This window comes from uncultured Cardiobacterium sp. (assembly GCF_938028825.1).
Classification (GTDB): Bacteria; Pseudomonadota; Gammaproteobacteria; order Cardiobacteriales; family Cardiobacteriaceae; genus Cardiobacterium.
The window spans coordinates 56663-98696 of record NZ_CALIZP010000090.1; the positions used below are offsets into that span (position 1 = coordinate 56663).

38 protein-coding genes and 4 tRNA genes (1 of these 42 only partly in view) are annotated in these 42034 nt (G+C 62.0%); 19 read left to right on the top strand and 23 right to left on the bottom strand.

Annotated features, from left to right (window positions below):
* The 4 genes from Q0562_RS13050 to Q0562_RS13065 form a co-directional block, all read left to right on the top strand.
* A protein-coding gene (locus Q0562_RS13050; protein WP_298645039.1) for a DUF4743 domain-containing protein crosses the window boundary here: on the top strand, positions 1-399 show its end. 465 nt of this gene lie to the left of the window's left edge; 399 of the gene's 864 nt are visible here — the last part of the coding sequence; the start codon falls outside the window, past its left edge; its stop codon occupies positions 397-399.
* Positions 400-632: 233 nt separating this feature from the next.
* Positions 633-707: transfer RNA gene (locus Q0562_RS13055), tRNA-Lys, on the top strand.
* Positions 708-735: 28 nt separating this feature from the next.
* Positions 736-810, top strand: a tRNA-Lys gene (locus tag Q0562_RS13060).
* 12 nt (positions 811-822) lie between these two features.
* A tRNA-Lys gene (locus Q0562_RS13065) sits at positions 823-898 on the top strand.
* Here the strand turns inward: Q0562_RS13065 and Q0562_RS13070 are convergent.
* The 10 genes from Q0562_RS13070 to Q0562_RS13115 all read right to left on the bottom strand — a co-directional run bounded on the left by Q0562_RS13070 (position 886) and on the right by Q0562_RS13115 (position 7169).
* Positions 886-1017 carry a hypothetical protein gene (locus Q0562_RS13070; protein WP_298645041.1) on the bottom strand — a complete coding sequence of 44 codons (132 nt, stop codon included), beginning with the start codon at positions 1015-1017 and terminating at the stop codon, positions 886-888. The two genes, Q0562_RS13065 and Q0562_RS13070, sit on opposite strands and share 13 nt — an antisense overlap.
* 95 nt (positions 1018-1112) lie before the next feature.
* Positions 1113-3008, bottom strand: coding sequence for an ATP-binding cassette domain-containing protein (locus Q0562_RS13075; RefSeq protein WP_366144800.1), 1896 nt, complete (start codon positions 3006-3008; stop codon positions 1113-1115).
* Positions 3005-3562 (bottom strand): hypothetical protein, encoded by a 558-nt coding sequence (locus tag Q0562_RS13080; RefSeq protein WP_298645046.1) that lies wholly within the window; start codon positions 3560-3562, stop codon positions 3005-3007. The genes Q0562_RS13075 and Q0562_RS13080 overlap by 4 nt, the downstream gene beginning before the upstream one ends.
* Before the next feature lie 37 nt (positions 3563-3599).
* Positions 3600-4073: a hypothetical protein gene (locus Q0562_RS13085; RefSeq protein WP_298645048.1), complete on the bottom strand. Its 474-nt coding sequence runs from the start codon at positions 4071-4073 to the stop codon at positions 3600-3602.
* A gap of 39 nt (positions 4074-4112) precedes the next feature.
* On the bottom strand, positions 4113-4535 hold the full coding sequence (locus Q0562_RS13090) for a DUF4878 domain-containing protein (RefSeq protein ID WP_298645050.1): 423 nt from the start codon (positions 4533-4535) through the stop codon (positions 4113-4115).
* A gap of 38 nt (positions 4536-4573) precedes the next feature.
* Positions 4574-5014, bottom strand: coding sequence for a DUF4878 domain-containing protein (locus tag Q0562_RS13095; RefSeq protein ID WP_225757807.1), 441 nt, complete (start codon positions 5012-5014; stop codon positions 4574-4576).
* A 15-nt stretch (positions 5015-5029) separates the two neighbouring features.
* On the bottom strand, positions 5030-5449 hold the full coding sequence (locus tag Q0562_RS13100) for a DUF4878 domain-containing protein (protein ID WP_225757806.1): 420 nt from the start codon (positions 5447-5449) through the stop codon (positions 5030-5032).
* Between the two features lie 48 nt (positions 5450-5497).
* Positions 5498-5920: a DUF4878 domain-containing protein gene (locus Q0562_RS13105; RefSeq protein WP_225757805.1), complete on the bottom strand. Its 423-nt coding sequence runs from the start codon at positions 5918-5920 to the stop codon at positions 5498-5500.
* A gap of 44 nt (positions 5921-5964) precedes the next feature.
* Positions 5965-6375, bottom strand: a complete 411-nt coding sequence (locus tag Q0562_RS13110) for a DUF4878 domain-containing protein (RefSeq protein ID WP_298645052.1) — start codon at positions 6373-6375, stop codon at positions 5965-5967.
* A 101-nt stretch (positions 6376-6476) separates the two neighbouring features.
* Positions 6477-7169 (bottom strand): hypothetical protein, encoded by a 693-nt coding sequence (locus tag Q0562_RS13115; RefSeq protein ID WP_298645054.1) that lies wholly within the window; start codon positions 7167-7169, stop codon positions 6477-6479.
* 133 nt (positions 7170-7302) lie between these two features.
* On the opposite strand from Q0562_RS13115, the gene rlmH reads away from it, so the two are divergent.
* Together rlmH and Q0562_RS13125 are read left to right on the top strand one after the other, a co-directional pair.
* On the top strand, positions 7303-7773 hold the full coding sequence (gene rlmH, locus Q0562_RS13120) for a 23S rRNA (pseudouridine(1915)-N(3))-methyltransferase RlmH (protein WP_298645056.1): 471 nt from the start codon (positions 7303-7305) through the stop codon (positions 7771-7773).
* Between the two features lie 276 nt (positions 7774-8049).
* A tRNA-Ile gene (locus Q0562_RS13125) sits at positions 8050-8126 on the top strand.
* 336 nt (positions 8127-8462) lie between these two features.
* Here the strand turns inward: Q0562_RS13125 and Q0562_RS13130 are convergent.
* From Q0562_RS13130 to Q0562_RS13155, 6 genes are all read right to left on the bottom strand, one after another.
* Complete coding sequence (locus Q0562_RS13130) at positions 8463-8870, bottom strand: OsmC family protein (protein WP_298645057.1); 408 nt, start codon at positions 8868-8870, stop codon at positions 8463-8465.
* A 12-nt stretch (positions 8871-8882) separates the two neighbouring features.
* Positions 8883-9485 (bottom strand): GDYXXLXY domain-containing protein, encoded by a 603-nt coding sequence (locus Q0562_RS13135; protein ID WP_298645059.1) that lies wholly within the window; start codon positions 9483-9485, stop codon positions 8883-8885.
* Positions 9482-10774 (bottom strand): DUF2157 domain-containing protein, encoded by a 1293-nt coding sequence (locus Q0562_RS13140; RefSeq protein WP_298645061.1) that lies wholly within the window; start codon positions 10772-10774, stop codon positions 9482-9484. Before Q0562_RS13140 ends, Q0562_RS13135 begins: the two co-directional genes overlap by 4 nt.
* Positions 10775-11104: 330 nt before the next feature.
* Positions 11105-11893, bottom strand: a complete 789-nt coding sequence (locus Q0562_RS13145; protein ID WP_298645063.1) for a Cof-type HAD-IIB family hydrolase — start codon at positions 11891-11893, stop codon at positions 11105-11107.
* On the bottom strand, positions 11862-12278 hold the full coding sequence (locus tag Q0562_RS13150) for a TIGR02328 family protein (RefSeq protein WP_298645065.1): 417 nt from the start codon (positions 12276-12278) through the stop codon (positions 11862-11864). Before Q0562_RS13150 ends, Q0562_RS13145 begins: the two co-directional genes overlap by 32 nt.
* 3 nt (positions 12279-12281) lie before the next feature.
* Positions 12282-13313: an HRDC domain-containing protein gene (locus Q0562_RS13155; RefSeq protein ID WP_298645068.1), complete on the bottom strand. Its 1032-nt coding sequence runs from the start codon at positions 13311-13313 to the stop codon at positions 12282-12284.
* 161 nt (positions 13314-13474) lie between these two features.
* Between Q0562_RS13155 and rpsF the strand changes: the two genes are divergently transcribed.
* The 10 genes from rpsF (at position 13475) to Q0562_RS13865 (ending at position 21208) form a co-directional block, all read left to right on the top strand.
* Positions 13475-13807, top strand: a complete 333-nt coding sequence (gene rpsF / locus Q0562_RS13160; RefSeq protein ID WP_298645070.1) for a 30S ribosomal protein S6 — start codon at positions 13475-13477, stop codon at positions 13805-13807.
* A gap of 3 nt (positions 13808-13810) precedes the next feature.
* Positions 13811-14023: a 30S ribosomal protein S18 gene (gene rpsR, locus Q0562_RS13165; RefSeq protein WP_298645072.1), complete on the top strand. Its 213-nt coding sequence runs from the start codon at positions 13811-13813 to the stop codon at positions 14021-14023.
* A 9-nt stretch (positions 14024-14032) separates the two neighbouring features.
* Entirely contained in the window at positions 14033-14482 is a 450-nt protein-coding gene (gene rplI, locus Q0562_RS13170; RefSeq protein WP_298645073.1) for a 50S ribosomal protein L9, read from the top strand.
* A gap of 265 nt (positions 14483-14747) precedes the next feature.
* On the top strand, positions 14748-15260 hold the full coding sequence (gene purE / locus Q0562_RS13175) for a 5-(carboxyamino)imidazole ribonucleotide mutase (RefSeq protein WP_298645076.1): 513 nt from the start codon (positions 14748-14750) through the stop codon (positions 15258-15260).
* A gap of 23 nt (positions 15261-15283) precedes the next feature.
* Positions 15284-15874 carry a uracil-DNA glycosylase family protein gene (locus Q0562_RS13180; RefSeq protein ID WP_298645078.1) on the top strand — a complete coding sequence of 197 codons (591 nt, stop codon included), beginning with the start codon at positions 15284-15286 and terminating at the stop codon, positions 15872-15874.
* A gap of 131 nt (positions 15875-16005) precedes the next feature.
* On the top strand, positions 16006-17034 hold the full coding sequence (locus tag Q0562_RS13185; protein WP_298645079.1) for a methionine ABC transporter ATP-binding protein: 1029 nt from the start codon (positions 16006-16008) through the stop codon (positions 17032-17034).
* Positions 17024-17752, top strand: coding sequence for a methionine ABC transporter permease (locus Q0562_RS13190; RefSeq protein ID WP_298645080.1), 729 nt, complete (start codon positions 17024-17026; stop codon positions 17750-17752). Before Q0562_RS13185 ends, Q0562_RS13190 begins: the two co-directional genes overlap by 11 nt.
* A gap of 24 nt (positions 17753-17776) precedes the next feature.
* Entirely contained in the window at positions 17777-18553 is a 777-nt protein-coding gene (locus Q0562_RS13195; RefSeq protein ID WP_298645081.1) for a MetQ/NlpA family ABC transporter substrate-binding protein, read from the top strand.
* A gap of 437 nt (positions 18554-18990) precedes the next feature.
* The gene (locus tag Q0562_RS13200) at positions 18991-20280 is read left to right on the top strand and encodes a tetratricopeptide repeat protein (protein ID WP_298645083.1); all 1290 of its coding nucleotides are present in this window, start codon (positions 18991-18993) and stop codon (positions 20278-20280) included.
* 445 nt (positions 20281-20725) lie between these two features.
* On the top strand, positions 20726-21208 hold the full coding sequence (locus tag Q0562_RS13865; protein ID WP_366144801.1) for a YbhB/YbcL family Raf kinase inhibitor-like protein: 483 nt from the start codon (positions 20726-20728) through the stop codon (positions 21206-21208).
* Between the two features lie 405 nt (positions 21209-21613).
* On the opposite strand, the gene gmk is transcribed toward Q0562_RS13865, so the two are convergent.
* From gmk to Q0562_RS13220, 3 genes are all read right to left on the bottom strand, one after another.
* Positions 21614-22225 carry a guanylate kinase gene (gene gmk / locus Q0562_RS13210; protein WP_366144802.1) on the bottom strand — a complete coding sequence of 204 codons (612 nt, stop codon included), beginning with the start codon at positions 22223-22225 and terminating at the stop codon, positions 21614-21616.
* Between the two features lie 458 nt (positions 22226-22683).
* Positions 22684-23451, bottom strand: a complete 768-nt coding sequence (locus tag Q0562_RS13215; protein ID WP_298645089.1) for a methyltransferase domain-containing protein — start codon at positions 23449-23451, stop codon at positions 22684-22686.
* Positions 23452-23516: 65 nt separating this feature from the next.
* Complete coding sequence (locus Q0562_RS13220; protein ID WP_298645091.1) at positions 23517-23690, bottom strand: hypothetical protein; 174 nt, start codon at positions 23688-23690, stop codon at positions 23517-23519.
* 121 nt (positions 23691-23811) lie between these two features.
* On the opposite strand from Q0562_RS13220, the gene nagA reads away from it, so the two are divergent.
* Complete coding sequence (gene nagA, locus Q0562_RS13225) at positions 23812-24936, top strand: N-acetylglucosamine-6-phosphate deacetylase (protein WP_298645093.1); 1125 nt, start codon at positions 23812-23814, stop codon at positions 24934-24936.
* 26 nt (positions 24937-24962) lie between these two features.
* A complete protein-coding gene (locus Q0562_RS13230) occupies positions 24963-25184 on the top strand; it encodes a hypothetical protein (RefSeq protein ID WP_298645095.1) in 222 nt (73 codons plus the stop codon).
* A gap of 130 nt (positions 25185-25314) precedes the next feature.
* Here the strand turns inward: Q0562_RS13230 and Q0562_RS13235 are convergent, their stop codons facing one another.
* On the bottom strand, positions 25315-27948 hold the full coding sequence (locus Q0562_RS13235; RefSeq protein WP_298645097.1) for a WG repeat-containing protein: 2634 nt from the start codon (positions 27946-27948) through the stop codon (positions 25315-25317).
* A 336-nt stretch (positions 27949-28284) separates the two neighbouring features.
* Between Q0562_RS13235 and Q0562_RS13240 the strand changes: the two genes are divergently transcribed.
* Positions 28285-30156 carry a TonB-dependent receptor gene (locus tag Q0562_RS13240; protein WP_298645098.1) on the top strand — a complete coding sequence of 624 codons (1872 nt, stop codon included), beginning with the start codon at positions 28285-28287 and terminating at the stop codon, positions 30154-30156.
* Positions 30157-30391: 235 nt separating this feature from the next.
* On the opposite strand, the gene Q0562_RS13245 is transcribed toward Q0562_RS13240, so the two are convergent.
* From Q0562_RS13245 to Q0562_RS13255, 3 genes are all read right to left on the bottom strand, one after another.
* On the bottom strand, positions 30392-30766 hold the full coding sequence (locus Q0562_RS13245; RefSeq protein WP_298645100.1) for a putative molybdenum carrier protein: 375 nt from the start codon (positions 30764-30766) through the stop codon (positions 30392-30394).
* Positions 30767-32584, bottom strand: coding sequence for a glutamine--fructose-6-phosphate transaminase (isomerizing) (glmS, locus tag Q0562_RS13250; RefSeq protein ID WP_298645102.1), 1818 nt, complete (start codon positions 32582-32584; stop codon positions 30767-30769).
* Positions 32585-32732: 148 nt separating this feature from the next.
* On the bottom strand, positions 32733-42034 hold a 9302-nt coding region (locus Q0562_RS13255), incomplete at its 5' end, for a spherulation-specific family 4 protein (protein WP_298645103.1).

The following is a 42034-nucleotide window of genomic DNA, read 5'->3' on the forward strand; positions in this document are numbered from 1 at the left end:
ATCCCGCACGGCATCGGCATCTTCGCCAACCTCATCAAGGAAAGCGCGGAAGAAGCCGCCATCCCCGAAACGCTGGCGCGGCAGGCGCGCCCCGTCGGCACCATCAGCTACACCGCGCAGACCGCAAGCGGCATCCGCGCCGACCTGCTCTACCTCTACGACCTGCACCTGCCGCCCGATTTCCGCCCGGAAAACCGCGACGGTGAAGTCGGCGAATTCCTCTGCCTGCCGCTGGACGAAGTCGCCCGCCTGGTGCGCGACACGGAAGACTTCAAGCTCAATTCCGCCGTGGTCGTCATCGACTACCTCATCCGCCACGGCTACCTCAACCCGGACGACACCCCCGATTACCCCGCCCTCTGCCGCGAGATCCGCCAAATCCACCCGCTGCTGCGATAAAACCTGCCATGCCGACAACCCCGCTTCGGCGCGGGTGATTGAGAAAAACGGCGGCGAACTGCGGGACACCGTCAGTTACGAAGGAAAACGCCTCCGCCGCTACCGCATCCGCCGCGCCGGATAACCGCCGTTGCATCCGCTAACTGTCTATAACAAAAACAAAAACCTAGCAAAAGATTGTGGCTGATGCCTTGCATCGGAAAAATTATTTGGCATAATGCGCGCCCTCGAACGGGTCGTTAGCTCAGTGGTAGAGCAGTTGGCTTTTAACCAATTGGTCGAAGGTTCGAATCCTTCACGACCCACCATTCATTCCTCCTTTATCTTTTACCCTGCGGGTCGTTAGCTCAGTGGTAGAGCAGTTGGCTTTTAACCAATTGGTCGAAGGTTCGAACCCTTCACGACCCACCACCGCTTTCAAACGGGCCGTTAGCTCAGTTGGTAGAGCAGTTGACTCTTAATCAATCGGTCAAAGGTTCGAGTCCTTTACGGCCCACCAGTTTCTCCTTCAATCTCCTTGTTGAGGTGCCGCGTTTTCGACGCGGCTTTTTTATGCCCGTTTGCCGGTACGCCGCCGGTGCTGCGGCAACAAACGGCGGGACTGTCCGCCTGCTGCATGGCGGCGGGGGTTTTTATAGTCGTCTCAAACGGTAATGATGCGGTGTTGCCTCACCGCCTTGCCTCATGCCTGCTTGCAACGGCTCCATTTCCCGTCAGGTCTTGTCGTTTTCTGCCGCTTGCAGCGCTTCGGCAGCGGTGAGCCAGTCCGCTTCTGCCCGGGCAAGGGCTTGCTGGGCGGCGCTTTCGGCGGCAAGGGTTTCTTTCAGGCGGTCTTTGTTGGCAGCGTCGTAAAGCGCAGCGTCAGCGAGGGCGGTTTTGTGTTTCGCCAGGGCTTTTTCAGCAGTCGCGACGGCTTTTTCAGCGGCTTCGAGCGCCTGTTTGAGCGGGCGCAAACGGCTGCGGCGCTCGGCATCAAGGCGTTTTTGTTCCTGGCGGTTGGGGGTGCTGTCGGTATTTGTGGTGTTTTTGGTAGCAGCGCTGTTTTGTTCGTTGAGGTAGCGGTGATAGTCGTCGAGGTCGCCGTCGAAAGGTTGCAATTTGCCGTCAGCGACGAGGCGAAATTCGTCACAGGTGGCGCGCAGCAGGCTGCGGTCGTGCGAGATGATGAGCATGGCGCCGTCGTAGTTTTGCAGCGCCAGGGTGAGGGCATCGCGCATGGCGAGGTCGAGGTGGTTGGTAGGTTCGTCAAGCAGCAGCAGGTTCGGGCGCTGCGCGATGATGAGGGCGAGGGCAAGGCGCGCTTTTTCGCCGCCTGAGTTGCGCCCGACCGGGGCATCGGCTTTGTCGCCGTGGTAACCGTAACCGCCGAGGTAGTTGCGGTGCTCTTGTTCGGTTTTATCCGGCTGGATTTGTTGCAGGTGCCAGAGGGCGCTGTTTTCGCCGCGCAAGGCGTCGATTTGGTGCTGGGTGAAGTAGCCGATGCGGGTGTTTTTGTGGGTGTCGATGCTCCCGGCAAGCGGCGGCAGGACGCCGGCAAGTCCTTTCATCAGGGTACTTTTGCCCGCGCCGTTGCGCCCGAGGATGCCGATGCGCGCATCGGCGGCGATGCGCAGGCGGATGCCGCTGAGGATGGGTTTGCCGCCGTAGCCGAGGGCGAGGGCGTCTGCATTCAGCATGGGGTTGGGGTGGTGTTCGGCGCTCTGGAATTGCAGGCGGTAATCGGCTTCCGGCGGCGGGGGCGGGGCGGCGTCGAGTTTTTCGAGGGCTTTGAGGCGGCTTTGTGCTTGCCGCGCTTTGGTCGCTTTGGCGCGGAAGCGGTCGATGTAGGCTTGCAGGTGGGCGCGGCTGCGCGCCTGTTTTTGGTATTCGGCGTCGGCTTGCAGGCGTTGTTCGTGGCGCAGGCGTTCAAAGTCGCTGTAATTGCCGGTGTAGGCAGTGAGGCGCTGGTTTTCGATGTTGAGGATGCGGGTGCAGAGGGCGTCAAGGAATTCGCGGTCGTGAGCGATGATGATTTGGGTGACGGGCAGGGTTTTGAGGTAGTCCTGCAACCAGATGATGGCGTCAAGGTCGAGGTGGTTGGTGGGTTCGTCGAGTAGTAAGAGTTCAACCGGGGCGATGAGAGCGCGGGCGAGGTTGAGGCGCATCCGCCAGCCGCCGGAGTAGCTGGCGACAGAGCGCTGTTGTTCGTCCGGCGGGAAGCCGAGACCAGCGAGGAGTTCGCTGGCACGCGCGGGTTGGGCGTAGCCGTCGCAAGCGGCGAGTTGTTCGTGCGCTTTGGCAATGGCGTGACCGTCGCCGCTCGCTTCGGCGGCAGCGATAGCGGCAAGGGCAGCCTGGTAGGGGGCATGTCCGGCGAGGACGTAGTCATGGGCGCTGTCGGGCAGCGCCGGGGTTTCCTGGGCGACACTGGCGATGCGCCAGTCGGGCGGCAGGCGGTAGTTGCCGCTGTCGGGTTCGAGATCGTGGCGCAGGAGGGCGAGCAGGGTGCTTTTGCCGCTGCCGTTGCGACCGGTGAGGCCGACGCGCTGGCCGGGGTGAATGCGGGCATCGGCGTCTTCGATGAGGTTTTTGCCGTTGCGCGACAGGGTGAGGTGGTTGAGTTCGATCATGGTGCGGTCAGCCATTCTATGCCCGGCAGTTCGCCGAGCGCTTGCGGAAAGAGGTAGTCGCCGCCGAGGAGCGGCAAGTCGATGTGGCGCCAGCGCGCGTGGATATCGGGACGCAGGATGGTGAGGGCATCGTGGATGAGGGTGGTGCAGTAGTTGGGGTTCTTTTCGCGGGGAACAAGGCGGAAGGGTTCGCCGAGACGCGCGGCGGCCTGGGTGGCGATGGCACGGCGTTCGTCTGCACTCAAAAAGGCGGGGCGAGCGACAGCGGTTTTGTCGGCGATTGCCGGCGCGGTGTAGGCGGCGTAATCGCTTTCGATGATTTGGTTCGGGTGGGTGGGGTCGTCGTCGGTGGTGGCGTGGGTGATGCGGACTGTCGGTTCAACGGCGGTCACGATGCCGATATGGGAGTGTTCGCCGTGGTCGATCTCGCGGATGATGGCACTTTCGCGGCCAGTGCCGGCGCGGAATACCCAATCGCCCACGGCGATATCAGGCGGGGGGTCGGCAGCAAGGGCGGCAAGCGGCAGGAGGAGGAGCAGGAAGATGCGGGGCATGGTGTGTTTTGGGCGGCTTGCGCCGCCCGTTATTGTCTCAGTTGGGGGTGACTTTCCAGCCTTGTGGGGTTTTGCTGAGCGTGAAGGTCTCGCTACCAACCTCTGCGGTGGCACCGTCTTTTCTTTCGGCCTTCATGGTGACCACAACTTTGGCCTCGGTTTTCTTAGCATTGGTATAGGTGACTTCTCCCGCGTTAACGTGGATTTTGCCGTCATTTTCTTTGAGCGTTTTCTGTATGCCGGCGGCTTCGCTGACAATCATGTTTTTGAGCTGTTGTGTCAGTTGATTGACGTTTTTTTGGTATTCGGCTTCGCCCATTTCTTTTTTCAGCTGCGCGCTTTCTTCCGGGGTAATAATTTGCATGTGGCTGATGGCGGTATCGGCGTCGCCTTGCAGCAGGGCGGAGCCGAAAGCGGCGGCGACTGTGCCCGGGTCGTCGTTTGCTGCGGCATGAGCGAAGGTGATGAGGGCGGCAAGGCCGAGGATGAGGCTGCGGATAGTGTTTTTCATGGCGACTCTTTGGTTTGGGATGGGATAGTGTCTTGAGGTTTAGTGCAGTTGTATTTTCCAGCCTTTGTCTGTCTTGATGAGGTCGAGCGTCTCCTTATCTTCTTCAGTTTTGCCGCTTTTATCGCTCATCTTGAGGGTGACAGGGACTTTCGCTTCAGTCTTGGCTGCATTGGTATAGGTGGGTTCGCCGCTGACGACGGTGATGCTGCCACCTTCTTTTTTAATTTCTTCACGCAATTCCATCGATATCACACCAAGTTTACCGCGCATGACTTGTTCGGTGATGCCCTGTTGCTCGGCTTCGGGCGGCAGATAGGTGACGGCGGCAGCTTTACTGGCATCACCGTTAATGAGGGATTCGAAGAAGGTTTGCGCGGTTTCTTTCGGGCCTGCGGCGGCGTAGGCGATCGTTGCAGCAGCGGCGGTAAGGCCAAGCAGCAGGGTGCGGATGAGTTTTTTCATGGGATTACTCCTGGTAAATGAAGGGATGGTTAACGGGGTTAGGTGTCGGGTTTCAGCACTTTCCACGTGCCGTCTTCTTTGATGAGCAGGATTTCGGCGTCACGGCGGGCTTTTTTGCCGCTGATGTGCTTGTAGAGGGTAACGGCAATTTTGGCTTCGCTCTTGGCAGCATTGGTGTAGGTGACTTTACCAACTTGGGCAGTGGGGATTTCACCTTCTTTTTGGGCCTCTTGCCGTACTTGAGTCATAAGCATGGCCATAGTTTTGCGGGCGGTGTCTTCGTTGATTCCTGCCTGTTTGGCTTCGGGCGGGATGGCGAGGTATTCGGCGGCTTTGGCAGGATCGCCCTGGAAGAGTTCGTCGAAGAAGGTTTGGGTGATTTTTTGCGCGGCTTCGGCCTCTTTGTCGATTTTTTCGCCACAAGCGGTGAGCAAAGCGGTAAAGAGGATGAGAGCCAGGGCGCGGATGATTTTTTGCATCGTGATTCCTTGCGGTTATTGCAGGTTTATTTTCCAGCCGTTATCGGTCTTGATCAGGTCTAATGTGTCGCTTTCTCCCCCGCTTTTACCGCTTTTCGGCTTTTTTAGGGTAATGGCGACTTTGGCCGCTGTTTTGTCGCTGCTGGTGTAGGTGATATCGCCGACTTCGGCAGTAGGGATGCCGCCTTCTTTTACCGCCTGTTCTCTCCTCATCGTGATGAGCTCAATAATCTGGTTCTTGAGCATGGCTTCATCGATGCCTTGTTGTGCGGATTCCTGGATGACTTCCGGTGAGAGGTAGATGAGTTCAGCCGCCTTATCGGCATCGCCAGCAAAGAGTTCGTGGAAGAAGGTCTGCGCAGTTTCTTTCGGGCCGTCGGCGGCATGAGCGATGCTGGCGAGGAGGGCCGTAAAGGCGAGGAGGAGCTTTTTCATAACGGATTCCTTAAATGAAAAATAAAGGGGGCGCTGACGCGCCACGGCTTACAGCTTGATTTTCCAGCCTTTATCCGTCTTGATGAGCACAAAGTCCTGTTTTCTGGCGCTTTCTTGGCCATCTTTTTGTGTTTTCAGGATAACGGCAATCTTGGCCTCGGTTTTATCGGCATTGGTATAGCTGACTTCACCGATTTCGGCTTTGAGTACGCCGCCTTCTTTCTTCATTTTGTCTCGCGCCGCGATGATCATCATGCTGAGTTTGCTTTTGGCGGCTTCTTCGCTCATGTCTTTTTGCGAGATTCTTTTCATGGTTTCCGGCGGGAGATAGACGAGTTCAGCGGCCTTGTTGACATCGCCGTCGATCATTTCGCTGAAGAAGGTCTTGGCGGTTTTCTCCGGGCCATCGCCGCAGGCGGTAAGAATGGCGGCGAAGAAGACGAGGGTGAGGGTCTGAATGAGTTTTTTCATGTGGATTCCTTGTTGCAAGAGAAGTGGCGCTTGCGCGCCACAGGTTACATTTTGATTTTCCAACCTTTATCGGTCTTGATCAGATTGACTTTGTTGCTTTGTTCCTGGTCTTTGTCGCCTTGTTTGCCTTTGAGGGTGACGGTAACGCTGGCTTCAGTCTTGTCGGCGTTGAGGTAGGTGACTTCACCAGTGCTGACGCTGATTTTGCCGTCTGACTTTTTAATCTGCTGCTGCATTTCTGCCGCTGCCATGGAGAGCTTGCCTTTCATGGCTTCCTCAGTCATGCCGGCTTGTGCGGCTTCTGGCGGCAGATAGACGAGCTCAGCGGCTTTGCTGGCATCCCCGCTGAACAGTTCTTCAAAGAAGGTCTTGGCGGTTTTGTCCGGGCCGTCGCCGCAGGCAGTAAGAATGGCAGCGAAGAAGACGAGGGTAAGGGTCTGGATGAATTTTTTCATGGGTTCTCCAATTGAGTTAAAGAGATGCCGTGAGGCACGCGAAGTGTACGGATTTGGCCAAAAGGCTGCCCGATTTTTTCGGGCGGCAAGCGGTTATTCGCTCAACGCACCGCCCTGCCCTGCTCTAATCCCCGGCGAAACGCCTGTAATGCTGCCGCATCCGCCGCGTCTGCCGGCGGGATCAACGCCTCCGGCCAGTCAGCGGGATTATCACTGCTCTGCAACAGCGGTTTGAGGCGCGCCTGCGCCCAGCGTCCGCCCGCCCGGCTATCATCGGCAACGGCGTACACATCAGCCACCCCCGCCTGCCGGGCGGTTTCGTGCAGTAACTGCGTCAGCACCATGCGCTGCGCCGCCGCATCGCCCGCATCCGGCAACGCCGCCTGCAAGATGCCGAGGTAGCAGCCCAGCGTGCGCGCCCGGCGGTAATCCCCGTCTGCCGTATTGAAATAAGCGGCGGCATCCTGCCTGCCGTCCATGCCCAACAGTAGGTGCGCCAGTATCCGCGCCGGTGGCAGCACATTGCCTTCGCGCAGCAATGCCCCGCTCCACAAACGCAGCGTCCGTCCGTCGTTTTCCGGCTTCTCGCAGAGGAGTTCCAGCACCGTGGCATCGTTGACCTGTAACGACGCGCTGACATGCGTCACTACCTGACGGCTGCCCCGCGCCAATTCCGGCGCCTTACGGCGGATGTTTTCCAGACGCGACTGCGCATCCACCCTCAGGCTGTCGTCGGCGGCAAAGGCGGGAAGGCACGCCGCAAAGCATGTGGACAAAAGCCATAATTTCTTCATTATCAATATGCTCCGAAAAAGAAAGCGCGCTATTGTAGCGCCATTGTTTATCATCGCTTATGCCGTTTTTCCGCTTCCCGCCGCACAGGAAAACCGGCATGACTGCAAGCATTACCGCGTTGGAGAGCCACTTATGCACATCGAACTTATCGCCGTCGGGCAGAAAATGCCGGACTGGGTCAATCACGGCTTTGCCGACTATGCCGCCCGCTTCGCCGGCGATCTCTCCCTCGGCCTCAGCGAAATTCCCCTGCAAAAACGTGGCAGTGCCGGCCAGCTTGCCGCCGCGCAGCAAAAAGAAGCGGCACAGATCAAGACCTCCTTGCAAGGCAGCGACCGCATCATCACCCTCGACATTCCCGGCCGCGAGTACACGAGCGAGGCGCTTGCCGCCCGCCTGCAACACTGGCAGGAAAATAGCCGCCGCATCGCACTCATCATCGGCGGCCCGGAAGGGATCACGGCGGAAATCAAGGCACTGGCCGATGAAAGCTGGTCGCTCGGCAAGCTGACCCTGCCGCACCCACTGGTGCGTATCATCGTCGCCGAGGCGCTGTACCGCGCCTGGAGCATCAACCGCCACCATCCCTATCACCGCGCCTGATAGAGGCGTTGCAAGCAGGAATGATGCGGTGTTCCCGCCGCCGTACTATTCATACTGCCTGCGGCACGCCGCCTTGTCTCATTCCTGTTTGACACGACTATACCCATCCGCGCAGCGTCAGAATCATGGCCGACGGCGACCCTATTTTGGGGCATCCCCGCCGCTTCCCCTTCACGCCATGCCGCGTACGCCGCAGCGCCCCCGGCGGGCGGCGACAAAAGCGGCGCACCCCCATTCACAACAGGCGGCAAATCCCGTATGATTCGCGCCTCTTGCGGGCCTGTAGCTCAGTCGGTTAGAGCAGGCGACTCATAATCGCTTGGTCGGGGGTTCAAGTCCCTCCGGGCCTACCAGTATTACTTCCTATAAAAGCCGTTTGTTTCCGCAAACGGCTTTTTTCTTTGCGGTTTTTCCGGTTTCTGCTGTCGTTTACTTCCGCCTGTTTCTGCGCGAGACAGGGCGGTATCAAAGGGAAGAAATATCGGCATCTCACCGGTTGCAGCCAGAACCGGACAAAAGCCGATAGCGCCCACCATGCTTGATAAGCAGGATTGAGACAAGGCAGCGCGCCAACACCGTATCAGTCCTATTTGAAACAGCTATACCACGCACGAAGGTCTGGTCATGGCTGGAAAAGTTTGGGCGGACCGAAGTCCGCCCTGTGCCGTTCGCTTTTCCCGCGATGGGCATCAGTTGTCGTAATGAAAGCGCATGGTCTGTTTGAGCCCGGCGGGCAGGCTGTTCGCGACCGGGCAATGGCGCGCGGCGGTTTCGATGACGTTGCGGGTGTCGGCATCCAGCGCGCCGCTCAGGTGGAAATCGATGATGATTTCGCTGACGCGCAGCGGGTCGTTCGCCATGTTTTTACCGACGTCGGCGCTGACGGCGAGGTTTTCGATGCCTTGTGCCGCCGCTTTTTTCGCCATTTGTGTCAGACAGCAGAAGGCGAGCGCGGCGGCAAAGTGGTCAAGCGGCGAGAATTGTTCGCCCTTGCCGCCGCTGCCTGCGGGCGCGTCGCTTTCGACGGCGGCCCGGTTGTCGTGGCGGGTGGCGCGGTTTCTCAGGCCGCCGAGGTGTTCGACATGAATGGTGTGCATGGTGGTTCTCCGTCAGGGGGTTTGCTGTTTGCCGGCGGTCTGCGTGCTTTGGTAGTTGTGCAGCCAGTCGCGGTAGGGCTGGCCGTCTATCCACAGGCTTTCGGCGACGATTTGCCCGTCCTTGATGCGTACGCCGAGGCTGGCATTGCTGCGCGGGGTGCCGTCGCTGCGCCAGCGGAAGAGTTCGTCGATTTTTACCGCGTCCTCTTCCGGCAGGTAGTAGCGGGTCAGCGGGATTTTGATGGTGATTTTGTCGCCCGCCTTGTACTGTGCGGGGATACGGTAGGCGAAGGCGCCATCCCGGGCGTTGTGGCTCAGGCGGCTGATGCGGGCGAAGCCGTCTTTGTCCGCTTCCAGCACGACGTAGATGGTGTCGCCCCCCTGCACGCCGGGCGGCAGGATGTGTTCTTTGCGCTCTTCGGGGAAGGCGAGCGCGAGGTAGCGGCCGCGCAGGACGTCAAGCGGGTCAACGGGTTCGAGTTCGAGGCGCAGCGCGATGCCGTCGCGCAGGATGCTTTCGCCGTGCGCCACTTGCAGCAGCGGCACGAGCCATTGCAGGGCGAAGACGAAGGGCAGCAGCAGGAGGGTGAGGCGGCTTTTCAGGCGGGTGTTCATGCGGTTTCTCCGGTCGGGCGCGGGCGGCGGGCGAGGTGCAGGTTGACGGTAAAGAAGGCGATACCGGCGGTGATGAAGACAAGCCCTTTCACCCACAGCGGCATGTTGTCGCCGACGAAGCGCAAAAACAGCGCCATCAGTACCCAAATCAGCGCGGAGTTGACGGCAAAGAGGCTGCGGTCGAGGTCAAGCCGCGCCCGCCACAGGCCGAGGATGATGACAAAGACGGTCGGCAGCCACGGCCAGATGTCGCCGTAGCGCTCGCGGATACCCTGCTGCGCGAGCAGATAGATGACGATGCCGCTCAACACGAAGCAGAGATCCCACCCTTGCAGGCGGCGCCAGCGGCAGACGGCGAAGAGCAGCAGGACGCCGCTGACTGCGATCAGTTGCGGATCGGCGAGCAGGGCGTCCGCCACAGGCTCGCGCATGGTCATCTCCGCGCCGAAGAGGAGCAGCACGGCGAGGGTGATTTTGCCGAGCACCGCCATGATGTTGCGCCAGGCGGGCAGGAGGGTGCGGGCGGCGAGGTAGAAGGCGGAGAGGCAGACCCAGGCGGGCAGGAAGCCGGCGTTGCGGCTGTTCGTGCAGAGAATCAGGGCGAAGGCAGTGGTGTGCAGCGCGGCAAAGGTGCGCCATATGCCCGTCTGCCCGCCGTAATGCAGTCCGGGCTGCCGCTGTGGGCAGAGCCACGGCAGGAAGGCAGCGACATAAAACACGTATTCCCAGTCCGCATAAAAAGCGACGTCGAACAGCAGCGGTTCGTTGCTGTAAATCCCGATGAAGTGCGCCAGCAATGCGGCGAAAAACACTACCGCCCAACTGCGCGCCACATACGCGAGCAGCAGCGTCAGCCACAGCCAGACGCGCAGGAAGGCGGGCAGGTCTTCTTCCACATGATAGGTCTGCGCGATGAGGGCAATCGCCGCCCCGGTCGAGAGCGCGACGAGGAGCGCGCTGCCCTCGCGCCACACGGTACTCGCCGGACGGCGCCAGCAGGCGAAATAAAGCGCCGCCTGCGACAGGGCAAGCGGCGTCAGCGACAACACGACCCGCAGCGGGCGCGTCAGGCTCGCCCAGTTGGCGGCAAAGAGCGCGATGATGCCCGCGCCGACGCACAGCGCGGCAAAGAGCGACAGCACCATCTGCCACCATTGCCCCCGGTGCCGCACGGGCAGGACGTAACGGGCACGCAACAGCGCCGCCTGTTCGGGGGAAACCCAGCCGCTTGCCTCCCACTGGGGCAGTTCGGCGAGCAAATCGCGGGAAAACGCAGCGCGTCGGTTCATATAACTCTCCGTGATGAAAACAGCGCCATGATACGCAAAAGCCGGGCGGGCAATCATGACGAAACCCGCCGCTTGCCAAAGCGGCGGGTGCCGGTCCTGCCAAACGGTGCCGTTGGGGGAATGTCATCTGCACAGCCCGGCTTCAATATATAGTCGTTTCAAACAGGAATGAGACAAGGCGGCGAGCCGAAGACAGTACAGATAGTACGGCGAGGCTCGCCAACACCGTATCATTTCTGTTTGAAACGACTATAAAAGCAGCGCCAACCCGCGCTGCTTTTTTGCATCCGGCCGCCGGGCAGGAACACTGTCCGCCCGCCGTCGTTCATTTCACGCGGGAAACAGCCGTTCCAGTTCTTGCGCGAGGCCGTCTTTGCTGTTCGGCGCGGTCACGGTGCTGCATTCGGCCTTGATGTCGTCCGGCGCGTTGCCCATCGCCACGCTGTAGCCCGCGTAGCGCAGCATGTCGAGGTCGTTGTAGTTGTCGCCGAAGGCGATGCTTTCAGCGGCGGGGACGCTGAGGCGTTCGCCCATGAAGGCGATGGCTTGCGCCTTGGTCGCGCGTTTGTTGACGATTTCGAGGTATTCGTCTTTGGAGCGGTGGATTTCGAGGTGCGGGAAGGCGGGGCGCAGGCGGTCTTGCAGGGCGGCGATGACGGGCGCGTCGCCCATGACGAGGATTTTGTGCACGTTTGCAAGCGTCGCGGGGCGCTTTGTCGCGCGCAGGCCGGTGATGTCGCCTTCCTGCACTGTCCAGAAGTTATCCGGGTCGGGGCTGTACCAGTGGGTACCCTGATAGTAGTTGATGGAGGTGAGGGCGGGGTCGTTTTCCAGCAGGGTTTCGAGGCGGTGCAGGTCGGCGTCGTCAAGGGTGACGCTGTAGAGTTCGTTGAGGTCGCCGTCGAGGATGAGCGCGCCGTTGAAGGCGATGAGCGGCTGTTTGCCGCCGATGGCGGCGGTGAACGGGGTGATGGCGAGCGGCGGCCGCGCCGAGACGAGGACGATGGGGATGCCCGCCTGCGCGAGGCGGCGGGTGATGGCGAGGGTGCGCGCGCTCATGCGGTGTTCGCGGTTGAGCAGGGTGCCGTCAATGTCGCTGTAGATGGCGCGGTAGGTCATGGGGGTTCTCCGTGGGTGGGTGGGTGAGATGGATGCCTTTGCCCGCGAGGTTGGCGAGGCATGCGCGCAGGTAGGCGGCGTCGTGTTCGGGGTAGATGGGGTCGGCAACGGCGGCGGCAGGCAGGCCGCCATAGGGCGCGAGGTTTTTGCCGCGATGGTTGGGGTCAAGCCAGGCGGCATCAGGGCGGTAGCCGCGCCGCCGCATTTCCGCCATGACGAGGCGGTGGTAGGCGTAGAGCAGGTAGGGGCTGTGGTTGAAGACGTAGTTGACGGTCGCGTGCGGTCTGCCCCAGCCGTTGCCGCGCAGGGCGGCGCATTCGCGGTGCTGCCCCAGCAGTTGCGGGCGGGGCAGGTGGGGGATGAGGGCTTGATGCCAGAGTCGCATGGTTTAGAGCAGCTTTTGCAGTTCTTCACGCAGGTAGGCGGCGCGCCAGCCGCGCAGCAGCGGGCTGTCGGCGCTTGGTTCGGCGCAGTAGTGTTTGAGGGCGCGGGTGGTGGCGAGCAGGTCGGGGTGGATGCCGAGCGCGGCGGCGGTGTCCGCCACAGAGCGGCAGAGTTTCTCGTACTGTTGGCGGCGCGCGTGACCAAGACGCGGACTGGACGGTTGGGCGGGCGGGGCGGCGTCGGCGGCAAACTGCCCGCTGAGGTAGGGCAGTTCTTGCCAGAGCGGGTGGCTGGCGCTCAGGTGTTCGGCCAGCGCTTCGAGGGTCGGCGGCTGTTTTTGCGCGATGGCGATGAGCTGGCGGTCGCTCATGATGGCGCGGCGCGGCAGGTCTTGTGCGGCGGCAAGGCGTTCGCGCGCGGCGGTGAGGATTTCGGCGACGCGGCGGTCGCCTGCGCGCAGTTGCGGCGCACCTTGCAGGCGGTACCAGTGCCAGGCTTCGCGCGGGCGCGTCTGCCGCGCGAGCAGCGCCGCGTTTTCTTCCGCCCACCAGTCCAGCCGCCCCAGACGGCGCAGGTCGGCAACGAGGTAGGGGTAGAGGCGGGCAAGCAGTTCGACATCGGCGGCGGCGTAGGCGCGCTGTTCGGCGTTGAGCGGGCGGGCGAGCCAGTCGCTGCGGGTCTGGCTTTTGTCGGGGCTGATGCCGAGGTAGTGTTCGACGAGCTGCGCGTAGCTGACGGCAAGCTGCGGCGAGCAGAGGGCGAAGCCGATTTGCGTGTCGCGCACGGTCTGCGGCAGGCCGCCGCCGCAGAGTTGCATGAGTTCGAGGTCTTGCGCGCCCGCATGGAGGACGATGGGAGCGGGATGGTGCAGGATGGCCTGCCACGGCACGGCGTCCGCGCCATCCAGCGGGTCGTACAGATGCGCACTGCCGCCCGGCCGGCAGGTTTGCACCAGGGCGAGTTTGGGGATGTAGCTGTGTTCGCGGACAAATTCGCTGTCGTAGCAAAGGATGTGGTGAGGGTTGAAATCTTCCATAAGGGTTCCCGGCGGAATACGGCGCGGCACGGTAGCACGATAGCGGCAGGCGGGGAAGTTTGTTTTGCCGGGGCTTTTCCGTATAATCCGCGCGCTTGCCGGTTCGCCGGCATTTCCTTGCCGCCACATGGCGGCTTTGTTTATCCATAAGGAATCTTCTGATGAGACATTATGAAATCGTTTTCCTGGTCCATCCCGACCAGAGCGAACAGGTCAATGCGATGACCGAGCGCTACCGCTCCGTCATCGAAGCCGCCGGTGGCAAGGTCCACCGCTTCGAAGACTGGGGGCGCCGCGTGCTGGCGTATCCCATCAACAAGCTGGTCAAGGCGCACTATGTGATGATGAATATCGAATGTGATGCCAAGACGCTGGAAGAACTGGAAACCAGCTTCCGTTTCAACGACGCCATTTTGCGTCACCTCACCATCCGTCGCGACGAAGCCGTTACCGAAGCCTCGCCGATGGCCGAAAGCAAGAAGAAGGAGGGCTAAACCATGGCACGTCGCAGATCCTGCCGCTTCACCGCCGAGGGTGTGAAAGAAATCGACTACAAAGACCTCGAAACCCTGAAATCGTTTATCAGCGAGACCGGCAAAATCGTCCCCGCCCGCATCACCGGCACCAGCGCGTTCTATCAGCGCCAGCTCGCCACCGCCATCAAGCGCGCCCGTTTCCTGGCACTCCTGCCCTATTCCGACCAGCACTGAGGAGGACGCATGAACATCATCCTTTTGGAAAAAGTCGCCGGACTGGGCGAACTCGGCGACCGTGTGGACGTCAAAGCAGGCTACGCCCGCAACTTCCTCATTCCGCAACGCAAGGCCACCGAAGCCACCAAAGCGAACATCGAACGCTTTGAAGCCCGCCGCGCCGAGCTGGAAAGACAGCAGGCCGCCAAACTGGCCGATGCCGAGCAACGCGCCGCCGCGCTCTCCGGCAAGGTACTGACCATCCTGGCCAAGGCCGGCGACGAAGGCAAACTCTTCGGCTCCGTCGGCACCCAGGACATCGCCGATGCCGCCATACAGCAAGGGCTGCAACTGGCCCGCAGCGAAGTGATGATGCCGCACGGCACCATCCGCGAGATCGGGGAATACACCATCTCCCTGCACCTCTTCGCCGGTATCAGCACCGAAGTATTGGTGCGCGTCGTCGCCGGCGAATAAGCCCGCAGCGATACATCAGACGCCGGAAAGCGGCAACGCTTTCCGGTTTTTTATTACGCATCCCGCACACGATAAAATCACCGCCCTACCCTGCCCCGGACCCGCAGCGCCCGCACCAGCGGCAAACCCGACATGCCCCGCCTGCACGGATACCCACCCGGCAAGCAGGCCGGGAAGGCAGTACGGCGCGGCACGCCGGCACAGCCGGATGGTTTTCCGGCATTGACATGCCACGCACAACCCTTCAATCACCCAGGAACCCCATATGCACAAAATCGGCATCATCATGGGCAGCGACAGCGACCTCGGCGTCATGCAGGACGCCGCCCGCACCTGCGAACAATTCCACACCGCCTACGAACTCACCATCGTCTCGGCGCACCGCACCCCGGAACGCCTGCTGGACTACGGCAAAACCGCCGCCGCACGCGGGCTTAACGTCATCATCGCCGGCGCGGGCGGCGCGGCGCACCTGCCCGGCATGGTGGCGGCCGTCACCCCGCTGCCGGTCGTCGGCGTGCCCATCCATTCCAGCAATTCCATCGACGGCTGGGACAGCATCCTCTCCATCCTGCAAATGCCGGCGGGCGTGCCGGTCGCCACCGTGGCGCTGAACGGCGCGAAAAACGCCGCCCTGCTGGCGCTGCGCATCTGCGCCAGCCACGACCCCGTCCTGCGCGAACGCATCGCCGCCTATCAGGATGAAATGCGCCGCAGCGTGCTCGACAAGGCAGCGGCACTAAAAAGCGAATACCCCTGCGACTACCACGGCACCTAACGGCCACTGCCCCGCCCGCAACCATGCCTGCCGTCATCGAAACCCATCCGCTTGAACCCTTCCTGCCGCCGGCGGCGCGGTTGCTCATGCTGGGCAGCTTCCCGCCGCCGCAGACACGCTGGAAGATGGATTTCTACTACCCGAACCTGCAAAACGATATGTGGCGCATCTTCGGCCTCGTCTTCTTCACCGACCGCGACCACTTCCTCACCGCCGACGGCAAAGGCTTCCGCGCAGCCGAGCTGCGCGCCTTCCTGACGGCGACGGGCATCGCCATCAGCGACACCGCACAACGCGTCGAACGTCTGCGCGACAACGCCGCCGACCAGTCGCTGCGCATCATCGAGCCGCTGAACCTCGCGGCATTGCTTGACCGCCTCCCCGCCTGCCGCGCCATCGCCACCACCGGCGCCCTCGCGACCACCACCCTGCTCACGCAACTGCCGCCGGCCACCGCCGCTCCGCGCATCGGTGCCCCGGCCGACACCACCTGCGCCGCCCGCCCCCTGCACCTGTACCGCCTGCCCTCGTCCTCGCGCGCCTACCCGCTGCCGCTGGCGCAAAAAGCGGCGACCTACCGCGACTGCTTCGCCGCTGAGGGATTGCTTGCCTGAACACGCCCGGCAGCGGATATGCCAAAAACGCCCCGACACATGACAAAACGGCCTGAAAACCGCCCCTTCCCCCGCTTGACCGCCCCATAGCGAGCGCCGATAATCGCCCGCCTTTCCCCATTCACAGAATCATGATTACCCTGCAACAGCTGCAAAAAACCTATCGCCATAAAGGCCAGGACATCCACGCCCTGCGCGACGTCAACCTGCACGTCGCCGCAGGCGAAATCTACGGCGTCGTCGGACAAAGCGGCGCCGGAAAAAGCACCCTTATCCGCTGTGTGAACCTGCTCGAACGCCCCGATAGCGGCCGCGTCATCGTTGCCGGCGAAGACCTCACTGCGCTCGATCCCGCCGGACTGCTGCGCGCGCGTCACAAAATCGGCATGATTTTCCAGCACTTCAACCTGCTTTCCAGCCGTACCGTTTATGCCAACATCGCCCTGCCGCTGGAACTCATCGGTGCGGACAAAAAAACCATCGCCGCCAAAGTGCAACCGCTACTGGCGCTGACCGGCCTCGAAGACAAAGCCGGGCACTACCCCGCGCAACTCTCCGGCGGGCAGAAACAGCGCGTCGCCATCGCCCGCGCACTCGCCGCCGAACCACGGGTGCTGCTGTCGGACGAAGCCACCTCGGCGCTCGACCCGAAAACCACCGAAGACATCCTCAACCTGTTGAAAAACATCAACGAAAAACTGGGGTTGACCATCCTGATGATTACCCACGAAATGGAAGTGGTCAAACACATCTGCGACAAAGTCGCCCTCATCGACGGCGGGCAACTCGTTGAAACCGCCGACGTCAACACCTTCTTCACCGCGCCCGCCTCGCCGCTTGGCAAACAGTTCGTCGCACAAACCCGGCGCTTCGACCTGCCGGAAGAATACCAGGCGCGCCTGCACGCGAGCGGCACGCACCCCGTCGTCAAAATCGGCTTCCTCGGCCAGCACATCGACGAACCCGTCCTCTCCTCGCTGACCAAACGCTTCGGCGTGAACATCAGCATCATCCAGGCCAAAATCGACCACATCGGCAGCCACACGCGACACGGCCTGCTCGTCGCCGAAATCATCGGCGAGCCGGGGCAGACCCGCGACGCCCTCGCCTACCTCACCACCCAACCCGTCAGCACGGAAATCCTCGGCTATGTTGCATAATCTCCTCAAACTCTGGCATGCCATCAGCGGATGGTGGGAATCCTTCACCATCTGGCTGCATGCCCTCATCGGCGACACCGCCTGGCTCATGCTCGTCAGCGCCTGCGAAACCCTCTACATGACCCTGAGCGCGACCCTCATCGCCGGCATCTTCGGCACCCTGCTCGGCCTCATCCTCTACGCGACAAGGCGCGGCCGCTTCCTCGCGAACCCCTACATCTATTACCCGCTTGGCATCATCGTCAACATCGGCCGCTCCATCCCCTACATCATCCTCGCGCTGTGGATCGTGCCCTTCACCCGCCTCGTCGTCGGCGTCTCCATCGGCAACACCGCCGCCATCGTCCCGCTCACCCTTTCCGCCGTCCCCTTCATCGCGCGCATGGTCGAAAACATGCTGAACGAAGTCCCCGGCGGCCTCATCGAAGCGGCACAGGCGATGGGCGCGCACCCGGCGCAAATCATGCGCAAAGTGCTGCTGCCCGAAGCCCTGCCCGGCATCATCAACGCCTTCACCATCACCCTCATCGCCCTCATCGGCTACTCCGCCATCGCCGGCGCCCTCGGCGCGGGCGGCCTCGGCAAAGTCGCCTACGCCTACGGCTACCAGCGCTACCGCCCGGACATCATGCTCTACACCGTCTGCATCATCGTCGTGCTGGTGCAGAACATCCAGTGGCTGGGGGACGCCCTCGCCCGCCGCTTCGATCACCGCTAATCCCAACCTAACCGGAGAAAACCCATGAAAAAACTAACCCTTGCCGCCCTCATCGCCGGCCTTGCCGCCGTCGCCCAGGCTGCCCCCTTCAAAGTCGGCGCGATGACCGGCCCCGAAGGTGAACTCGTGCACATCGCCGCCAAAATCGCCAAAGAAAAACACGGCCTGGATGTGGAAGTCATCGAATTTGAAGACTACGTCATGCCGAACGTCGCCCTCGCCGACGGCTCCATTGACGCCAACGCCATCCAGCACAAACCCTACCTCGACGTCATCACCAAAGAGCGCGGCCTTGACCTCGTCGCCGTCGGCAACACCTTCGTCTATCCCGTCGGCGCTTACAGCAAAAAAATCAAAGACATCAAAGAACTCAAAGACGGCGCAAAAATCGCCATCCCGGGCGACCCCACCAACGGCGCGCGCGCCCTCATCCTGCTCGACAAACAGGGCCTGCTCAAACTCAAAGACAACACCAACCTCGAAGCAAGCGTGATGGACATCGCTGAAAACCCGCACAACTACAAAATCAGCGAAATCGAAGCCTCACAAGTGCCGAGCGTGCTGCCTGACGTTGACCTCGCCATCATCAACTCCAACTACGGCGTCAACGCCGGGCTCATCCCGAAACGCGATTCCCTCTTCATGGAAGACGCCAATTCGCCCTACGTCAACATCATCGTCGTGCGCACCGCCGACAAAGACAAGGACGAAGTGAAAAAATTCGTCGATGCCTACCAAAGCAAAGAAGTGGAAGACGCCGCCGAAAAATCCTTCAAAGGCGCCGCCGTCAAAGGCTGGTAAAACACACCTGCCAACACAGACAGGCATCCGCGAGGATGCCTGTTTTTCATGCGCGCCGCTTGACGAAGCCAACGCCACTCCGCTTGGCGGGCGCAGGATGGGCTTTAGCCCATCGAGCAAGCGCAGCCTGCTTTTGCGTTTTGGGTAAGCGCAACTGCCAAGCGGGGAAACCACGCGTTTCCTTGATTTTGAGAACGTTGCAGGCAACGCCTTTACGAGAGCCAGTATTGACACCGCTTGACACGAAAAGTCCCTTCCACTGAGAGAGGGGTTTGGGGAGAGGGTCAAGCAAAATCGCGCAGCGCAAATCCTGCCCCCCGCCTAGCGCGCCCGGCAGCCACGCCGCCTGACCAAGAAACCGCCATAACGCGCCCTCTTCCCCGCCCAACGCCGCGATTGGTATAAAATCCCGCGCAACCAAGCCAACGGAAACCCCTATGACCCGCAACACCCTGTTCCCCCTGCTCCTTGCCCTCCTCTTCCACGGCGCGCTTGCCTCGGGCGACATTGACGACATCAACACCTGCGACCGCGCCGCCGATCCCATCCACCCCGGCAACCCCACAGGCGTGGCAGGCGTCAGCAACATCACCTTCCGGACCGGCAGCGGCGACGACGGCGACGCCCCGGCCGATAAAAACACCCTCGTCATCGCCGACGAAGCCATGTGGGACGCCCTGCGCCTCGCCTGCGAAAACAGCGCCGAGACCCATGTCGACACCCCGCGCTACGCCTACCAGCTCGCCCGCCTCTACGAAGCGCGCGGGCATCACGTCTCCGCCGAAAAATATCTGCGCCGCGCCGCCACAGCGGGCGACCCCGTCGCGCAGACCCGCTACGGCATGGAAAAAATCAACCACTGGCACAACAAGGCGGGGCTCAAATGGCTCGGCCGCGCCGCCGCCCAGGGCTACATCCCCGCCATGGAAGCCCTCGGCGACTACCACGAAAACAGCGTTGACATCGCCCGCTCCGCCTTGTGGTACCAACAGGCCGCCGCAGCCGGCAGCGGCTACGCCGCGCGCCGGCTCGGCGAAATCCGCCTGGCGGAAAACCGCCGCGACGAAGCCCGCAACTGGCTGGAACAGGCCGCCGCCCACGGCGACATCCGCGCCATGCTGCTCCTCGGCGACGCCTACCGCGACAGCGCCCCCGATAAAGCCCTCACCTACTACCGGGCCGCTGCCGAAGCGGGCGAAAAAGACGCCTACTATCCCTACGCCCGCGCCCTGCATCAAAACGGCAAACTCACCGAAGCCCTGCCATGGTACCGCAAAGCCGCGCGCGACGAACAAGACGGCCGCGCCGCCGAAACCCTCGGCGAACTCTACCTGAGCGGCACGGAAGTCCCGCAAAACACCGCCGAAGCCCTGCTCTGGCTGCAACGCGCCCACACCCCGCGCGCCGAAAACCGCCTCGCTGCTCTCTTTGAACACGGCGACGGCGTCAACCGGGATACCGAACTCGCCCTCGAACACTACGGCAACGCCCTGCTCGCCGCCGACGACAGCGCCGGACAACAAGAAACCCGCCACGCCCACCGGAAAATCGCCGACCTGACCCCGGGCAACAACCGCGCCGCCGCAGAAGTCCGCAAACAGCACTACCGCGCCGCCCTCATGCTCGGCGACGACAGCGCCATCGAGGCCCTCACCGCCCTCGGCGAAGACACGGATGCCATCAACGCCCTGCTGCAAGAACGGCGCGACACCCCGGAAACACACTGAACAGATACCGCCGATGCACCCCACCTTCTACCTGCACCACCACATCGAAACCAACAACTTCACCGACCCCGCGCTCGCCACCAAATTCGCCGACCTCTGGCAACGCTCGGCGTACCTCTTCGACGGCAGCAGGCCGGTTTATGGCGTTTATCACCACTACCGCAGCGACTACCGTGGCGATTACCAGTGCAGCACCGCCCTCGCCGTCCCGCAAGCCGACTGCCCCGTCCTCACCCCGCCCGACGGCATCCCCTACCGCGTCTTTCACACCGACCGCGCCCACGTGCTGGCCACCTGGCAACACCTCTGGCAGCTCGAAGCCGCCGGCGAACTGCCGCGCGCCTACCGCGTGGATTACGAGGAATACCACCGAGACGGCAGCGTGGACATCTACGTCAGCGTGAAAAACACCAACCCATTCAACACGACAACCCAGGAGTCCGCCATGACAGCACACTTCACCCTCACCTCCCCCGCTTTCAGCGACAACGACACCCTGCCGCTGGCGCAAGTCCACAGCGGCGCAGGCGGTGCCAACCGCTCGCCCGAACTGCACTGGGCCAACCCGCCCGCCGGCACCAAAAGCTTCGCCCTGTCCTGCTACGACCCCGACGCCCCGACCGGTTCGGGCTTCTGGCACTGGTACGTCATCAACCTCCCGGCAGACGTACACAGCCTCGCGGAAAACGCCGCCGCAGACGGTCTGCCTGCCGGTGCCCGGCACGGCCGCAACGACTACGGCGAATACAGCTACGGCGGTGCCCACCCGCCGACCGGCCACGGCGCGCACCGCTACATCTTCACCATCCACGCGCTTGATTGCGAGCGCCTCGACCTGCCGCAAGACATCACCACCGCCCACATCGGCTTCAACGTCTGGCAGCACAGCCTCGGCAGCGCCAGCCTGACCGCCACCTTCGGCCGCTAGGCGCCGTGCCGTTCGCCTAGCGTGACGACACCCCCACAACCCCGCCGCCTGGTGGCTGCTCACCAGGCGGCGGGGTTTGCTTTTGCGTTCCGGGCGTAGACTACCGCCGGGCGGGATATTGTCTTATTCCTATTTGAAACGACTATATTACTTTTACCGCCATATGTACCGGTCCTTAACCCTATAGAGAAGGTTTGGGTGCATATAAAAAATGCGCGAGAAAAAGTAATGCCCGAATACAGTCCTTTTTAAGGAAGTATTATTGTCCCGCCCTATCTTAATCAAAGATAATAATGAGTGGTGGAAGCGGGGCAATCGTCAATTATCCAAACAGCCCCGCAATACTGCCCGATGTCAAGGTGCGCGCGGCGAAGGCGCAGGAAAGCAACATCAGCCTGTTCTGCGCTACTGCCCCAGGCGCTTTAACAGCGGCAGCAAATCCGCCGTACACCGCACCCGGCGCAAGCGGTCGGACAGGATCAGCGCCTGCAATTCGCCCGCAGCCTGTGCAAACTTTTCGTTGACGATGACAAATTCGAACGCGCTGAAATGGCTGATTTGCTCTTCCGCTTCCGCCATGCGTTTCTCCACCACCGCCGCATTGTCCTGCCCGCGTGCGGTCAGGCGCTCGCGCAAGGCATCCAGCGATGGCGGCAGCAGGAACACCGACCGCGTATCCGGCCGCCGGGCCATTACCTGCTGCGCGCCCTGCCAGTCGATGCTCAAAATCACGTCTTTGCCCGCCGCGAGCAGCGCGTCCACTTGTGCCGCCGCCGTGCCGTAAGCATTGTGAAAAACCTGCGCGTATTCGAGGAAACCGTCGGCATCAATCATTGCCTGAAAGCGCTCGGGCGGGACGAAAAAATAATGCACGCCCTCAACCTCGCCGGGGCGTGCCGGCCGCGTCGTGTGCGACACGCTTTCGACCACATCATCCAGCACGCGCACCGCCTCGGCAATCAGACTGGTTTTGCCGCCGCCGGACGGCGCCGCCACAATCCACAACTGACCCTGCATAAAACCCCCTGAGACATGAAAAAACGGCGCGTACTTTATCATTCCGCCCGGCGTCATGCGGCAGGAAAATGCCGCCCGGAACGGATGAAGTCGAAAGTGGCATTGCCTCAGAAGCAGTGAGATGTTTCGGCAATATTCGTATGCGGCGGTGCCTTGTTATTTGCCATATCATCACAGATTATTTATTCCTTGATATACAGCTGGCAATTCCGCCGGTTATCACTTATGGCGCGATTTACCGGAGCAGTGCAATGGCGCTGCCGTATTATTAGCAGCGACAGCGTGGTTAATTATTTTCTACGCGAAACCCGCCCTTGATTCATTCTGTTTTGGTTATGCCGCAGTATGGTGATGGACGGTTTTCTGATGACTCACCCAGTGTTCGCCGGAAATTTTGGTTTGCGGTGGGAGATATTGGTCGAACGATACCGCTGTTGTTGCGTTTATCGCGCCAAGGTTCAGGCGCGGATTCCTTTCACCGCATGGGCGCGGGCGGTTACGTTGATGCTGCCGTCGGGCGCAGCGGGCAGACGTTCCTGTAATGCCGCGCGCACCGCCGCCCGCGTTGCCACCGGCAAGGCGGCGAGGCGCTCGCCGATGCTGGCACTGTCTTGCAGGGCATGCCAATAGGCGGCGAAGTCGGGGTAAGCGCGGCCGACGGTAAAGGCGCGGGTTTCCACCTGCTGCAACCCCGCGTTTTCCCACAAGGCGCGCAACTGCGGAAGCGCCGTCGCTTCATCGGGGGCGGCGCGGTCAGGCAGCACGCCGCAATCACGCAGGGCGGCAAAGGCATCAGCGTAGGGGAAGCCATGCGGCAAATCCCAAATGTAGGTGGCAATCACCCCGCCGCTACGCACCACGCGCTGCATTTCACGCACGGCTTGCAGCGCATCAGCGAGAAAGACGATAACCAGCGCCATTGCGGCAGCATCGAAACTGCCAGCGGCAAAGGGCAAGGCGTTGGCATCACCGTGGTGCAGGGTGATTGCCTGCGGCAGACGCTGCCGCGCGCGTTCCAGCAATTCCTCCGATATATCAAGGCAGTGCAGGGCTGACGGTGCTGCATGCTGCCACAACAGCTCGCTGAAAATGCCGCTGCCGCAGCCGTTATCCAACCAGCGCAGGCCGTGCGGTTGTCCCAGCCAGTCTAAAAATTGTTCACCTGCCGCGCGGCTCCAGCCGCCCATATAGCGTTCATAAGCGGCGGGATCGTTGAATTTGGCCATGATGATTGTCCGGAATTATGTTTTTATGCCGCGTCCTTTCCTGTGAATGCAGTAACTATCCATAATTACTGCCGCCATGAATGTGCCGCAAGCGGCAAAATCCTTGTTTCCTGCCAATCCGGATTCCATCTGCAATCTTGGATAAAGATTTTCCCAAGCATGTTGAATGTGAAAATGGATAAAAAACTGAAAACAAAACCGTGCAGCCAGCCGCCGGATGATTTTTCCTCTGTAATCATGCTTTACCTCTCCCGTTGGATTGCATGGGAATTATCAGTCAATAATAAGAGGCGGAAGCTCGCCCCGCAACCCGTCGGCACAGCGCTACAATAACCGCCTCACTTTTACCGGACATTATCCATGACCACTTATTTCCAGGGCGCGCGTATTTTTCACGATGGCGTGATGCTGCACGACCACAGCCTGCTCGTTGACGGCGGCAGGACCGTCGCCCTTGTCGCCGACAGCGACCTGCCCGCCGATGCGCCCGTGCGCCGTCTCGATGGCGGCATCCTCAGCCCCGGCTTCATCGAAACGCAGGCGAACGGCGGCGGCGGTTATCTGGTGAATGCGCACTGTGACGCAGAAGGTCTGGCGCAGATTCTCTCTGCGCACCGCACCTATGGCACCGTCGCCATGCTGCCGACCTTTATCTGCGACACGCAGGACAACTATCTGCACGGCATCGCAGCTATTGCCGAAGCAAGCCGCCATGTGCACGGCATCCTCGGCGGGCATTTTGAAGGGCCGTTCATCCATCCGGAAAAACACGGCACGCACGATCCACGCCTCATCCGCGCCCCCGATGACAAAGACTTCGCCTGCTACGAAAAACACGCCGCTGACCTGCAACACAGCATCATCTCGCTGGCGCCGGAACGCGTCCCAACGGGCACCGTCCGCCGCATCCGCGACCTCGGTATCCGCGTCAACGCCGCGCACACAATGGCGGCGAAAGCCGACATGCAGCGCGCCTTCGCCGAAGGCCTCGGCGGCGTGACCCACCTCTATAACGCCATGCCGCCGCTGGTCGGCCGCGAACCGGGCGTTATCGGCAGCGCCGCCGAACTGCGTCTTTACTGCGGCATCATCGCCGACGGCGTACACGTTGACCCCTTCTCGCTCGCCGCTGCCGGCAAGCTCATCGGCACAGACCGCCTCATCCTCGTTACCGATTCCATGCACACCATCGGCACGGACATCCGCGAATTTACCCTGCCGGGCGGGGTGCGCGTCTTCGTCGAAAAAGACCGTCTGGTCAACGAACACGGCTCACTCGCCGGCGCGCACGTCACCCTGCTGCAATGCGTGCAAAACGCCATCCGCTACATGCACCTCGCGGTGGAAGAAGCGCTCGGCATGGCCATCACCAACCCCGCGCGCTACCTCGACTACCCCGAACTGGCGCGCATCACCCGCCGCGAGGTGGCAGATGTGCTGTGGCTCAGTGATGCCATGCAGTTGCGGGCGTTGCCGTCGGCATGACTTTCTCAAACTTCAAGGAGATACCCATGAAAACACCGCTCATCATCGCCCTGCCCGCTCTTGCTTTCCTCACTGCCTGCGGTGGCGGCGGTGGTCACGAAAACTTTACCGCGCCACCGCCGCCGGATACGCCGGTATCGGACAGCTCGACCGCCACCCCGGCACCGACGACACAAGACCCGCAAGACTACTGGACAGAAGACCGGATGAAAAACGCCCAACCCGCACCGATGCCGGAAGTGCCATAACGATTCGCGCGCCAGGCGGTTCCCGTAACCCCAAAATCATCTGCCGCAGGGCGGCTTCATTCCGCCATCAATATCGCCACGGCGGGCCGAAGCCCGCCGTGCGCATCCTGTTTGTTTCTTGGGATTGGTATTACGGCGCGGTTTCGTTGCCGTTGAGGTCCAGGGCGTGGCGTTTGCCGTTTTTTTCCACGGTGGCGCGGCCGTCTTTGTATGACCAGACATTGTCGTACTGCGGTTTGACGGTTTCTTTGCCTTTGGGGTCGATAAAGCCCCAGTGGCCGTCTTTTTTCACCGCCGCGCGCGCTTCGCCATAGGGCAGCACATCCTGATACTGCGGTCTGACGATTTCCCGCCCTTTTTGGTCGATGAAGCCCCAGCGGCCGTTTTTTTCCACGGCGGCCATGCCTTCGCTGTACGGGCGGATGCGGTCGTAGCGGTCATGCGGCAGGCGGCTGTCCGGCAGGACGCCCATGTTGCGGTGGTCTGCGGCAACGGCAGGCGCGCTGTCGCCTGCGGTCGCGGCTTTGAGGGTGAGGTTTTGTCTGTTTGCACTGCTGCTGCCGTTCAGGCCGTAGTAGGAGAGTGCCGGATTGGCAACGATGCTGTTGCCGCTGCTGTCCGCGCTTGTTGTGCTGCTGTTATTGCCGCCTGTTGTGGTGCCGTGCGGGGCGCGGTGTGCGGCGGCAGTCGGCACAGAGTGCTCTTTGTGCAGGCTGGCGGTTACGCGTTCCGGGGCGGTCGCGCCGCCGGTGGCGTCCATCATGATGTTCATCAGCGCGCCCCGGTCCACCGCCATGCCCGGTTTGATTTTGCCACTGGGATCAATGGCGCGGGCGATGTCCAGCGGCAGGGCTTTGCCGCTGCCTTTGGCGGGGCTGTCGGCGCGCAGGTGGTAGTTGCTTTGTTTGTAGGCGTCGTTGCCTGCGGCTTCGCGGATGAAGAAGGGGTTTTCCGCGCGGCTGCCGAAGAGGTCGAGCGCGTGGCGTTCCAGTCCGTTGATTTTTTTGTTCACTTTGTTGTGCGCGGCGAGGTCGGCGGTGCGCACGAAGAGCAGGTTGAGCGGGTCTTTGACGTCGGCCAGGTCCCAAGTAATGACGTAAGGCTCGTTTTCGAGGTTGCTGCGGTAGTAGGCGTTGTAGTCCAGCCCTGTGAACATGTCGTTGGTGAAGGTTTTGCGCTGTCCGTCCTGGTCGATGCCGCCGACGGTGCGCAGCGGGTAGGCGTAGTGCGGACCGCTGCTGTCGTTTTTCTGGAAGGCGCGCGAGGAGAGGATGTTGTTGTAGATTTCCGTGCCGGTCTGCGCCCAACTCAGGTTTTTGCCTTTCGACCAGCGTTCTTCGGTTTGGCAGCGGCCGTCTTTGTAGAAGTTGCAGCCGCCGAGGCGGTCGTCTTCGCGCAGGCGGATGGGGTGGAAGGTGCGCGAGATGGTGTTGTTGTAGATGCGGGTGTTGCTGGAACCGGAGAGCGAGATGCCGACCGCGCCGTTTTCGATGATGTTGGAGGCGATGATGCCGCGATCGGAGACTTCGTAGAAGATGGCGAGCGGCACGTTGGTGAAGAAATTGTTGGTGATTTTCGCGTCAATGCAGCCTTCGTCGCACCAGAAGCCGGGCAGCTGGTCGTCGCGGTTGGCGGGGTCGGTAGCGGGTGGACGCATACTGTCGTCGATGATGTTGTTGCGGAAGACGGTGTTCATCACGTGGGTGATTTTCAGGTGGGCAAAGCCGCAGTAGGCCTGGCAGATGCTGCCGTTGGTTGGGTAGCCGTCAAGGTTGTTGTTGGCGAAGTAGTTGTTTTCAAAGGTGACGTTCTGGGCGTAGTTGCCGCCGGTGCCCGCGCCGCCGTTGTCGATGAAGCGGTTGCCCGCCACGCGCGCGCCGTTGTTTTCGATGATGGCGAGGCCGGAGCTGGTGTTCTGCGCAAAAATGCCGTTTTCCACCAGTGCGTTGTTGCTGGCAATCACCACCGCCGCCGGGCCGCTTTTATCGTCCAGGCGCGGGTCCTTGAAATTCCAGACATGGTTCGGCGAGAACTGCGCGACGTTGATGCCGCGCATGGTGAAGTGGTGCGTACCGCCGCCGGCGCTGAAGGCACGGCTGCGCTCGCTGATTTCCACCGTGCCGGCAGCGGGGTCGCTGCCGAGGTAATAGGTGATGTCGTCCTGCGCGCCGATGTTGTAGCCGGCGCGGTTGTTCTGCGGGTCTTTCAGCGTGGTCGGCGTGTGGTCTTCCACATAGAACGTCCCCGCCGTCACTTCATCCTTGCTGAGCACCTGGCGCAGCGGTTCGTCGTTGATGAATACCTGCTCCGGATAGGCGGACATCCCCGCCTGTTGCGGCCCGGCAGAGAGGGTGCAGACGTGGCAGAAATTCTGGAAATCGCCCGTGACTTTCCAGAGGTTGCCCTCTTTCTCGAAGCGCTCGGCGGGGACGACAGTGCTGCCTTTCAGCCAGACATCGCCATGCGGCTCCGCTTGCAGGGTGATGTGGTTCTTGGTCACGAAGAAATGCGGCTCGCGGTAGGCGCCGCTTTTCAGGATGATGGTCGTGCCGTCCGTCGCCCGCTGCACGGCGGTGCGGATGGTATCCAGCGGCTTGTCGCGGCTACCGTCGCCCCCGACGGGGGCATCAGCGGCGACCCACAGCACATTTTCAGCGGGGACGGGGTAATTCGTGTCAAGCGGCTGGTACTTGTGATGGACGGCGGCATAGGCCTGCGGCAGGGCAAGCGCGGCAAACAGCAGCGCGGCGGGAAAACGGGGCATGGCGGGAATCCTTATTGCATGAACAAAAAACAATAAAACGCAGTGTAGCACGCCTTCCATATGAAGAAACAAAACTAGCAAAAACAAGACACTGGGGAAATATCATGACAAAAATCATACCGTTTAATAATAATAATTCCTAACATTAGGGTCTATTGACATTTGACTTGCGCAGCGGATTTTTGCGGCAAAAACGGCAGATGCAAGGCAAAAAGCGCAGTAAGGTTGGACACCTTGCGCGCATTTTTAACGCAGCAGCTGCCGGATTTTGGTCGAAAAGCCGCCGCAATGTTGAGTGTCAACAGACCCCAGGCAAACCCCAACCGGAACACCGCCATGCGTATCCACTACCTCCTCCCCGCCCTCGCGCTGGCAGGCGCTCATGCCGAAAAAGCGACCGACCTCGCCTCTGCCGACGCCTACCACATGCAATACAACTTCGGCCCGCCGCCGGTCATCACCCCGCAGACCGACATCAACACCCCGGTGGAAAACCCCTTTGACTACGCCCGCCCCTGGCTCGACCCGAACATCGCCAACGACGTTGCGGGCAGCACCACCCGGCCGCTGCAACTCGGCGCACAAATCGGCAGCCACGGCGACGGCGAACGCGCCCTGCTGCGCCTGCGCGGCAGCAACAGCTACCTCATCGGCAATGCCTACCGCCAGCATCTCGGCGACTACAAAGACGGCAGCGGCGCGCGCGTCAACGCCGGTTACACCCGCGACGGCCGGGCGGTCGTCCTCGGTGCCGTGCCGGACAACATCCAGGAATACCGCCTCGGCGTCGTGCGCGACAACATCGACAACGACAAACAGCCCAGCGACCAGATGGACGCGCGACGCACCCGCCGCGTCGTGGTCAACGGCAGCGCCCGCCTCGGCGCCCAGGACCAGAGCAACACCCTGAACCTAGGCGCGCGCAACATCCACCTCGACCGCCGCGCCGACAATTACAGCCTGCGCCGCGCAGGGCCGCAGCGCGTCAACATGAAAATCGACCGCAACCTCTACGACCTCAGCGCCGACTACCGCCTGCAATACGGCGACCAGCGCAGCCACATCGGCCTCTCTTACGGCCACGACAACCACAACGCCGAGCGTTACCTCAACACCCCGCAAGGCCTGCTGCGCAACGCCTACCGCTTCCCGGACGTGCACAGCGACCGCTGGCACCTCTACTACGACCACTACTGGGACATCACTCCGCAGCATCAATTGAGCGGTGGCCTGAGCTACGACCACCTCACTGCCGACCCGCGCGCCAAAAACCGGGGGGCCCGCGTCGGCGGGCAAACCATCCCGGCGCCGAACCAACTCTGGCAACGCTACTACGGCAGCGCCCTCAATCACAAAGCCAAAACCGACGGCGTCGGCGCAGCGCTCGCCTACGAATACCGCCCGGACGAACGGCAAACCTACCGCATCGCCGCCGACAGCCTCATCCGCCAGCCCGACAACACCGAACGCTTCCACGCCCTGCCCGGGCAAAACGGCATGGGCTGGATCGGCAACCCCCACCTCAAACCCGAACGCCACAACCGCATCAGCCTCGCTGCCAGCTGGCAGGGCGCGGGCTGGCGCGACTACGGCAAAGTGGCGAACGGCGACCTCGGCGGTGCCTGGCAAATCGAAGCCAACGCCGATTACGACAAAGTGGGCAACTTCATCACCCTCGACCGCGCGCGCGGACAAAGCGGCATCCGCCAAAGCGACGGCAGCGTCATCAGCCGCAACGTGGACGCCACCCTCATCGGCGCGGAAATCGGCGCGGCAAAAAGCCTGACGGCCAATCTCGCCGCGCGCAGCAAAATCCGCTACCAGTACGGCGAAAACGACAGCGACAACCGCGCGCTCTACCACGTCCGCCCGCTCACTGCCGACCTCGCTCTCGACTGGCGCGACTACGCCCCCTTCGGCAGCTACAACTTCGGCGTGAACCTGCACTACGCGCACAAAAACAGCCGCCGCGACAGCAACAAGGCAACCGGTCTCGGCATCGACTACCCGACGGCGGGCTATGCCACCGTCAACCTCTACGGCAGCCTGCAAACCCGCGACCGCTTCGCCGTGACCCTCGGCGTCAACAACCTCTTCAACCGCCGCTACTTTGCCTACAACGAACAACCGCACACGGCGGCAATCAACCCCGCCCCCGTCGCCGCCCCCGAACGCAGCGTGTGGCTGGGCTTCAACTATAACTTCTAAACGCCAACGGCCCGCAAAAAATCCCGCCACAGCGGGATTTTTTGTGTCTCTTCCCCGCAGGCAACGCCGCTTACGTTTTCCATGCCGCCGTTGCCTCACCGGGTCATGAGGAAGCGCCACCGGGCGGGGGTTGGGTATCAGCCGCCCTGTCGCAGTTGTTGCAGGATGGCGGCGACGGTCATGCGGGCGTAGTCGTAAAGCGGCGGCAGGCGATCGCCGCTGGGGCCTGCCACATTCAGCGTCTGGAAGTGTTCGCGCACAATCCAGGCGGTAGCAGTCGTAGCGGCGTCCGTCGGGTTTTGACTGAGGCTGTCGAGCAACAGGTAGGTTTGTGGTATTGCTGGCAGAAGCGGAGCGTCAATGCCGTACCGCCGACAGCCGCACCCGCAACGATGAGCAGGGTGGCATCGCTGTCGAGGACGTTCTGCCGGTTGCGTTTGCGGTAGCCGCCGCCGATGAGTTCTTGTAGCGGGTAGCGGGCGTCAATCACACCATCGGCAGCGAGGCGGCCTTCCGGACACCAGCCGCCGCAGGGAGTACCGGCGGCGAGGGCGGCGTCCAGCGCAGCGCGGTCCACGCCGGTCTGCCCGCCGGAGATGATGGTCAGCATTTATTCCACCGTGACGGATTTGGCGAGGTTGCGCGGCTGATCCACATCCGTGCCTTTCAGCAGGGCGACGTGGTAGGCAAAGAGTTGCAGCGGGATGATGCTGGCGATGGCGGCGGTGAGGTCGTCGAGCTGGCCGAGGCGGATGATTTGCGCACCGGGGAAGCCGTCGAGGGCGACGCGGTCGTCGGCGAAGAGGATGAGGCGGCCGCCGCGCGCCTGCACGACTTCAAGGTTGCTGATGACTTTTTCGGCGAGCTGGTCGTATTTGATGAGGGCGATGACGGGCATGTTCTCGTCCACCAGCGCTAGCGGGCCGTGTTTGAGTTCGCCGGCGGGGTGGGCTTCGGCGTGGATGTAGGCGAGTTCTTTCAGTTTGAGCGCGCCCTCGGCGGCGAGCGGGTAGTTTTCGCCGCGTCCCAGGTAGAGGCAGCCGTGGCGGTGTTCGAGGCTTTTCGCCGCTTGGGCAATGGCAGGTTCGAGGGCGAGGATGTCGTGCAGTTCGCGCGGCAGGCGGTCGAAGGCGGCAAGCTGTTCGCGGCTGTACGCGCGGCCTTGCAGTTCGGCAATGATGGCGTTGACGAGGTGCAGCACGGCAAGCTGGGTGACGAAGGCTTTGGTGGAGGCGACGCCGATTTCCCGCCCGGCGCGGGTGAGGAGGGTGTGCGCGGCGGCGCGGGTCAGCGCGCTTTCGGGGACGTTGCAGATGGCGAGGTTGTCGAGATAGCGCCCGTCCTGTTTGCCTTTTTCCAGCGCGGCGAGGGTGTCGGCGGTTTCGCCGGATTGGGAGAGGGTGATGAGCAGGGTGTCTGCCGGCACGGCGATGGGGCGGTAGAGGTATTCGCTGGCGTATTCGACGGCGGTCGGGATGCCGTTTCCCTCAAAGTGGTATTTCATGACGAGGCCCGCGTGGTAGCTGGTGCCGCAGGCGATGATGTGGATTTGCCGCATGCGCGCGAGGGCATCGAGCAACGCCGGGCGCAGGCTTGCGAGGTGCAGTTCGCCGTGGCTGAGGCGGCCTTCGAGGGTGTCGGCGATGGCGGTCGGCTGTTCGAAGATTTCTTTTTGCATGTAGTGTTTGTAGCCGCCTTTGCCGGTGAGGTCGGCGCTCTGTTCGCTCTCGCTTTCGGCGCGGGCGACGGCGGTGCCGCTCGCGTCATAAATCTGGTAGCCGTCTTTCGTGATGCGGGCGCTGTCGTTTTCCTGCATGGAGACGAAGCGGCGGGTGACGGGCAGGAGGGCGTAGATGTCGGAGGCGGCGAAGTTCTCGCCGATGCCGATGCCGATAACCATCGGCGAGCCGTGGCGGGCGGCGACGATTTCGCCGGGGCGGTCGGCGGCGACGACGGCGATGGCATAGGCACCACGCAGGCGGGCGGTGGCGGCGCGCACGGCGGCGTGCAGGTCGTCGGTGTAGTGGCTGTCGATGAGGTGGGCGATGACTTCGGTGTCGGTGTCGCTGTGGAAGGTGTAGCCGCGCGCGCGCAGTTCGTCGCGGATATCCTGGTAGTTTTCGATGATGCCGTTGTGGACGACGGCGATGCGTTCGCCGCTCATGTGCGGGTGGGCGTTCCTTTCGCTCGGCACGCCGTGCGTCGCCCAGCGGGTGTGGGCGATGCCGCTGGTGCCGCTGATCTGCGCTTCCTGCGCTTTGGCGACGAGGCTCGCCACCTTGCCGACGGCGCGGCAGCGCTCGATGCGGCCGTCGTGGCAGACGGCAAGCCCGGCCGAGTCGTAGCCGCGATATTCGAGGCGTTTCAGGCCTTCGAGCAGGATGGGGGTGATATTGCGTTCGGCGACGCCGGCGACGATTCCGCACATGGTGTTTTCTCCCTGGGTGTGAGTGATGGGCGCGCAATATAGCCGCTTGACCGCGAAAGCAAAAGCGTTGCGGCTTTTGCCGCGTACGAAGGACGGACACAAAAAACCGCCTGCCCGTGCGGGCAGGCGGTCGTCGGCGTGTGCCTGTTCAGATGACGATGCCGCTGTGCTGCTCTTCTTCCGGCAGGTGACGGTTGACGTCGCCGTGGTAGGCGGTGTCGTGGTAGCCCTGCGGGCCACGGATTTCGACGTGGCTCAGGAGGTCTTGCCCGTCGGGCGCGTTGCCGTCAGCCGTGGTGATGTCCACGCTGTGGCGGTTGCCCGCGCTGTCGGTGATGTTGACTTGTGTACCGCCGTGTTCGTGCGCGACGGAGATGTGCGCGCCTTGCATATGTTCACCGGCGAAGACGATGCGGTCGCCTGCGGCGATGTCGAAGTCGAGGATGCGGTCGCCGCTGCTGTTGCCATCCAGCAGGAAGGCGAAGGTGTCGGCACCTGCGCCGCCTTGCAGCAGGTGGTTGCCGTGTGCGGTGATGAAGGTGTCCGCCGCGCCGCTGCCTTCGATGCCGTACAGGCCATCGTGCGCTTGTGCCCGGGCAAGCAGTTCGCCGCTGTGTGCGCCGAGGTAGTCGAGCACGGCTTCGCCTTCGAGGTTGAGCAGGCCGCCGAGGTCGGCGTGTGGCAGTTCTTCGCCGAACAGCGGGCTGTGTCCCGCGCTGTCGTCGTGCGGCTGCGCCGCGTCGTCCTGCCCGTCGTGGTGCGCGCTTTGGGCGGCGCTCGCGTCGTCATGCCGGATTTCGGCTTCTTGCGGGGCGCGCATGTTGCCGCTGTCGGCGTCGATGATTTCCGTGGTCACGCTGTCGTTGCCCATTTGCGCGCTGACGATTTTGCCGCCCGCGTGTTGCAGCGGCGAGTCAATCGCACCCAGGTTGGCGATGCGGTCGCTCAGCGATGCCATGTTTTCCGGCAGATAGTTGTACGGGTTGCCGTCCTGCTCCGGATGGGCTTCCCTCTGCTCCGGCGGCAGCGGGTTTTCCTGCGAGTCGCTGGTGATGAAGACCCAGCCCGCGTTGCGCTCGCGGGAGAGTTGCAGCACCTGGTCGTATTGTTCCGGCGAGACGTCATGGATCATGTGGTAGATGTGCTTCGCGTTCTCCGGATTGTTTTCAAAGGCGGAGGTCGGCTTCTGATAGTTGTTGATGTACTGGTCCGCGCTGATTTCCGTGGTGACGAAGATGTCCGCGTAGGGCGACATGGCGTCGGTGATGTGCCAGCCGGGGTTGGCGACCACGACTTTTTCCGCGCCCTTGCCTTTCACGTAGTTGTACAGCTCGGCCATGTAGGCGGTGGCTTCGTTGGTGTTCGCCAGTTCGTCAAAGAAGAAGCCGTGGATTTTGTCTTTGCCGTAGAACTCGAAGTAGCGGTCCACTTCGGCTTTGACTTCTTCGATGGGGCGGTTGCTGTATATGGTGCGGATGTAGCCGATGTTTTTGATACCGGCGGCGATGTTCTGGTCAACGAGGGTAGCGTAGTTGGGGTCAACGGTTTTGCCTGCGCCGCTCGACGGGTTGATGACGGTGTAGGGGATTTTTTCGCCGCCGATTTTGTGCACGGTATCCCAGTAGGTGTCGGTTTCCCAGTTGCCGGTCGGGTATTTGTAGGCCGGGATCATTTGCGACTGCGCGGTGACGCTGCCGCTGAACGGCGGGACGTTTTGCGGCCCAAAGTCATCCATCAGGGCGTTGGCGATTTTCACGGTATAGGTTTCGTTGCCTTCGGCCTGGCCGTCGCCGGTGGTATCCACGGTGAAGTCTTTGCCGGTCTGCCCTTTCGGGATGATGACCCGCTTGATGTCCCAGGTCAGTTTGGCGTCGCTGTCCGAGGCGGTGCCGTAGTTGATTTGCACGTCCACCGCCACGTCTTTGTCCGCCGCTTTGTCGAGGCTCACGGTGTAGGTGGCCTGCCGGCCTTCGTTGACAGTTGCCGCCCCGCTCAGGCTGACGCGCGGGGCGTCTGCCGCTGCCGGCGGAAAGAGGGCGCTGTGGTTGTCCATCGCGCCGGTGGTGACGGCAGGGGTGAGGTCGCTGGTCGGGCGTTCATCGTGTCCGGCGTTGTCCGTGTAGATGGCTTCGACGCGGATTTGCTGCCCGACCACGGCATCGGTGACGGCAAAGGTTGCGCCATTCGCCCCGTCAATCGGTTTGTCATCGCCAAACCACCGGTATTTGACGCCGCTTGTCGGCACGCCGTCCCGGTCGCTGATTTCCGCCGTCATGGTGCTGCCCACTTTGGCCTCGCCCTTGATGGTGATACTGCCACTGTGGTTTTCACCGCTTGGCGTCCGGGCAATGTCCTGCGTCGCGGACGGGCTTTCGTCGTGGTGGGCATTGTCTTTGTAGGTCGCCTGCACGGTGATTTTGTGCCCGGCGTCGTCGGCGGTGAGCCGATAGGTGCTGCCTGTTGCCTGGTCGATGGCGACGCCGTCGCGCAGCCATTGGTAGGTGATGGCGCTTTCCTGCACGCCGTCGCCGTCCGTGACGTTTGCACTCAGCACGCCGCCCACTTTGGCCTCGCCCGTGATGCTGATGCTGCCTTCTTTATTGGCGGCAGGCGGGGTGCCGCCGGAAAGCGGGGTGTAGTTGAAGGAGCCGAGGGTGACTTTCTGCGGCGTGGCCGTCCACCATTCGTTCGGCGGGTCGGTAGGCTTGTACGTCCACAGGTTGAAGTGTACTTGCTGGTTCGCCGCATCGGGGATGTCGCGCGTGCTTTCGACCTGGTGCAGCACGTCGCCGGTTTCGGCGTTGCGCAGCGTCCAGGTGATTTTGTCCGGCTGCCAGTCGAGTTTCATGCTGACGTGCTTGACGTCTTCCGCCCAAGTGTAACCCGGCCGCATTTTGATGCCGTTGTCGGCCTCACTCGGCGGGTAGTAGGTGAAGACGCCTTTCAGGGCCGGATCGCCCCAGCGCGAAACTTCGATGCCGTCGATTTCGCGGTTGCCAGCCACAGTCGTCTGCGACCATTCATAGGTGAAGAAGCCGAAGACGGTGTAGGGATCAAACTTGCTGAAATCGGCGCGGAAGGTGGTCTCATAAGTGCCGTAACCCATCGCGTTGCTGGAGATGATTTCCGAAGCGATCGGGGTTTTACCGTCCGGATTGGTCAGCGACATGTGCATGTCGGTGCCGTCAATCTGCGTATTGCCGCGCGACCAGTTGCCACTGCCGGGTGAGCCTGAATTCCAGTCGCTGTCACGCACATACCATTTCACCCCGGCCCATTCGATTTCGGCTTGTCCCGAAATGTCGTGATAGGTCGGTGCCGTGCCGGCGGCAGCGGTGCTGCCGGTGGTGAAACTGGCCTTGCTTTCGGCGTTTTGCGCGCCGTCGGTGTAACTGGCACGGACGCTGATCCGGTGTCCGGCGTCGGCATCGGTCAGGGTGTATTTGTCGCCCGTCGCGCCACTGATGTCCTGCCCGTCGCGCAGCCATTGATAGCTGACTTGCCCCATGCCTTCCTGGTCGTCGAGATTGTTGCCCGCGACGAGGGTACGGCCGACTTCGACAACGCCGCTGACGGTTACGGCCCCGCTCGGCGCGTGATTTTCCGCAGGCGGCGCGGGGATGTCCGCCGCGTCGCTGGTCGGGTTTTCATCATGCCCGGCGTTGTCTTTGTACACCGCGCGCACGGTGATTTTGTGCCCGGCGTCGTCGCGGGTGAGGGTGTAGCTGCTACTGGTTTCGCCGCTGATAGCGACGCCGTCGCGCAGCCATTGGTAACTAACGCTTGCGGCATCGAAATTGTCGGCGTCGCTGACGGTGGCGGTAAGCGTGCCGCCCACTTTCGCCTCACCGCTGATGGTGATTTGGCCTGCGTGGTTCGGCTGCGGCGTGGGCGGGGTGTTGCCGTCAAGCTGGTACACGCGGACGTAATCGACTTCCATCGTCGCCGGGAATTTGTCGATGCTGTTGTGCGCATCCTGGTATTTCCCGCTCATGTAGTCGCCGCCGACGGCGACGTTGAGGCGCAGGTAGAACGGGATGTTGAACGGGCCGGGATGTTCGGTGGCATTCGGTGCGCCGAAGTTGTCGATGGTGTGGTAGTGCCGCCCGTCAACGTAGTATTCGAGTTTGCCTTCCTGCCATTTGACGGCGTAGGTGTGCCATTCGTCGCTGCCATCCACATAGGTGATGCCCTGTTTGTGGCTGTGCTTGCCTTTGCCGGAGCCGGTGCCCCAGTGCGCGTCGGCGGCGACTTTGATTTGTCCGTCGTGGTCGCGGTCGGCGTTGTTGATGTAGCTGCGGGTTTCGAGGATGTCGATTTCCCCGCTGCGCGGCCAGCCGCCGTATTTGGCTTCGTTCGGGCTCATCCAGAAGGCCGGCCACAGGCTGCCGTTTTCGGCATTCGGCATTTTCAGCCGTGCTTCAAAGTAGCCGTAGGTCCACGCCTGTTTGCCCTGGGTTTGCACGAAGCCCGAGGAGAAGTCGTAGCTTTTCTGGTCTTCGCCCGAGCCGCGCACGATGGGGGCGCTCTCGTGGTGCGCGGTGATTTTCAGGCTGCCGTCGCTGACGGAGACGTTTTTGTCGCCGGCGCTGTAGTAGTTCTGCACTCCCGATGAGTTCCAGCCGCCGGTCTGGTAGCCCCAGTTGTTTTCGTCGAGTGCGTTGCCGTTGAATTCGTCCTGCCAGACGAGTTTGTAGCCGCTGTGGTGGTCAACAGTGGCGTCTGCCCTGCCGCTGTCGAGTTTTTCGCCGTGCGCGGCGTTGTCGGTGTATTCGACATGGACGCTGATGGCCTTGCCCGCATCTTCGGGGCGGACTTCGTAGGTGGCACCCGTTGCGCCATTCACAGCTTTGCCGTCCACCAGCCATTGATACTGCGCCTGGGCGGGATCAACGCCGTCACCGTCGGCAATGGTCGCAGTCAGGGTTTTGCCCACCAGCGCTTCACCGCTGATGGTGACGGTGCCCGCGTGGTTCGCAGGCGGCGCGGGGATGTCCGCCGCGTCGCTGGTCGGGTTTTCATCATGCCCGGCGTTGTCTTTGTACACCGCGCGCACGGTGATTTTGTGCCCGGCGTCGTCGCGGGTGAGGGTGTAGCTGCTACTGGTTTCGCCGCTGATAGCGACGCCGTCGCGCAGCCATTGGTAACTAACGCTTGCGGCATCGAAATTGTCGGCGTCGCTGACGGTGGCGGTAAGCGTGCCGCCCACTTTGGCCTCGCCCGTGATGGCAACCGTGCCTGCGTGGTTCGCAGGCGGGGCGGGGATGTCCGTCGCGTCGCTGGTCGGGTTTTCATCATGCCCGGCGTTGTCCTTATAGGTCGCCTGCACGGTGATTTTGTGCCCGGCATCGTCGGCGGTGAGCTGATAGGTTTTGCCGTTTGCGTCTTTGATGGCGACGCCGTCGCGCAGCCATTGGTATTGCACTTTATCGGCGGCGAAATCGTCGCTGTCGGCAACCGTCGCCGTCAGTTCGCTGCCGACTTTCGCCTCGCCTTCGATGTGGACGCTGCCCGGCCGGTTGCTGCTGTCGGCATCGATGATGGTGGTTTCCACGCCGGCGTTGTCGATATAGGCCCCGTTGAGCACCGGCAGGGTGCCGCTGCGGTTCGGGTCGGCGGGGGTCGCGCCTAGGTCGTTGATGTGATCCACCAGTTGGCCGAAATCCTGCGGCAGGTCGTTGTAGGGGCGGCCGTCCGGATGGGTGCTGTCGGTGGTGAGGTATACCCAGCCCGCATTGCGGCTGCGCGTCAGTTCGATGATCCTGTCGTAGTCGGCAGCGCTCGCGTCATAGATGGTGTGCATGATGCGGTGCGCGTTCGCCGGATCGTTTTCAAAGGCCGAGGTCGGGTTTTCGTAGTGGTTGATGTAATCATCCGCCGTGCTTTCATTGAGCATGAAGAGGTCGGCATAGGGGGCGATGGCGTCGGTGATGTGGATACCCGGATTGGCCACCACCAGTTTGTTGCCGTATTGACTCTTGATGTAGTTGTAGAGTTCGGCGAGATAGGCGACGGCGGCGTTGCTGTGCGGGTTGATTTCATCCAGGTAGATGCCGTGGATGTTGTCCTTGCCGTAGAGCTCGAAGTATTTTTCGATCTCGGCTTTGACTTCGGCCAGATCGCGAGTCTGCTGGATGGTGCGCACATAGACGACGTTCTTGAAGCCCAGCTCGATGTTCTTCGCGATGACTTTCACATAGCCCGGATCAAGGATGGCGTCGGGCTTGGCGTCCGGCGTGACAAGCACATAGGGGATTTTCTTGCTGCCCGCTTTGTGCACCGCCTGCCAGTAGTCGGAATAGATGTCGGTGTTGGGCTGCGCCAGCGGGTATTTGTACGACAGCATGAACACGGACTGGGCGCTGACCTTGTCCTCGATCGGCTTGACGTTCGGCGCATAGACCGTGCCGTACACGGCATCGCTGATGGTCAGCGTGTAGGTTTCATTGCCCTCGGCCTCGCCGTCTTTGGCAGTATCGACCCAGATGCGCGTGCTGGTTTCGCCCGCCTTGATGGTGGCGCGCTGCATGCCCCAGCGCACGCCGACATCATCCACCGTGGTGCTGCCGTGGCGGATTTTGATGTCCACGCTGACATCTTTATCCACGGGCTTGTCGAGCGAGACGGTGTAGATGATGGTGTCGCCTTCCTTGACCGTGTCCGCGCCGCTCAGGGTGACATGCGGCGCGTCGGCGGCCGGCGGATTGATGCCTGCGCCCGTGCCGCCGCCGTGATCGGGCAGGACGGTGCCGCTGAAACGGCTGGTGATGTCTTCATGATGCCCGGCGTTGTCGGTGTAGCTCGCCTTCACCTGCAACTGCATCCCCACCTGTTCCTCCGTGAGGGTGATGGTCTTGCCGCTGCCGAGATGTTTGCCGTAGAACTCGTACCATTCATACGTCACGCCGTCTTTCGGCACACCGTCGGCATCGTCAATCACGGCGGTGAACGTATAGCCGACGCGGTTGGTGCCCTCGACCCTGATGGTGCCTTCGTGGTTCACCGTCGCGCCATTATCGGCGACGGTATCCGTCGGCAGACTGAGCGGGGTTTCGTCATGGCCCGCGTTGTCTTTGTACACTGCGCGTACGGTGATTTTATGCCCGGCGTCGTCTCGGGTGAGCTGATAGGTGTTGCCCGTTTGTCCGCTGATAGCGACGCCGTCACGCAGCCATTGGTATTGCACTTTATCGGCGGCGAACTCGTCGGCGTCAGTCACGGTCGCAGTCAGCGTGCTGCCAACCTTCGCTTCACCGCTGATGGTTACGGTGCCTTCGTGGTTTGCAGGCGGCGCGGGGATGTCCGTCGCGTCACTGGTCGGGGTTTCATCATGCCCGGCGTTGTCTTTGTAGGTGGCGCGCACGGTGATTTTGTGGCCTGCGTCGTCGTTCGTGAGCTGATAGGTGCTGCCTGTCGCCTTGTCGATAGCGACGCCGTCGCGCAGCCATTGGTATTGCACTTTATCGGCGGCGAAATCGTCGGCGTCGCTGACGGTCGCCGTCAGCGTGCTGCCAACCTTCGCTTCGCCGCTGATGGTGATTTGCCCTTCGTGATTGAGCGGGGTCGGCGGGGAAACGCTGCCGTCGTCATGAACCGTGGTGGCGACGCTGTCCTTGCCCGCTTCTATCGTTGCCCCTTGCGGATTGCTGATTTTCACGGTGTATTTTTCATCGCCTTCCGCCTTGCCGTCGGCAACGGCCTCAACGGTGAAGGTCGCGCTGCTTTCGCCTTTGCGGATGGTGACGCGCTGGGTGCTGAGCCTGACATCGCCGTCGTCCGTCGTGCCGTGTTCGATAGTGACGTCCACCGTGATATCGCGGTCAGCAACGCGGGTCAGCAACAGTTGTTCGACGAACGCCTTGAAATTGGCCGCCAGTTCTTCCCCTTCTTTCGGAACGTAGATGTCGTTCTCGCCCCAGTTCGCCCAGGTCATCATGTAGGCAATTTTGCGTGCGTCCGGATCGGCAAGGATGCCTTTGAGCAGGTCGGTATAGAACTCGGGATCAACGTTGCCCTGCGGCTTGATCATTTTGTCGCCGCCGCGCCCGAATTCGGTCAGCGCAGCGACTTTGCCACGCGCTTCGGCCATGCGGGCAAGCATCGCCATGTCTTCCACGACTTCCTTGACCCAACCGTCTTTGGCCGGTTTGGCGGCGTTGGTATCGTAGCCGTCATAGCCAAGAATATCCACCACGTCATCACCCGGATAGAGCTGGAGGTAGCGGCTTTCGTCGCCGCCGAAGTTGCCGTTCGGTGCGAAGGCGGTGAGGATTTGCCCGTCCGCGCCGTGTTCCTTGACGTAGTTGACAACGTAGCGGAAGAGCTCCTTGTAGGTTTCCGCGCCCTCGCGCCCGTAGTACCACCATGCCCATTCGCCATTGCCTTCGTGCAGCGGGCGGAAAATGAAGGGGATTTTGCTGCCGTCGGCACGCACCGCATGCTGTGCCATTGCAACGACAGTATCCAGCCATCCATTCAGCGTACCGTTCAAATCACCGCCCGGCAGCAGGCGTTTGAGGCTGACATTGGAAAAATCGTTGGCACCATTCGGTCCCGGCATCGGGTTGTCCCAATGCGCCGATACGGCGGCAATGCCGCCCAGCGCATCAACTTTGGCAATTTCCGCTCCCATAGCCTTGCCGTTCTCTTCCACGGATTTGCTGCGATCCATGGGTTGTTCCATCATCGCGAGACCGACGATGGACGGGTAATGCCCGGTGAGGGCATGTACATCAGATTTATACCCCTGCGCGTCGGCATCGGCACGCCCGGCATTCAAGCCCTGATGCTGACCGAAAAGGATGCCGTGTCCAGCGTTGTGCCGCAGGGTATCCAGCAACCCGGCGGCCGTGTCCGCCTTGGGCAGCGGGGCAAGATCAAGGTCAACGGTATAAACCGCCTTGCCGCCCTCGGTAATCTCGCCCGGGCCGTGCAGGGTGACACCCGGCGCATAAGCAGGCGGCGGGGTGTCGTCCGTTACTGCTGCGGTGGCGTCGCTGGTCGGGTTTTCCGCCGTGCCTTTGTCGTCGGTGTAGGCCGCACGCACGGTGATGGTTTTGCCCTTCTCGGCGGCGGTTAGGGTGTAGTGCGCGCCTTCGCCGATTTTCACGCCGTCGGCGTACCAGTTGTAGGTGATGTCCGCTTGCGCGGTGCCGTCGGCGTCGGTCACGGCGGCAGTGAGGGTCGCGCCTACTTTGGCCTCACCGCTGATGGTTATGGTGCCTGCGTGATTGGGCTGCGGTTGCGGTGGGATGTTTTCGACATCCAGCGGCGCGCTAAGCGGGGTCTCGTCGTGTCCGGCGTTGTCTTTGTAGGTGGCGCGCACGGTGATTTTGTGCCCGGCATCGTCTTGGGTGAGGGTGTAGCTGCTGTTGGTCTCGCCGCCGATGGCGACACCGTCGCGCAGCCATTGGTAGGTAACGCCGCTGGTCGGTACGCCGTCGCTGTCGC

Excerpts from the sequence above, each read along its gene's own strand:
- nagA (WP_298645093.1), top strand. The coding sequence starts at position 23,812 with ATGACCACTTATTTCCAGGGCGCGCGTATTTTTCACGATGGCGTGATG.
- purE (WP_298645076.1), top strand. The coding sequence starts at position 14,748 with ATGCACAAAATCGGCATCATCATGGGCAGCGACAGCGACCTCGGCGTC.
- Q0562_RS13230 (WP_298645095.1), top strand. The coding sequence starts at position 24,963 with ATGAAAACACCGCTCATCATCGCCCTGCCCGCTCTTGCTTTCCTCACT.
- Q0562_RS13200 (WP_298645083.1), top strand. The coding sequence starts at position 18,991 with ATGACCCGCAACACCCTGTTCCCCCTGCTCCTTGCCCTCCTCTTCCAC.
- Q0562_RS13195 (WP_298645081.1), top strand. The coding sequence starts at position 17,777 with ATGAAAAAACTAACCCTTGCCGCCCTCATCGCCGGCCTTGCCGCCGTC.
- Q0562_RS13240 (WP_298645098.1), top strand. The coding sequence starts at position 28,285 with ATGCGTATCCACTACCTCCTCCCCGCCCTCGCGCTGGCAGGCGCTCAT.
- Q0562_RS13220 (WP_298645091.1), bottom strand. The coding sequence starts at position 23,690 with ATGATTACAGAGGAAAAATCATCCGGCGGCTGGCTGCACGGTTTTGTT.
- Q0562_RS13095 (WP_225757807.1), bottom strand. The coding sequence starts at position 5,014 with ATGCAAAAAATCATCCGCGCCCTGGCTCTCATCCTCTTTACCGCTTTG.
- Q0562_RS13140 (WP_298645061.1), bottom strand. The coding sequence starts at position 10,774 with ATGAACCGACGCGCTGCGTTTTCCCGCGATTTGCTCGCCGAACTGCCC.
- Q0562_RS13100 (WP_225757806.1), bottom strand. The coding sequence starts at position 5,449 with ATGAAAAAGCTCCTCCTCGCCTTTACGGCCCTCCTCGCCAGCATCGCT.
- Q0562_RS13105 (WP_225757805.1), bottom strand. The coding sequence starts at position 5,920 with ATGAAAAAACTCATTCAGACCCTCACCCTCGTCTTCTTCGCCGCCATT.
- Q0562_RS13115 (WP_298645054.1), bottom strand. The coding sequence starts at position 7,169 with ATGAAGAAATTATGGCTTTTGTCCACATGCTTTGCGGCGTGCCTTCCC.
- Q0562_RS13085 (WP_298645048.1), bottom strand. The coding sequence starts at position 4,073 with ATGAAAAACACTATCCGCAGCCTCATCCTCGGCCTTGCCGCCCTCATC.
- rpsF (WP_298645070.1), top strand. The coding sequence starts at position 13,475 with ATGAGACATTATGAAATCGTTTTCCTGGTCCATCCCGACCAGAGCGAA.
- Q0562_RS13215 (WP_298645089.1), bottom strand. The coding sequence starts at position 23,451 with ATGGCCAAATTCAACGATCCCGCCGCTTATGAACGCTATATGGGCGGC.
- rpsR (WP_298645072.1), top strand. The coding sequence starts at position 13,811 with ATGGCACGTCGCAGATCCTGCCGCTTCACCGCCGAGGGTGTGAAAGAA.
- Q0562_RS13150 (WP_298645065.1), bottom strand. The coding sequence starts at position 12,278 with ATGCGACTCTGGCATCAAGCCCTCATCCCCCACCTGCCCCGCCCGCAA.
- Q0562_RS13235 (WP_298645097.1), bottom strand. The coding sequence starts at position 27,948 with ATGCCCCGTTTTCCCGCCGCGCTGCTGTTTGCCGCGCTTGCCCTGCCG.
- Q0562_RS13245 (WP_298645100.1), bottom strand. The coding sequence starts at position 30,766 with ATGCTGACCATCATCTCCGGCGGGCAGACCGGCGTGGACCGCGCTGCG.
- Q0562_RS13090 (WP_298645050.1), bottom strand. The coding sequence starts at position 4,535 with ATGAAAAAACTCATCCGCACCCTGCTGCTTGGCCTTACCGCCGCTGCT.
- Q0562_RS13180 (WP_298645078.1), top strand. The coding sequence starts at position 15,284 with ATGCCTGCCGTCATCGAAACCCATCCGCTTGAACCCTTCCTGCCGCCG.
- Q0562_RS13185 (WP_298645079.1), top strand. The coding sequence starts at position 16,006 with ATGATTACCCTGCAACAGCTGCAAAAAACCTATCGCCATAAAGGCCAG.
- Q0562_RS13070 (WP_298645041.1), bottom strand. The coding sequence starts at position 1,017 with ATGCAGCAGGCGGACAGTCCCGCCGTTTGTTGCCGCAGCACCGGCGGC.
- rlmH (WP_298645056.1), top strand. The coding sequence starts at position 7,303 with ATGCACATCGAACTTATCGCCGTCGGGCAGAAAATGCCGGACTGGGTC.
- Q0562_RS13865 (WP_366144801.1), top strand. The coding sequence starts at position 20,726 with ATGACAGCACACTTCACCCTCACCTCCCCCGCTTTCAGCGACAACGAC.
- gmk (WP_366144802.1), bottom strand. The coding sequence starts at position 22,225 with ATGCAGGGTCAGTTGTGGATTGTGGCGGCGCCGTCCGGCGGCGGCAAA.
- Q0562_RS13135 (WP_298645059.1), bottom strand. The coding sequence starts at position 9,485 with ATGAACACCCGCCTGAAAAGCCGCCTCACCCTCCTGCTGCTGCCCTTC.
- Q0562_RS13145 (WP_298645063.1), bottom strand. The coding sequence starts at position 11,893 with ATGACCTACCGCGCCATCTACAGCGACATTGACGGCACCCTGCTCAAC.
- glmS (WP_298645102.1), bottom strand. The coding sequence starts at position 32,584 with ATGTGCGGAATCGTCGCCGGCGTCGCCGAACGCAATATCACCCCCATC.
- Q0562_RS13155 (WP_298645068.1), bottom strand. The coding sequence starts at position 13,313 with ATGGAAGATTTCAACCCTCACCACATCCTTTGCTACGACAGCGAATTT.
- Q0562_RS13110 (WP_298645052.1), bottom strand. The coding sequence starts at position 6,375 with ATGAAAAAATTCATCCAGACCCTTACCCTCGTCTTCTTCGCTGCCATT.
- Q0562_RS13075 (WP_366144800.1), bottom strand. The coding sequence starts at position 3,008 with ATGATCGAACTCAACCACCTCACCCTGTCGCGCAACGGCAAAAACCTC.
- rplI (WP_298645073.1), top strand. The coding sequence starts at position 14,033 with ATGAACATCATCCTTTTGGAAAAAGTCGCCGGACTGGGCGAACTCGGC.
- Q0562_RS13130 (WP_298645057.1), bottom strand. The coding sequence starts at position 8,870 with ATGCACACCATTCATGTCGAACACCTCGGCGGCCTGAGAAACCGCGCC.
- Q0562_RS13080 (WP_298645046.1), bottom strand. The coding sequence starts at position 3,562 with ATGCCCCGCATCTTCCTGCTCCTCCTCCTGCCGCTTGCCGCCCTTGCT.
- Q0562_RS13190 (WP_298645080.1), top strand. The coding sequence starts at position 17,024 with ATGTTGCATAATCTCCTCAAACTCTGGCATGCCATCAGCGGATGGTGG.